Origin of the sequence: Sporosarcina sp. P7 (genome assembly GCF_002743425.1) — a bacterium.
Lineage (GTDB): Bacteria > Bacillota > Bacilli > Bacillales_A > Planococcaceae > Sporosarcina.
The window spans coordinates 230,687-288,357 of record NZ_PDZF01000002.1 but is presented as its reverse complement, the minus strand read 5'-3'; the positions used below and the strand labels follow the sequence as shown (position 1 = coordinate 288,357).

General features: G+C 41.6%; 63 protein-coding genes (2 of these 63 running past the window's edge). 6 read left to right on the top strand and 57 right to left on the bottom strand.

All coding sequences use genetic code 11. The features are described 5' to 3' along the window. Together CSV60_RS04055 and CSV60_RS04050 are read left to right on the top strand one after the other, a co-directional pair. Positions 1-124: the final stretch of an ATP-binding cassette domain-containing protein gene (locus tag CSV60_RS04055; protein WP_099636042.1), read on the top strand. The gene continues 2,141 nt to the left of window position 1, outside the view; only the last 124 of its 2,265 coding nucleotides appear in the window; its start codon lies off the left edge, out of view; its stop codon occupies positions 122-124. 38 nt (positions 125-162) lie between these two features. After that, on the top strand, positions 163-837 hold the full coding sequence (locus CSV60_RS04050) for a DNA-3-methyladenine glycosylase family protein (RefSeq protein WP_158233148.1): 675 nt from the start codon (positions 163-165) through the stop codon (positions 835-837). Between the two features lie 57 nt (positions 838-894). Here the strand turns inward: CSV60_RS04050 and gpsB are convergent, their stop codons facing one another. The 3 genes from gpsB to CSV60_RS04035 form a co-directional block, all read right to left on the bottom strand. Next, positions 895-1,194, bottom strand: a complete 300-nt coding sequence (gene gpsB / locus CSV60_RS04045) for a cell division regulator GpsB (RefSeq protein WP_099631597.1) — start codon at positions 1,192-1,194, stop codon at positions 895-897. A gap of 77 nt (positions 1,195-1,271) precedes the next feature. Continuing rightward, complete coding sequence (locus CSV60_RS04040; RefSeq protein ID WP_099636040.1) at positions 1,272-2,546, bottom strand: ribonuclease H-like domain-containing protein; 1,275 nt, start codon at positions 2,544-2,546, stop codon at positions 1,272-1,274. Between the two features lie 282 nt (positions 2,547-2,828). Then, a complete protein-coding gene (locus CSV60_RS04035; RefSeq protein WP_099636039.1) occupies positions 2,829-3,050 on the bottom strand; it encodes a transcriptional regulator in 222 nt (73 codons plus the stop codon). A 127-nt stretch (positions 3,051-3,177) separates the two neighbouring features. On the opposite strand from CSV60_RS04035, the gene CSV60_RS04030 reads away from it, so the two are divergent. Then, positions 3,178-3,624, top strand: a complete 447-nt coding sequence (locus tag CSV60_RS04030) for a DUF4385 domain-containing protein (protein ID WP_099636038.1) — start codon at positions 3,178-3,180, stop codon at positions 3,622-3,624. A 122-nt stretch (positions 3,625-3,746) separates the two neighbouring features. Here the strand turns inward: CSV60_RS04030 and CSV60_RS04025 are convergent, their stop codons facing one another. From CSV60_RS04025 to CSV60_RS04005, 5 genes are all read right to left on the bottom strand, one after another. Continuing rightward, on the bottom strand, positions 3,747-4,109 hold the full coding sequence (locus CSV60_RS04025; protein WP_099636037.1) for a DUF488 domain-containing protein: 363 nt from the start codon (positions 4,107-4,109) through the stop codon (positions 3,747-3,749). A gap of 220 nt (positions 4,110-4,329) precedes the next feature. After that, positions 4,330-4,683, bottom strand: coding sequence for a hypothetical protein (locus CSV60_RS04020; RefSeq protein ID WP_099636036.1), 354 nt, complete (start codon positions 4,681-4,683; stop codon positions 4,330-4,332). A 144-nt stretch (positions 4,684-4,827) separates the two neighbouring features. Further along, positions 4,828-7,023 (bottom strand): 5'-nucleotidase C-terminal domain-containing protein, encoded by a 2,196-nt coding sequence (locus tag CSV60_RS04015; protein ID WP_099636035.1) that lies wholly within the window; start codon positions 7,021-7,023, stop codon positions 4,828-4,830. Positions 7,024-7,195: 172 nt separating this feature from the next. Next, complete coding sequence (locus tag CSV60_RS04010) at positions 7,196-9,460, bottom strand: DEAD/DEAH box helicase (protein ID WP_099636034.1); 2,265 nt, start codon at positions 9,458-9,460, stop codon at positions 7,196-7,198. Next, on the bottom strand, positions 9,453-9,830 hold the full coding sequence (locus CSV60_RS04005; RefSeq protein ID WP_099636033.1) for a YppE family protein: 378 nt from the start codon (positions 9,828-9,830) through the stop codon (positions 9,453-9,455). The genes CSV60_RS04010 and CSV60_RS04005 overlap by 8 nt, the downstream gene beginning before the upstream one ends. Before the next feature lie 198 nt (positions 9,831-10,028). Here CSV60_RS04005 and recU point away from each other — a divergent pair, with 198 nt between their 5' ends. Both recU and CSV60_RS03995 read left to right on the top strand, forming a co-directional pair. Beyond that, the gene (recU, locus tag CSV60_RS04000; RefSeq protein ID WP_099631589.1) at positions 10,029-10,640 is read left to right on the top strand and encodes a Holliday junction resolvase RecU; all 612 of its coding nucleotides are present in this window, start codon (positions 10,029-10,031) and stop codon (positions 10,638-10,640) included. Positions 10,641-10,664: 24 nt separating this feature from the next. Then, complete coding sequence (locus CSV60_RS03995; RefSeq protein ID WP_099636032.1) at positions 10,665-13,388, top strand: transglycosylase domain-containing protein; 2,724 nt, start codon at positions 10,665-10,667, stop codon at positions 13,386-13,388. A gap of 44 nt (positions 13,389-13,432) precedes the next feature. Here CSV60_RS03995 and CSV60_RS03990 read toward each other — a convergent pair whose 3' ends face one another. The 14 genes from CSV60_RS03990 to CSV60_RS03925 all read right to left on the bottom strand — a co-directional run bounded on the left by CSV60_RS03990 (position 13,433) and on the right by CSV60_RS03925 (position 26,808). After that, on the bottom strand, positions 13,433-13,768 hold the full coding sequence (locus CSV60_RS03990; protein WP_099636031.1) for a YpoC family protein: 336 nt from the start codon (positions 13,766-13,768) through the stop codon (positions 13,433-13,435). After that, positions 13,765-14,412 (bottom strand): endonuclease III, encoded by a 648-nt coding sequence (gene nth, locus CSV60_RS03985; protein WP_099636030.1) that lies wholly within the window; start codon positions 14,410-14,412, stop codon positions 13,765-13,767. The genes CSV60_RS03990 and nth overlap by 4 nt, the downstream gene beginning before the upstream one ends. Positions 14,413-14,421: 9 nt before the next feature. Beyond that, complete coding sequence (locus tag CSV60_RS03980; RefSeq protein WP_099636029.1) at positions 14,422-15,129, bottom strand: DnaD domain-containing protein; 708 nt, start codon at positions 15,127-15,129, stop codon at positions 14,422-14,424. Positions 15,130-15,173: 44 nt separating this feature from the next. Next, positions 15,174-16,367, bottom strand: coding sequence for a pyridoxal phosphate-dependent aminotransferase (locus CSV60_RS03975; protein WP_099636028.1), 1,194 nt, complete (start codon positions 16,365-16,367; stop codon positions 15,174-15,176). Between the two features lie 37 nt (positions 16,368-16,404). Further along, positions 16,405-16,884 (bottom strand): cell wall elongation regulator TseB-like domain-containing protein, encoded by a 480-nt coding sequence (locus tag CSV60_RS03970; protein ID WP_099636027.1) that lies wholly within the window; start codon positions 16,882-16,884, stop codon positions 16,405-16,407. 72 nt (positions 16,885-16,956) lie between these two features. Further along, positions 16,957-19,728 (bottom strand): ATP-dependent DNA helicase DinG, encoded by a 2,772-nt coding sequence (dinG, locus tag CSV60_RS03965; protein WP_099636026.1) that lies wholly within the window; start codon positions 19,726-19,728, stop codon positions 16,957-16,959. 319 nt (positions 19,729-20,047) lie between these two features. Beyond that, a complete protein-coding gene (gene panD / locus CSV60_RS03960; protein WP_083035608.1) occupies positions 20,048-20,431 on the bottom strand; it encodes an aspartate 1-decarboxylase in 384 nt (127 codons plus the stop codon). Continuing rightward, positions 20,424-21,305 (bottom strand): pantoate--beta-alanine ligase, encoded by an 882-nt coding sequence (gene panC, locus CSV60_RS03955; RefSeq protein WP_369823575.1) that lies wholly within the window; start codon positions 21,303-21,305, stop codon positions 20,424-20,426. Before panC ends, panD begins: the two co-directional genes overlap by 8 nt. Continuing rightward, positions 21,302-22,141 carry a 3-methyl-2-oxobutanoate hydroxymethyltransferase gene (panB, locus tag CSV60_RS03950; RefSeq protein WP_099636025.1) on the bottom strand — a complete coding sequence of 280 codons (840 nt, stop codon included), beginning with the start codon at positions 22,139-22,141 and terminating at the stop codon, positions 21,302-21,304. The genes panC and panB overlap by 4 nt, the downstream gene beginning before the upstream one ends. A 246-nt stretch (positions 22,142-22,387) precedes the next feature. Beyond that, a complete protein-coding gene (locus CSV60_RS03945; protein WP_099636024.1) occupies positions 22,388-23,371 on the bottom strand; it encodes a biotin--[acetyl-CoA-carboxylase] ligase in 984 nt (327 codons plus the stop codon). After that, positions 23,349-24,518, bottom strand: coding sequence for a CCA tRNA nucleotidyltransferase (locus CSV60_RS03940; protein ID WP_099636023.1), 1,170 nt, complete (start codon positions 24,516-24,518; stop codon positions 23,349-23,351). Before CSV60_RS03940 ends, CSV60_RS03945 begins: the two co-directional genes overlap by 23 nt. After that, positions 24,515-25,654 (bottom strand): N-acetyl-alpha-D-glucosaminyl L-malate synthase BshA, encoded by a 1,140-nt coding sequence (bshA, locus tag CSV60_RS03935; RefSeq protein WP_099636022.1) that lies wholly within the window; start codon positions 25,652-25,654, stop codon positions 24,515-24,517. Before bshA ends, CSV60_RS03940 begins: the two co-directional genes overlap by 4 nt. A gap of 25 nt (positions 25,655-25,679) precedes the next feature. Beyond that, positions 25,680-26,480: a 4-hydroxy-tetrahydrodipicolinate reductase gene (gene dapB / locus CSV60_RS03930; RefSeq protein ID WP_099631577.1), complete on the bottom strand. Its 801-nt coding sequence runs from the start codon at positions 26,478-26,480 to the stop codon at positions 25,680-25,682. Beyond that, positions 26,470-26,808, bottom strand: coding sequence for a nucleotide pyrophosphohydrolase (locus tag CSV60_RS03925; protein ID WP_099636021.1), 339 nt, complete (start codon positions 26,806-26,808; stop codon positions 26,470-26,472). Before CSV60_RS03925 ends, dapB begins: the two co-directional genes overlap by 11 nt. 181 nt (positions 26,809-26,989) lie before the next feature. Between CSV60_RS03925 and CSV60_RS03920 the strand changes: the two genes are divergently transcribed. Beyond that, complete coding sequence (locus CSV60_RS03920) at positions 26,990-27,862, top strand: YitT family protein (protein WP_099631575.1); 873 nt, start codon at positions 26,990-26,992, stop codon at positions 27,860-27,862. Between the two features lie 38 nt (positions 27,863-27,900). Here the strand turns inward: CSV60_RS03920 and CSV60_RS03915 are convergent, their stop codons facing one another. From CSV60_RS03915 to CSV60_RS03745, 35 genes are all read right to left on the bottom strand, one after another. Next, on the bottom strand, positions 27,901-28,569 hold the full coding sequence (locus CSV60_RS03915) for a zinc metallopeptidase (RefSeq protein ID WP_199175231.1): 669 nt from the start codon (positions 28,567-28,569) through the stop codon (positions 27,901-27,903). A 66-nt stretch (positions 28,570-28,635) separates the two neighbouring features. Further along, on the bottom strand, positions 28,636-29,241 hold the full coding sequence (lhaT, locus tag CSV60_RS03910) for a lipoprotein heptaprenylglyceryl N-acetyltransferase LhaT (RefSeq protein WP_099636080.1): 606 nt from the start codon (positions 29,239-29,241) through the stop codon (positions 28,636-28,638). 97 nt (positions 29,242-29,338) lie between these two features. Then, complete coding sequence (locus tag CSV60_RS03905; protein ID WP_099636019.1) at positions 29,339-30,106, bottom strand: menaquinol-cytochrome c reductase cytochrome b/c subunit; 768 nt, start codon at positions 30,104-30,106, stop codon at positions 29,339-29,341. 51 nt (positions 30,107-30,157) lie between these two features. Then, entirely contained in the window at positions 30,158-30,832 is a 675-nt protein-coding gene (gene qcrB / locus CSV60_RS03900; RefSeq protein ID WP_081244540.1) for a menaquinol-cytochrome c reductase cytochrome b subunit, read from the bottom strand. A 22-nt stretch (positions 30,833-30,854) separates the two neighbouring features. After that, positions 30,855-31,358: a QcrA and Rieske domain-containing protein gene (locus tag CSV60_RS03895; protein ID WP_099631572.1), complete on the bottom strand. Its 504-nt coding sequence runs from the start codon at positions 31,356-31,358 to the stop codon at positions 30,855-30,857. A gap of 318 nt (positions 31,359-31,676) precedes the next feature. After that, positions 31,677-32,126 carry a DUF2487 family protein gene (locus tag CSV60_RS03890; protein WP_158231606.1) on the bottom strand — a complete coding sequence of 150 codons (450 nt, stop codon included), beginning with the start codon at positions 32,124-32,126 and terminating at the stop codon, positions 31,677-31,679. A gap of 85 nt (positions 32,127-32,211) precedes the next feature. Next, positions 32,212-32,772 (bottom strand): ReoY family proteolytic degradation factor, encoded by a 561-nt coding sequence (locus CSV60_RS03885; protein WP_099631570.1) that lies wholly within the window; start codon positions 32,770-32,772, stop codon positions 32,212-32,214. 1 nt (position 32,773) lies between these two features. Then, on the bottom strand, positions 32,774-34,036 hold the full coding sequence (locus CSV60_RS03880; protein ID WP_099636018.1) for a tetratricopeptide repeat protein: 1,263 nt from the start codon (positions 34,034-34,036) through the stop codon (positions 32,774-32,776). A 27-nt stretch (positions 34,037-34,063) separates the two neighbouring features. Then, entirely contained in the window at positions 34,064-35,359 is a 1,296-nt protein-coding gene (gene aroA, locus CSV60_RS03875) for a 3-phosphoshikimate 1-carboxyvinyltransferase (RefSeq protein WP_099636017.1), read from the bottom strand. Positions 35,360-35,374: 15 nt separating this feature from the next. Then, entirely contained in the window at positions 35,375-36,487 is a 1,113-nt protein-coding gene (locus CSV60_RS03870) for a prephenate dehydrogenase (RefSeq protein WP_099636016.1), read from the bottom strand. A 12-nt stretch (positions 36,488-36,499) separates the two neighbouring features. Next, a complete protein-coding gene (gene hisC / locus CSV60_RS03865) occupies positions 36,500-37,591 on the bottom strand; it encodes a histidinol-phosphate transaminase (protein ID WP_099636015.1) in 1,092 nt (363 codons plus the stop codon). A gap of 24 nt (positions 37,592-37,615) precedes the next feature. Continuing rightward, positions 37,616-37,981: a chorismate mutase gene (gene aroH, locus CSV60_RS03860; RefSeq protein ID WP_099631565.1), complete on the bottom strand. Its 366-nt coding sequence runs from the start codon at positions 37,979-37,981 to the stop codon at positions 37,616-37,618. Continuing rightward, positions 37,978-39,084 (bottom strand): 3-dehydroquinate synthase, encoded by a 1,107-nt coding sequence (aroB, locus tag CSV60_RS03855; RefSeq protein WP_099631564.1) that lies wholly within the window; start codon positions 39,082-39,084, stop codon positions 37,978-37,980. The genes aroH and aroB overlap by 4 nt, the downstream gene beginning before the upstream one ends. 1 nt (position 39,085) lies before the next feature. Next, positions 39,086-40,267 (bottom strand): chorismate synthase, encoded by a 1,182-nt coding sequence (gene aroC, locus CSV60_RS03850; protein WP_099631563.1) that lies wholly within the window; start codon positions 40,265-40,267, stop codon positions 39,086-39,088. A 23-nt stretch (positions 40,268-40,290) separates the two neighbouring features. Beyond that, a complete protein-coding gene (locus CSV60_RS03845; protein ID WP_099636014.1) occupies positions 40,291-41,064 on the bottom strand; it encodes a CheR family methyltransferase in 774 nt (257 codons plus the stop codon). Positions 41,065-41,179: 115 nt separating this feature from the next. Further along, on the bottom strand, positions 41,180-41,626 hold the full coding sequence (ndk, locus tag CSV60_RS03840; RefSeq protein WP_099631561.1) for a nucleoside-diphosphate kinase: 447 nt from the start codon (positions 41,624-41,626) through the stop codon (positions 41,180-41,182). Between the two features lie 90 nt (positions 41,627-41,716). After that, complete coding sequence (locus CSV60_RS03835; RefSeq protein WP_099631658.1) at positions 41,717-42,691, bottom strand: polyprenyl synthetase family protein; 975 nt, start codon at positions 42,689-42,691, stop codon at positions 41,717-41,719. A gap of 26 nt (positions 42,692-42,717) precedes the next feature. Continuing rightward, positions 42,718-43,413: a demethylmenaquinone methyltransferase gene (locus CSV60_RS03830; protein WP_099631560.1), complete on the bottom strand. Its 696-nt coding sequence runs from the start codon at positions 43,411-43,413 to the stop codon at positions 42,718-42,720. Between the two features lie 36 nt (positions 43,414-43,449). Continuing rightward, positions 43,450-44,196 (bottom strand): heptaprenyl diphosphate synthase component 1, encoded by a 747-nt coding sequence (locus CSV60_RS03825; RefSeq protein ID WP_099631559.1) that lies wholly within the window; start codon positions 44,194-44,196, stop codon positions 43,450-43,452. Next, on the bottom strand, positions 44,193-44,414 hold the full coding sequence (mtrB, locus tag CSV60_RS03820) for a trp RNA-binding attenuation protein MtrB (protein WP_029053045.1): 222 nt from the start codon (positions 44,412-44,414) through the stop codon (positions 44,193-44,195). Before mtrB ends, CSV60_RS03825 begins: the two co-directional genes overlap by 4 nt. A gap of 65 nt (positions 44,415-44,479) precedes the next feature. Further along, complete coding sequence (gene folE / locus CSV60_RS03815) at positions 44,480-45,049, bottom strand: GTP cyclohydrolase I FolE (RefSeq protein WP_099631558.1); 570 nt, start codon at positions 45,047-45,049, stop codon at positions 44,480-44,482. A gap of 179 nt (positions 45,050-45,228) precedes the next feature. Continuing rightward, complete coding sequence (locus CSV60_RS03810; protein ID WP_037561579.1) at positions 45,229-45,501, bottom strand: HU family DNA-binding protein; 273 nt, start codon at positions 45,499-45,501, stop codon at positions 45,229-45,231. A gap of 216 nt (positions 45,502-45,717) precedes the next feature. After that, on the bottom strand, positions 45,718-47,196 hold the full coding sequence (gene spoIVA, locus CSV60_RS03805; protein WP_085133386.1) for a stage IV sporulation protein A: 1,479 nt from the start codon (positions 47,194-47,196) through the stop codon (positions 45,718-45,720). A 291-nt stretch (positions 47,197-47,487) separates the two neighbouring features. After that, the gene (locus CSV60_RS03800; RefSeq protein ID WP_099631557.1) at positions 47,488-48,198 is read right to left on the bottom strand and encodes an LptM family lipoprotein; all 711 of its coding nucleotides are present in this window, start codon (positions 48,196-48,198) and stop codon (positions 47,488-47,490) included. A gap of 3 nt (positions 48,199-48,201) precedes the next feature. Next, positions 48,202-48,414, bottom strand: coding sequence for a DUF2768 domain-containing protein (locus CSV60_RS03795; protein ID WP_369802715.1), 213 nt, complete (start codon positions 48,412-48,414; stop codon positions 48,202-48,204). 11 nt (positions 48,415-48,425) lie between these two features. Beyond that, positions 48,426-49,445 carry an NAD(P)H-dependent glycerol-3-phosphate dehydrogenase gene (locus tag CSV60_RS03790; RefSeq protein ID WP_099631555.1) on the bottom strand — a complete coding sequence of 340 codons (1,020 nt, stop codon included), beginning with the start codon at positions 49,443-49,445 and terminating at the stop codon, positions 48,426-48,428. Positions 49,446-49,471: 26 nt separating this feature from the next. Further along, a complete protein-coding gene (gene der / locus CSV60_RS03785) occupies positions 49,472-50,782 on the bottom strand; it encodes a ribosome biogenesis GTPase Der (RefSeq protein WP_099631554.1) in 1,311 nt (436 codons plus the stop codon). Positions 50,783-50,912: 130 nt separating this feature from the next. Continuing rightward, a complete protein-coding gene (rpsA, locus tag CSV60_RS03780) occupies positions 50,913-52,061 on the bottom strand; it encodes a 30S ribosomal protein S1 (RefSeq protein ID WP_099636013.1) in 1,149 nt (382 codons plus the stop codon). 79 nt (positions 52,062-52,140) lie between these two features. Continuing rightward, positions 52,141-52,725, bottom strand: coding sequence for a lysophospholipid acyltransferase family protein (locus CSV60_RS03775; protein ID WP_099636012.1), 585 nt, complete (start codon positions 52,723-52,725; stop codon positions 52,141-52,143). After that, a complete protein-coding gene (gene cmk, locus CSV60_RS03770) occupies positions 52,722-53,399 on the bottom strand; it encodes a (d)CMP kinase (RefSeq protein WP_099636011.1) in 678 nt (225 codons plus the stop codon). The genes CSV60_RS03775 and cmk overlap by 4 nt, the downstream gene beginning before the upstream one ends. A gap of 76 nt (positions 53,400-53,475) precedes the next feature. Beyond that, positions 53,476-54,117, bottom strand: coding sequence for a flagellar brake protein (locus tag CSV60_RS03765; RefSeq protein WP_158231999.1), 642 nt, complete (start codon positions 54,115-54,117; stop codon positions 53,476-53,478). Positions 54,118-54,182: 65 nt separating this feature from the next. Beyond that, complete coding sequence (locus tag CSV60_RS03760; RefSeq protein ID WP_099636009.1) at positions 54,183-55,466, bottom strand: PepSY1/2 domain-containing protein; 1,284 nt, start codon at positions 55,464-55,466, stop codon at positions 54,183-54,185. Between the two features lie 22 nt (positions 55,467-55,488). Further along, positions 55,489-56,286, bottom strand: a complete 798-nt coding sequence (gene sleB / locus CSV60_RS03755) for a spore cortex-lytic enzyme (protein WP_099631549.1) — start codon at positions 56,284-56,286, stop codon at positions 55,489-55,491. A 98-nt stretch (positions 56,287-56,384) separates the two neighbouring features. Then, positions 56,385-57,065, bottom strand: a complete 681-nt coding sequence (gene prsW, locus CSV60_RS03750; RefSeq protein WP_099631548.1) for a glutamic-type intramembrane protease PrsW — start codon at positions 57,063-57,065, stop codon at positions 56,385-56,387. 80 nt (positions 57,066-57,145) lie between these two features. Continuing rightward, a protein-coding gene (locus CSV60_RS03745) for a YpdA family putative bacillithiol disulfide reductase (RefSeq protein WP_099631547.1) crosses the window boundary here: on the bottom strand, positions 57,146-57,671 show its 3' portion. It continues 437 nt past the right edge of the window; only the last 526 of its 963 coding nucleotides appear in the window; its start codon lies off the right edge, out of view; the stop codon is at positions 57,146-57,148.

Here is a 57,671-nt window from a genome sequence, read left to right as displayed (position 1 = left end):
TTGGATAATCGAGCTAGGTCCAGGCGGCGGCAAACGTGGCGGTACTATACTTTTTGAAGGAACACCGCAAGAAATGTTGTCTGCGGACACACTGACAGCGAAATGGCTCAGGGAAAGTGTCTGAATCTTTACCTTCTAACTTTAAAATAAGAGGTGAGTGACTTGGAAACACTTCATATTCGTACACAAGATACAGCAGTTCAATCACTTTGCGCTAAAGATTCTACACTTAAACAGTTGATTACACTCATTGGGGACATCGAAGTTCCGTTACGATCCGATTATTTGTCGTCCATTGTACGTTCCATCATCGGTCAGCAGATCTCAGTCAATGCTGCAAGTGCCATCTACGCACGTTTGCTCGATTTGCTTGGAGATCATATAACGGTTGACGGGTTGCTTGTTACTTCTACAGAAGATTTGCGGGAAGTTGGCTTGACTAGGAGAAAAGCGGAATATGTAAAAGATCTTGTGGACAAGATCGTGAATCATGAACTGGACCTCAAGAATATTGGAGCATATGATGATGACGCGATTCTAAAGCAATTAACCCATGTTAAAGGCATCGGTAAATGGACAGCTGAAATGTTTTTAATTTTATCACTCGGCCGACAAGACGTGCTCGCAATCGATGATGTAGGAATCCAGCGTTCTGCACAGTGGCTGTATGGCGTTGAAAAATCGGAGCGGCGTCAACTACTTATGGAGAAATCGTTACTTTTTGCACCCGAACGTTCGATTGCGTCCCATTATCTATGGGAAGCTATTCATCTTGGCTTTGTTCAGGATTTTGATTCAATAGAAGAATTAATCCAAGCGAGAAATGAACTTCACTAAACCAAAAAGAACCGCCACATTTTACTGTGGTGGTTCTTCTATTTCATATGGAGAGTTTTACTCTTCAGGCTGAACCAGTTTATCGCCAAATACTTCTCTTTCAAGATTCGCGATCCGCTGAATGATATCAATATTCGTCGTTTGGGGAGCCGGTGTGGCAGAGCGTCTTTGAGAAGAGTTGACTTCCGACTTCAATCTAGTGTTTTCTTCTTGTAGACGTGCAATTTCTTTTTTGAAAGTTTCATAGTCTTGAATGACATCATCCAAAAACCAGTCTACTTCTTCTTGCTTATAGCCTCGAATGGCTTGCTTAAATTCTTTCTCCAAAATCGTTTTCGTATCTAGCTTTAATTCCATGACAAAACGTCCTTCCGTCTGTGATTCCATAAGGTCATTATAGCATATGTTGTCATTCTTTGTCTTACTGAAAAAGACTATTGTTCTTCATGCGTCGCTTCTTGCGCTTGCCCAGGAAATAATTTTCTCTTTACTCGCATTTCCCGTTTTGCTAATGATTTCTTCATCCGATTGCTAAAACGCGATGTAAATTCATTGGATTGCTGCAATAGATTATCCGCACTTAGTATGTGCTCATATGCAAGCGAATAATCCTTTACTTGGTGCTCATATAATTTTGCCAGTTCCTCATAAGCAAGTACCTGTTCTCTGCCAGTTCCGTGCGTTGCAACGATTTCGAATGACTGAATCGCTCGATCGAATTCTTTATGGCGCTTGAGTAAAAAGCCTAGATGATAATGCGTCATAGGATAACTCGTCCCGTGCACTTCCGCAATTCGCTGAAGTTCTGTAAAACTATGATCTTTCAAACCAAGATCTTGGAACCATTTGGCGATATTCGTTGCGATTTGCGCATTTTGCTGACTATCTTCTTCCATGACGATATCGGTAGAAAGACTAAAGAGTGTCACAAGCGATAGGATATCCCATTCATTATGCCACATGACTTTCATTAAAATTTCTGCACGACCGTTTTTCACTGCATCTTGATAAATTATAGGCGCCATATGGCCTGGTATATCGTCTTTGCGATGAAAGCCTAGCTGTGTTCGCTCCACTTCGGTCAACTTGAATGACTCCATCTGCCCTTTCCAAATTCGGCGTGATCCATGTAACAAATCGATTTGATGTGGGACAGGCAGTGGCGGCAACAATTTTCGATGCAATGACCAACGCGTTTGTAGTTGAGGGAAATCAAAGCTTTTGCCGTTATATGTGACGAGTGTAAGACCTTCTCTCCATAATTCCGATGCATAAAGAAATGCTGCCTCATGATCTGGGTTCGGCAACACGTACTGTGTCATGACAAATTCATCAGATTTTAATTCTAGTAGTCCAATTAAAAAAATGACAGCTCCAGCGCCTTTTAACCCTGTTGTCTCTGTATCAAAAAATAGGAGCTTACCGGCATTCGGAGATAATGGGTGCATATATTCAGCTTCAGACCATTTCACCAATTTTTGCTTCACATCACCTAAACGAAAATCTCCGTGCATCGTATCGAGTGGATAATGAATAACACGTGTATAGACGACACCAAATTCATTTTCGATTTTCTCCATACCCGTCGTCAACCAGCGTTTTTCATAGCTTGGTGCTGGTGGCGCCTTGAATGTCTCTTCTATTTCCTGAACGACAGCCGTCTTCTTTAAGAGTGATTTCATCGCCATCAGTTTTTGCTCATATGACATGACGTTTCAACTCATCTATCTGTTCCTCTATTTGTTGGCTATCCATTATATGTTGAACTCCTTGTCTATAGTACCGAGTAAATTTCACTTTAGTTACATACTGGTCTATCATAACTTCACCTCAGAAATGATCGTAATGCTCTAAATTATACATGATATGTGTAGGTTTATATGTAATTTGATTTTCTGACGGTCCATGACATTGTATTCCCGTGAACGAAAAAAGCGATATATCCTAGAAAATCGGATAGATCACTTGAGTTCCTTCTATATTGAAGTCGATTAAATTGTAACCTTTTCTCTCACTCTTACGGGAGCGACTGCCAATACATGATCGATCAGGAAAGTTCGTTTGGAGTTCCGCAAAAAACAGTAGGCAGTAAACGTTTTACCGTGTATATTCAGTACACGTATTTTTCGTTTGCTAATGGAACCATCTTTAGCTTCATACATCACTTCGAGCATATCACCGTATCGTAAGGCCTTTTCTAATGAATTACGCACGTCTGTTCCCTCCCTTTTGTTTTAGTATAAGGAATGTATGTTCTGTTGTAAAGTAATTTACATAAATAATTCGCACGTTTTCTACCATTCTTTCAGGGGTAAAGTAAGGGAAAAAGGATGCGAGTATATGCCATTTGATTATGATTTAGATTACAGTTCGTTAGATTTACGCAAACAGCCTGAATTATATAGAGTAGGACGTGGTGAACAAGGCGTGTTAGTAGTTGAGCCTTATAAAAGTGAAATTTTACCTCATTGGCGCTTTAAAACACCTGAAATTGCAAAAGAGTCCGCCGATAAAATTTATGAGCTTTTTGAAGAGTATCGAAAGCAAGATGACTTCGTCGGAATGGATATGGCGCGTAAATTCATTCAAATGGGATATACACGTTCACGTCGTTATGCAAATCATAAAAGTGGACGGAAGTATCATGAGGATGGAACGGTAAGAGAACGCGATATAGATCCGATCAAAGCAAAGTCTGCACAAATTTTCAAAGAACGATGGGACGTTATTCGGGAAGATGAAAATTATATTAAGCGAAAAAAAGCACATCAGAAAGCATATGGGTAACCTACATGATAGGAATGCATAGTATTCCTTAAAAATAAGTGAAAGATCAATTGATGTATGGATAATCGCAGTTCAAGTGTGCATAATTTTGAACTGCGTTTTTTTGTATTCAACTATTCCACTTACTGATGATCCAAGATTTCTTTTAATACTACAGCTTGATTATTCTTTTCATCCTTCGCTCCAAACACTAACGTTATATTCTTTTTATGTTCTTTCGTCCAGTTTTTCAACTTCTCTAACTCTTCCTGCTGCGCTTCATTATTCTTCAATTCCTCTTTATATTTCTTTTTGAAATCATCAAACTTACCGGGATCATGATTAAACCATTGGCGGAGTTCTGTGCTCGGCCCTATCTCTTTCAACCATTCATTCACTTGCGCAGCTTGCTTGCTCATCCCACGTGGCCACACTCGATCGACTAGCACACGCAATCCATCTGCTTTCTCCGCATCATCATAAATTCGCTTTATCTGAACGACTATGTCGATCTCCTCCTAATCCGTTTTCTTCATTCTTCTACCCACTTCCATGAATGAACATGCATTTTAGAAGTGTACAAAAAATACAACGTCGAGATTCATCTCGACAATATCTTTATTCTTAAGTTATTTAAAATACATTGGTTATTGGCTTGCCCAGTTTGAATTAATCCATTTGACCATTTCAGGCAAATCCGTCGTTTCCATTTGTGTCATACTCGTTTCAACTTGAGACGTCGAACGACCCATTTTGGGTTTGGAAGATCGGTTTTGAATAATCGACACGATACCATTTCGTTCGGTCAATTTTCATTTTATTATACGAGGAATTGGAGATCAAATAGCCTTGTGATTCTAAACTGTAAATAGTACGCCGGATTTTATTGAGTGACCAAAATGGAATTTCTTCCTTCCAGTCATCATACGTTTTGTACACCCATTTATATCCATCCCGTTCATTTTTTGATATGAGCGAACGATAATGTAGATGCTGCAGTAAAAAGGCTTCATTAAACCCAATTTCCATAACTAAAGTAGTTTGTAATCTAAACGAAGGTTCATCTAATAATAAATACATAGTATTTCCTCCTAATGGAATCGATTGTAGGAGAAATCCTTTCTTCTCCTCACATACTATATAGAGGCATATTGCAAAAAAGGATACACCTATTCAAAAAAGAGTCGAAGCTTTTAAGCTCCAACTCTTTTACATTTGTCTAGATCACTTATTCAAATCAATAATTCGACCTTCAATTTCAGGTTTAACTGTTCCAAGCTTGATCATGTGATCTCGCAAGTTCACCCAGTCATCCAAACCTAGATCGGTCACACGGCCATTTTCGTATGCATCAGCAAGCACTTTAAAGCCGTCTCCGCCTCTTGCTGTAAAGGCATTTGTCGTAATAACATACTCTTTATCCATCTCTAGATCAACGTACTCGCCATTCATTTGTACTTGCATGGTCTGAATACGATTGCCAGCTTCTTTACTGCTATCAAATGTTATTTTCATGCCTGACATATGCAAGAAACCGCCCTCTTCGTTAGGTGCATTTCGCACACTATGCTCAAGCGTATGTTTAATTTCTTCACCCGTAAGCGTAACAAGGGATAAAGTATTACCGAATGGTAGAACTTCAATTACTGCTCCGACTGTGACTTGCCCTTTATTCAACTGGTTGCGGATTCCTCCTCCATTTTGCAGGGCTATGACCGTTTTCGGATTGTATTCTTTTGCTTTTTCTAGCATTCCGTCCGTTATTAAGTTACCGAGTGCTGTTTCATTCGCACGGACACTTTCTGTCGGATTCTCCCCTTCACGACTTCTTGGATTCGGTAGATCCACTTCTAATGTCGCGCCGATTTCTTTACCAAACGTTTCATCGATTGTACCCGAATACTTGAGAAGTGCTGTCGCTGCCTCCGCATCATTCGCTTTATCTTTTAAGCTGATTAATTTGCCAGCATGTCCTGTAATGACCCCTTTATCATCAAATTCTACGTCCAATGTTCCAAGATGCGTCAAATATTGATCCGCTTGAACTATGACTGTAGGATCTTTGCGTTCTCCATTGGCTTTTTTATCGACAATTACTGGGTCCGACAATTTCGTATGTGAATGCCCGCCAACAACAATATCGATGCCTTCAACTGCTTGCGCTATAAGCAAATCATTACCGACTGATGGATCACTATCGAACCCAAGATGATTTAGCGAAATAATTTTATTGACTCCTTGGCTCTCAAAGTAGGCTACGGCTTTTTCAGCCGACTCTTTATAATCCAAAAACTCTACTGCCCCTGGACTCGCGACAAACGCTGTACTTTCTGTAGTCAAACCGAAGATTCCAACCTTTTCACCATTCACTTCTTTGATCAAGCCTTTATGAATTTCTCCTAATGCCGGCGTGCTAGTAAATTCTGTTTTGCTTACTAGACTTTTCAAGTCGGGGTCTTTGGAGAAATCTATGTTCGCGCCGATTACAGGGAAATTAGCACCTTTTATAAAACTTGCCAGTGACTTGTGGCCATTCTTACTGTCGCCTAAATCAAATTCATGATTACCAAAAACCATTGCATCCAGCCCCATTAAATTCATCAGTTCTAGATCGGCTTGTCCTTCAAACTCTGAGAAATACAATGTTCCCGAGAAAACATCTCCTCCATGGAGGAGCAAAGCATCCGGTTTTTCATTTCGAACTTCTTTAATAGCGGTAATGGCTTTCGGCATTTCCGTAACACGTGCATGCGTATCATTCATATGCATCAATGATAAGGTGAAATCGTTTGGTCGTAGCTGATTGGCACGATGAATGAATGAAGAGAACGCGCCTCGTGTGACAGGCTCATTCGGTCTAAAATCACTCAGTTGATCCGTTAAACCAAGATTCGCAAGGATTTGCACACCTCTTTTATGTGACTCTCCTACATTCGATAAGTTGATGGCCACTTTCTTGCCTGTATCGTATTTCTCAAGATCCAATGCATTTACTAGTACATTTGCCATTTGTTGACGTGTTAGGGCAGCTGTCGGTTTGAAATACCCATTTGAGTCCCCTTTAAATACATTCGCGTTCGCTAGAGTCGCCATTTCTTTAGCGTAGAAACTGTCCGCTGAAATATCCTTAAACTGTTTTAATACATCCGCCACATTAGTTGGTTCTTCAAAGTCTCCGAGCTTTGACAAAATTAACGCCGCGTGACGACGCTCAATGGAATTCCCAGGCTTAAACTGATTTTCGGAATAGCCACGAATGATATGTTGGTCCGTCAATGCTTTAATCGCTTTATAATGCGTGTGATCCTTTGATACGTCGCTATACCATTGTTCTGCCGCACTGACAGATCCCCCCGCCACTACAATAGCGCTAGCGACTGCAAATGTAGCACCAAACCTATGAACTTTTCTTTTATTCATCTGTTTTCACCCTCCTCGTTTTAGTAGTCTGACAGTTATACATATTCATATTATCAGAATGTACTGCTAGTTAGATAGAGGGTCGATATTTTTTAGGATTTTCAAATGGTTCTACGTTGTTTTTTGTCTATAAAAAAAGAGTCAAAGCTATTCGCTTCGACTCTCTTTCTACTCACTTCGCCAACTCTGCTAGCAGGCTATGTGCTCGATGTTTGTTATTCTTTTGTCCTGCTTCTTGCGCTCCAATACAAACGGGACAGCCGTATTCACAACGGCATTCCGCCACATGATCCGCTGCCAGCATCAACAATTCTTTCCAACGACTATAAATATTTTCACTTAAACCAATTCCACCTGGGTAACTGTCGTAAATAAAGAATGTCGGCTGCTCCATGTGAATCGCCTTCACTTGTGGTACGACATGGATATCATTTCGATCACATTTGATGAATAATGGTACCAGTGATTGAATCGCATACGCTGCAGCTGTCATCGCGTCGGTCAAGTCGGATTTCTCCCAGTCTGCGGGAACATCAAATGTTAACCATGTACCTGACGTATGCATTTCTTCCGCAGGTAACGAGATAGGACCTGATCCAATATTGTCATGTGAATCGAATTTAATCTTCTTAAAGATTGTCGGAATGGCGAGTACTGCCAAGTCTCCGAATGCTAGCGTACGCTCCCCGTCCATCATCCGCTTGTCTTCACTGATGACTTTCAACTCCACAGCAAGGTTTGCATCAGTGAAATAATCGACATCGACGACTGTAACGTAAGCTTTCTTTTCTTCCCAATCCAGTTTTTCTACCTGATACTGCGTTCCTTGATGTAAATAAATCGCTTCTTCATGCAACAACGTCATGGCACTGAACCGATCCATCTCGCCAATGACTCGAGTCTCTTTTGGAAACGACTGGTCAATAATGATGACGTTTTCTTGTGATGCGGAACGTAAACTAATTTCTCCAGCGGGAAAACGGTCGGTCATCCAATGCCATTTATCCGATGTTTGTAACAAGACGCCTTCACTTTGCAAAAACGCCAATAATTCCTGTACTTCAAATTCACCATATGTCTCGGTAGAGCTAAATGGCAGTTCGAATGAAGCACATTTTAGATGATCCATTAGTATAAGCATATTGTCCGGATGAATATGGATTTCCTCCGGTTGCCGTCCAAGTAAGTATTGCGGATGTTGAATAATATATTGATCGAGCGGCATCGATTGCGCTACATAAATAATTAGCGCATCTTCCTGGCGTCTACCCGCACGACCCGCTTGTTGTAATGCACTGGCAATATTTCCCGGGTAACCTGTCATAATACACGCTTGCAATTGGCCGATATCAATACCGAGTTCCAAGGCATTTGTACTGACTACGGTGCGAATATCGCCATTTTTCAAACCACTTTCGATCGTTCTACGTTCTGATGGCAAATAACCGCCACGATAACCCATTACCGTCTTATCGAATAACTTTTTCTTGGTTAGTTCTTTCATATACGTCACGAGCATTTCTACGCGTACTCGACTTCGCGCAAAAATGATTGTCTGAATATGTTTTTGATAGAGAAATGCGCCGAGATCACGGACTTCAAGCACTGCACTTCTGCGTATGCCAAACACATCGTGGACAATTGGCGGGTTATAAAAAACGAAATGTTTTTTGCCGCGTGGTGCCCCGTTTTGATCAATCAGCACCATATCTTTATTCGTCAGATTATCTGCCAATTCTTTGGCATTTGAAATCGTTGCGGACGTACAAATAAAAATCGGATCACTGCCATAAAATCGGCAAATGCGCTGTAATCTTCTTAATACATGCGCCACGTGGCTACCGAATACACCTTTATACGTATGAAGTTCATCTACCACGATATATTTCAAGTTTTCGAACAATGAAATCCATTTTGTATGGTGTGGCAATATCGCTGAGTGAAGCATGTCCGGGTTCGTCAAAATAATATGTCCCGATTTTCTAACTTTGGTTCGCAAGCCAGGTGCTGTATCTCCGTCATAGGTGTGACTTAAAATCGTTTCGCCACTCGCTTCAATCAACTCATGCAAATCTGCTAGCTGATCTTGAGCCAATGCTTTAGTTGGGAATAAATACAGTGCCCGTGAAGATGGATCATCCAAAATCGACTGCAATACCGGCAAATGATAGCATAGTGATTTCCCGGAGGCAGTCGGAGTTATGGCGGTAATCGAGTGTCCTTCACGCACTTTGTCAAATGCTTGTCGCTGGTGACTGTATAACTGTGTGATCCCTTTCGTTGCTAACGCTTTACGAATCGACGAGTGTAACATAGGAGGAAACTCCGCTAAGATGGCCTCTTGCTCTTTAAGCGTTTCGATGTATGCAATATTCGGTCCGAAGCGTGAGTCAGCGAATAGCTCCTTAATTGTTTCCGGTATACTTTGTTTATTCATTCATCTGGTCCTCTCCTCGCTCCGCGTTCATTGCGTCCAAAACGGTTTGCAATGTATAGCGTGCTGCACGGATAGAAAGAATAAAACGCTTTTTTCCAGTCGCTTTATAGAAAGACTGTACGACGAATTGAGTCATCGAATCTCTCAACGAATCCACTTGCACTTCATGCACATACCGCGGCTTTTCTTTCTGTATCCACACCTTCATCTCTTCGGCCCACCGTGCAATGGCCTGGTGGCTACTATCAGCATACGGCTTCACTTCTTCAAAAAAATCCGGTTCATGATCCGTTTCTCTCATATGATAAAATCGCTGTTCGCATTCGTCACAAATAGTCAGCAATAACTTCGTGTCTTCCATCTTGCTCATTTATATAAAACTCCTTTAGAATTCATTATAAAACATACTTTTTTTCATTTTATCAGATATTCCGCCACAGCTCCACTTTCTACGAACAAACATTCCAAGCTGTCACCAATTCGACTACTTTCAATTCGATGGAAACTTTCTTTTTGGTAACTCGTCTAATAGTCGGTATGATATGATGTAGAGTACGAGGTGGTCACATTGGCGATACGTTATCCAAACGGAAAAAAGTTCAATCCTTCTGTGTCTTCTGCGAAAAAGAAAACCTATGACTACTCCTTCAGTAATCGGGGTAAATCATTAGAAGACGAACTGAACGACACAAATGAATACTATCTGGCCCATGGTCTAGCCGTCATCCATAAAAAGCCGGTCCCCATACAAATCGTCAATGTCCGTTATCCTGCAAGAAGCGCGGCAGTGATCACAGAAGCGTATTTCCGTACACCTTCGACAACTGACTATAATGGTGTTTGGAATGGATTGTATGTGGATTTTGAAGCAAAGGAAACGAAAAATAAAACTTCATTGCCACTGCAAAACATTCATTTGCATCAAGTGCAGCATATGAAGCAAGTAATCGACCAATCCGGACTTGCTTTTTTTATTGTCAATTTTACATTGTTGGATCGATATTTCTTATTGCCATTCGAGGAATTTTATCCTTTGTGGCAACGCATGGAGGATGGTGGAAGAAAATCTATTACATTATCTGAAATAGAGGAACGATCTATCGAAATCAACACCGGTTTTCATCCGCGGCTCGATTACATACAAGCCGTGGCGGATTGGATCAAGCGCAAGAAAGATTAATGAAAGCGAAAGGCAGGAAATATTATGAGTGATAATATAAACTCGAGAACGGCAAGAAGACAGAAACAAGTGACGGAGCAACCAAAGCGGCCGCAGAAAAAGCTTCCAGATCAATTATGGAAGAAAATCCTCCTAGGTATTGCAGCACTTTTCCTTCTAGTGCTAGTTGGTGGGGCTTCATTATTTGCTTATTATGCAAGTACAGCACCCGAATTAGATGAAGAACTGTTGAAAGACCCCCTCACCTCTAACTTCTTGACAAAAGACGGCGATGTGTTCATGAAGTTCGGTGCAGAGAAACGGGAATTCGTACCGTACGATGAAATCCCTGAAAAACTGAAAGATGCCATTCTAGCTACGGAAGACATTCGTTTCTTCAAGCATGGTGGGATCGATTTTTATCGTCTTGGAGGAGCTGTAGTCGCGAACTTCCGTAGTGGATTTGGATCACAAGGTGCTTCGACATTGACACAGCAAGTCATCAAAAACTCGTTTCTGAAGAACGAAAAAACATTGAAGCGTAAAGCACAGGAAGCTTGGCTTGCCCACAAACTAGAAAAAGAATATACAAAAGAAGAAATCTTCGAGATGTACTTCAATAAAGTTCTCATGTCAGGTACACGCTACGGCATCGGTACAGGCGCAAATTACTTCTACGGAAAAAAAGTAGGCGAACTGGACTTACCTGAAATGGCCATGTTAGCCGGGATGCCACAATCTCCAAACGGCTATAATCCATTTAAACATCCGGAACGTGCAGAAAAGCGCCGAAATATAGTCCTAACACTTATGGAGCGTCACGGCAAAATTACGACGGCTGAAATGAATGAAGCGAAAAAAGTACCTGTCACTTCCACTCTATTGGCAGAAGAAGATCGTGAAGTGTTCGGTAAATACCCAGCTTATGTAGATGTGGTACTGGATGAAATCGAGGCAGCTGGACTTACTGATCTTTTATCCGAAGGTATCACCGTACAAACTGCTTTAGATCCAAAAGTACAAGAAACAGTAGAAGCTGCTATCAATAATTCAAGCTATTATGAATCAGATGAAATGCAAGCCGGCATGACCGTGCTGGATACGAAAACAAGTGCCATTGTAGCTATTGGCGGCGGACGGAATTATTCGGGGCGCAACTTGAATTTTGCTGAAGTCAAACGTGCACCAGGTTCTAGTATTAAGCCGATTTTATCGTATGGTCCAGCAATTGAAGAACTCGATTGGTCTACAGGTCAAAAGGTAGTGGATGAACCTTACAGCTATAAAGGTTCAGGCGTAGCTATCGGTAACGCTGATGGTAAATTCCTTGGTACATTGACTATGCGGCAGGCATTGTACTGGTCGAGAAACATACCCGCTGTCCAGACATTTGAAAAAGTAGGACCAAAGAAAGCAGAAGCCTTTGCTAATAAACTTGGGTTTACGTATAAAAGTATAGATTCCTCCAATGCACTTGGTGGCGGAGATGAATTCTCTACAGTTCAAATGGCAGGCGCATATGCCGCTTTCGGTAATGGCGGGATTTACACCAAACCCCATACTGTAAATAAGCTTATATTGCGTGACGGTAAGACAGAAAAGAATTTACGACCTGACCCCGTAACCGCAATGAAAGATTCTACTGCTTATATGATTACGGATGTATTGCGTGATGTCTTAACCGAATATGGAGCAACTGGAACTCGAGCTAACATCGGTAATATGGATATTGCCGGAAAAACAGGTACAACAAATTATTCTGCTGAAAAAATGAAAAAAGATAATATGGAAAGTCACTATGTACCCGACACGTGGTTCACGGGCTATACAACGGAGTACACCATTTCTACATGGGGCGGTTATGGCGATTTCTCACCGATTAAAACCTATGATCACGGACGTTACGTACCGCAGAATCTATTTAGAGATGTCATGAGCAGTATCGCAAAAGACCCGGGTACGTTCGTTCAACCGGACTCAGTCGAAGAAGCCGCAATCGTCAAAGGCAGCGACCCTATTATGCTTGCTAGTTCATTCATCTCTCGTAATCTCATCAGTAATGAATTATTTGTCAGAGGAACATTACCAAAAAAAGCATCGGTTCCTGAAAAGATTTCCATTCCAAGTCCCGATGGATTAACTGCACAATTCGATGCGAATTCCAATACGATTCAATTACAATGGAATTATGATGTACCGAATAAATACAGCAGTCTCGGAAGTCCTACATTCAACGTCAGTGTTTCTATTGATGGTGGTGGAGCACAAAGTATCACGACGACTTCCGATAAACAAACCACTTACTCTGGTGTGGAATACGGTAAAAACTACACATTCCATGTCAGTGCCACTATGGGCGGTTATACGAGCGGTTCGGCTACGGCTTCCCTTTCAATAAAAGGCGCTGATGAACCGGTTATTGAAGATGAACCTATCGTTGAGCCTGATGACAATCATGATGATCAAAACAATACTGAAGATGATCCATCAGACAACGACTCAGGTAACGACAACGATTCCAATAATGAAAATCCGAATCAATCGGATCCAGATAGCTCGAACAATCAAGGTGGCAATAACTCACCTAACGATCAGAATAACCTAGACCAAAATACAGATCAAAATCAAGGGCAAGGGCAAGGTCAGTCCAACCAAGGACAAGGAAACCAAGGAAACCCAAGCAATCAGGGCAATCCAGGACAAGGGCAAGGGCAAGGACAAAAACCTAACGATGCGGGCGATACGTCATCCGATGCCTCCGCCAATTAAAAAAGAGCGATTCCACACTTCACATGTGGAATCGCTCTTTTTATTTATTGTTGAACGCGTAATCGCGCTGCTTTCTTTTTCATCTCATCATATAGCATAGTCAATTGAATTAATGCATAATGGCTGCTTTTTTGAAGTTTGATGAACTCGATTCGATCCTCGTAATTATTTGGCGCAAGTGCGTGATGCATTTTACCTGTATGAGGATTCTCCAATTGTTCACTTTGCCCAATTAACCATTCCAACTGATCGATTGCCGGCTGTATGAACTCCAATTTACGTGAATCATTTATGGCATATGCCTTTTCTAATTCCAGCTTTTGCTGTTGCCATATTTCGAGTCTTTGTTGCACGTTTTCCTTTAATTGTTCGTATGTCATTTCGCTTTCATCCTTTTTCGTCCTTCGCGGCATAAATCCAATAATGGACATTCTGGACAGTTGGGATTTTGCGCTTTGCAATGATAGCGACCAAAGAAAATCACTTGATGATGGGTCTGTGTCCATAGTTCCATCGGTGTCCAACGCATGATTTTTTCTTCTACATCAATCGGTCGATCTTTCCAGCGATTCATACCTAGCCTCTTCGCTACACGTTCAACATGTGTATCGACAGCTAATGCCGGCACACCGAACGCATTCGACACGACGACATTAGCTGTTTTCCTACCTACACCTGGTAACGTCATCATGATATCTCGGTTTGGAGGTACTTCCCCACCGAACTCTTCTATTAACCGGAGGCTAAGCGCTTGGATATTCTTTGATTTATTACGGAATAAACCAATCGAACGTATATCTTGCTGTAATTCCTCAATAGGTACAGCAAGATAATCTTCTGGTGTCTTATATTTTTTAAATAATTCTGCCGTCACTCGATTGACTAATACGTCCGTACATTGTGCAGATAAAAGTGTCGCAATCAACAATTCAAAAGCGTTCTTATGAACGAGTTCACAATGCGCTTCAGGAAACATCTCTTCAAACGTTCGCAGGCATGTATGCCACTCTGTTTTTGTCAGCACCGTTATCACCTACTCCCGTTCTTCGAGCCAATTGTAAAAAGGCACATCTTTAATCGCAGTTTGCACTTGCGGTGTTGTGGCTACTGTTGTTGGACGAAATGCTTTAGTCTGCTTTTCTACATCGCGCATCGTTTTCACATTTTTCTTTTTCCATTCAAATAAAATTCGGTCGATATAGCGTAAACTCATTTTTTGTGCAAGGACCGCTTCCCTTAATGCCGCACGAATGATTTCCGTTGAATGACCATCTTTGTCAATCCACATACCGATTGTTTCAAATTCCATAGGGGATAGGAAGCGACCGAATTCCTGCTCGAAAAGCGAGAAGATTTCTCCCTCTTCCTGCTTGATCACTTCTTCTTCTGTTTTCATCGATTGTTTTTCGACTTCTTCTATTAATCGTTTCCATAGAGGATAAAATGAAAATTTTTCATGCAATACTTTATTTTCATCGGTACTTTGCTCAATAGAAAACAATCCTTTTTGCATCATACGCTGCAGACAATTCGTTACTTCTTTTTCTTGCAGTTGCATACGATTCGCGATATCGGTAGGAGTTGGGAAATAGTTCCCCACTCCTTGAAATGCAATCAAATGCAGTAATACCATGGCATCACTATCCGAAATCAACAATTGTTTATAATGTTGAAAAAAGAGCTGGGAAATAGAAACATTTCCCTGCTCCATCCAAATTTTCAGCCGTTCATCTTGTTGCATAGTTGAAACTTCCTCTCATCAGCAACTTGTCAGTCGCTTCTGTTTTACTCTTTCCAATGATCTCGTACAAACTGATCGATACGTGCAATTCCTTCTTCCAATAGATCGATTGACGTGGCATAAGAAAGACGGATCGTCGTGTCAGAACCGAATCCTGTGCCCGGAATGACAGCTACTTTAGCTTCCGTCAATAATGCATGGGCGAATTCATCTACGTTTGCATAGCCCGTCTTCTGTACTGCTTCCTGTACATCAGGCAGTAAATAGAATGCGCCTTGTGGCTTCAATACATGGAAACCTGGAATAGCAGAAAGTTTAGGATACGCTTGATTCAAGCGGGATTCAAAATCTTTTCGCATAACTTCTACAGTGTCTTGCGGTCCGTTATATGCTTCGATTGCTGCGTATTGCGAAGTCGTCGTCGGATTGGATGTAGAATGGCTAGCGAGATTCGTCATCGCACTTACTACTTCCTCATCACCCGCGATATATCCTATTCTCCAGCCAGTCATTGAATGGGATTTCGATACACCATTAATAATGAATGTACGATCTTTCGCGTCTTCTGAAAGCTGTGCGATCGATACATGCTCTTTATCATCATAAACAAGCTTCTCATAAATTTCATCTGAAATGATCCACACATCTTTTTCGCGGCAAACTTCCGCAATCGCTGTGAGTTCTTCTTTTGAGTAAATCATACCTGTTGGATTACCCGGTGAGTTAAGGATGATCGCTTTTGTCTGATCCGTGATGGCATCACGGATTTGCTGGGCTGATACTTTGAACTGCTCAGCTGCTGTTCCTTCAACGAACACAGGAGTGCCTTCTGCAAGCTTCACTTGTTCAGGATAACTCACCCAGAATGGCGAAGGTATAATGACCTCGTCGCCTTTATTAAGCAACACTTGGAAAAGTGTATAAAGCACATGCTTCGCTCCAATACCGACTAATACTTCATTGCGCGTATAAGTCAATCCTTGGTCTCTTTTCAATTTGTCAATTATGGCATCCTTTAATTGTGGAAGACCACCCGCCGGAGTATATTTCGTCTTGCCATCCTTCATAGATTGATATGCTGCATCCAAAATGTTCTTAGGTGTATTATAATCCGGTTCGCCAGCCCCGAGTCCAATCACATCGATGCCTGATGCCTTCATTTCTTTTGCCTTCGCTGTAATCGCTAATGTTGTAGATGGTGATAAAGTATTTACTCTGGACGCTAATTGCTTTCTCAAATTGACCGCTCTCCTTTTGTCCTAATTCCATTTTTCTCTATAATTTTGAAATTCGCTTTAACCATTTTCCATCTGCAAAATTCAGATACGCATAGTTTAAGAAATCCTCATCATCCAGATAACTAACTTCCCAAAACGGGGTATCATTTTCTAAGCCCAATGAGGCGTTGAGGACTTTTTTGACGTTCTTCTCTTTTTTTATGATGTCCGTGGCTATTCGCTTTGTAATACCATCTTTAATTGATACAGCTTTCAAAATCTTTGTCGTCTCTTCTTCCACGAAGATGATTTTTTCATGATGGTTTTTATCCGTACCATAGACGGTAATCCATGACGTTTTACCATGATAGTGATCCATCTTATCTACTTTTTCAAGAACGTTATTTGCCAATATGGCTTCTTTTACTTTGTTTTCCGATACAGCAAACGGTTTCTCTGCTTGATAGAAAACGATAATAGTAATCGTGAACCCGAGCGCGAGTAAAAATAGGAATAGAAACTTAATCCAGTTGAGCATGAGTGTCACTTCCTATTGAATGAACCGCAGTTTTTTTTCGATTCATTTTCCAACCTGCTTTCTATTTGTACATCAATCATTATAACAATTTTCGATCTCGTTAACTAGACCTTCCAAAGATACTTTTTTCACAAATGACTTAGGTAAAGCTTGTAAAAAGGACTTGCCGTAGGATTTAGTGTCAATGCGTCGATCCAATATGATGAAGAATCCCTGTTCATCGGTTGAACGGATTAATCTGCCGAACCCCTGTCTGAAACGCAGTATGGCTTCAGGCAAACCAAGATGGGTGAATGCATTTTTATGGTCCGCTACTAAAGCTTCTGACCGCGCTTTAAATAGTGGCTCTTCAGGTGAAGTAAACGGTAAACGAACGATGACCACTGCAGATAATTGCTCACCTGGCACATCTACACCTTCCCAGAAGCTTGTCGTGCCGAATAACACTGCTTTCTTTTGCTGTTTAAACGTCTTCAGCAATTTATGACGGCTTCCGGAGCTGACTCCTTGTGCGATTAGCATGTACTCTTCTTGTAATGACTCGCTGTCCATCACTGCTTGATGTGTCTTCTTCAACATATCATGGGACAAGAACAATGCAAAGACACGTCCTTCAATCGCAACGGCTGTTTGGATCAATGCATCTGCTACTGCGTCGATGTACTCTTCATTTGAAACTTGCTGAATATCCGGCATATCTTCCACAATCAATGTATGCGCTCCTTCATAGAAGTTCGCTGGGGCATCAAATGTGTATAGCGGCACGCTAGAAGGCAATCCTGCTTGGTCCAGCACGAAACGGTCCTGTTGTCCCGCTGTTAATGTTCCGGATGTCCAGACGATGCCCGCCTCCCCTTCAAACGTACCTATAAAGTCACGGATCACTTCTGAACCATTTACCGGACTTTTCTTAATTTGCAAACTGCCAGGTAAACTTCGACTGTCTTTCTCCATCCAAATGGTCGTGCTTGTGTTTGGCTTTTCCAAAAACAATTCAATCCATTCGCCAGCTTTGATTTTCATTTCATTGATCCAATAATACCATTCACTTAGCGCTGCTTGCTCATGTAACGTCAATTCATTCGACAAATTTTGGATTGGCATTGCATAGTTCTCGGTCACACTAATATACTCATTCATCTTTCGCAAAACTTTGTCGAAAATTTCATTCGTCCGCAAACGTTTGGATAATGGTTTCACTGTTCTCGTTGTCGACTTATTGTCGTTAGTTGAATTGGAGTTCACCAGTACAAGCATCGATTCATCGAATACGAACATGAATTCATTGAATGAATATTGAAGCCGTTCAGTAGACATTTTATGATTGAAATGAAATCGCCTTAAGATATCCTGAATATCAAACAATAGTTGGCAGCTACTTAAACCATTCAACTGACTCATTACATACTTCCATTTCGTATAAGAAAACACTTGTTGATGCGTTCGAATTGCCGCTTGGTTCATTTGATGGGCTTCATCAATCACTAATCCGCTGATGGAATGGAACAAAGGATCATAACGTTGCTGATCGTTCACCAACATTGAATGATTTGTTAATATGACCATCGACTGCTGACAGTTTTTTACTGTATGTGTATAAAAATCTGCCACCCGTTCATCTTTCTTTACTCGCATGGAACGCTTACGAATACGGTCGATAAACAGCTGACCGCCACCTGATACATTGACTTCATCCAAATCGCCAGTTGTGGTTTCCGTTAACCAGACTAATAATTGCATGATCGTGATGGAATCATCGTAAACCTCATCGTTAAAATGTAAAAGTTCTTCAAATTTCCCCATAGAAATATAATTCGCCATGCCTTTAACCACAGTCGTTGGAATCGTCATTTGCAAAGCTTTTTCAAGCTTCTGTACTTCTTCAGCTAGCGTGTCGACCAAGTGATTCGTATACGTACTAATAACAACAGGCTGTTTCATTTCATATGCGCGAATCAAAGCAGGCACTAAGTAGCCAATCGTCTTACCAACACCCGTTGGAATCTCCACTGCGATTTGCTTCTTTTCGACAAAGGCTTGCCATGTTAAATCCATCAAATGTGCCTGACTTTCCCTCACATGATAAGATGGATGAATTTTCTGCAAGACTCGGTCTTTCGCCATACTGTCGATCGGAAATTCTATTGGGTGTGGCCACGATGCAGGGGTTGGTGTTGATTTCAAATAGGGAATACCACGAAATAGCGCATAGTCGCTCGATGTTTCCTTTCCACGTACCTGCTTAAGCGCTTCATAAAACAATGTCGATACATCCGATTTCATTGCAAATGAACGCTCATGCATACGATTCAGCGTCTCTTTAGGCAAAGTGTTAATTTTCTCAATGGCCTTCAACAAAAACAACGCTGTCGCTTCTGCATCATCATCTGCCCGATGTGCTTGCTTTAATGAAATATTTAATGATTCGGCAATATCTTGCAAACGAAAGCCAGGTAAAGTGGGATACATAATCTTCGCTAGTTCCACGGTATCGATCGTCTTGCCATGCCATTTTGACATGCCACAGCGAACCAATTCTTTTTGTAGAAATGATACATCAAAGTCTGTGTTATGCGCGACAAAAATACATCCTGTAAGTAAATCAGCCACTTCTTGAGCAATCTTTTCAAAAGGGGCAGCGTCTTTTACCTCTTCATCGCCAATGGATGTCAGTTGGTGAATGAAAGGTGGAATCGGGCGCTTTGGATGTACGTAACGCATATATGTATCTATTATTTTATTGTTCTCAATAAATACAATCGCAATTTGAATGATCCGATCACCATTTAAAGGCGAATGACCGGTCGTTTCCAAATCGACAACTGCATATTTGCTTGTAGACATACCATCATCAACTTCCTATTTGGTTTCTAATGCAAATTGTATCACATTTACCATGACGACTCACGTCTTGCATTTGGTCATAAAAGAAACACATTCGACCAAACAAATTGAAAGGAATATTTAGGTAGCGGTTCGGGATTGGAACGTAGGAGGGTCGACTTTGGAAGGATCAAGCCCAGGTAGACAACTAAAGTGAAGTAACCCCTAAAAAGCGCAAATCCCACGTCCTAGCCTCCTGCATGCCAAACTGTTTTGGTTTCAACGTATTACAAATGAACCCCCCATTCAATTACTTCTCAAATGGGGGGTTCAATACTTTTTAGAATATAGCGACACCTGGTTTTTCCGTGATGACTTCCTTCACACGATTCTGTTCATCCATAATCAACACAGTCGGCTGATGAGTACGCGCCTCTTCGTCCGAAACATACGCATAGGATAGAATGATCACGATGTCGCCCGGTTGTACAAGACGAGCTGCAGCTCCATTGACACAAATGACTCCGCTGCCTGGCTCTCCTTCGATAATATACGTCTCAAAGCGCGCACCGTTATTATTGTTGACGATCTGCACTTTCTCATTCGGTAACATACCCGCAGCCTCTAATAGCGCACCATCGATCGTAATGCTCCCTACGTAATTTAAATTGGCTTCCGTAACAGTCGCGCGATGTAACTTTCCATTCATCATCATTCTAAACATTTTTCTCATCCTTTATAGTTGACATAATAATATTATCTATCAGTCTCGCGGAAGTAAATTGTACCGCAGCGGCCAAGATGACTTCTTCGGTATCAGTGAGGTTCTCTTCCAACGAAGGATACGCAAGCACTTCGACGTAATCAATCGTGCCAGATGTTTCTTCTTCAATCAATTTGCGCACGATCTTCGCTACTTCTTGCAGTGGAACACCTTCGTAATAGCTACGTTTCCCTTGGCATAGCGCACGGTAGATTGCACTCGCTTCATTTCGTTCATGTTCAAGCAAACGAACATTACGCGAACTTTTCGCCAGTCCGTCTTCTTCACGCACAGTAGGTACACGTGAGATCGATGTGCGAAGATTGAAATCACGAACAAACGTTTCAATAATCGCTAATTGCTGCGCATCTTTCATTCCAAAATACGATTCATCTGGATCGACGATGCTGAATAATTTTAAGAGCACTTTCAACACTCCGTCGAAATGACCTGGTCTTGAAGCTCCACAAAGACGTGATGCTTGTTCTCCGGGCAAAATTCTGATGCCGCTCTTGCGCGGATACATATCCTCTACAGAAGGAATAAATAAATAGTCGACTCCTGCTGTTGAAGCGAGTTCTGCATCATGTTGCTCATCGCGTGGATATGCCTCGTAATCCTCTCCTGGTCCGAACTGCGCTGGATTAACGAAAATACTCATGACGACCATATCGTGGTCTCTTTTGGCTTCTTTTACCAACTCCAAATGACCTTCATGAAGAAAGCCCATGGTCGGTACGAAACCTACTGTGCGTCCTTCACGTTTTCTTGGATTTAGGATATTTTCCAATTCCGCAATCGACCGAACAATTTGCATGGTGGCACTAGTACTCATAGTGTTTTGCCTCCGTATAATGCTTCAAGTTCTTCTTCCCTCATCGTAAAGCGATGGCTTTCAGAAGGGAATGTTCCGTTCTTCACTGCCAAATTATATAACCTCATGGCACCTTCGATATCTTTACCGACTTCTGCGTAACTTTCGACGAATTTCGGTAGTTTATGATTACCGTAGCGCACCATGTCATGGAATACGAGTACTTGCCCATCTGCTTCAGCACCCGCACCTATTCCAATAACAGGAACAGAAACTGCTTGCGCAACTTCTTTCGCCAATTGGAAGGGAATACATTCCACTACAATCATAAACGCACCCGCTGCTTCACACGCTTTGGCGTCTTCAATTAACTGTTTAGCTGCAGCTGCCGTTTTCCCTTGTACTTTGTATCCACCACTGACTCCGGCAGACTGCGGCAACAATCCTAAGTGCGCACATACTGGTATGCCAGCTGTCGTCAACAATTGGATTTTTTCGATGACCGCACCACCGCCTTCTACTTTCAAAGCATTCGCGGACGTTTCCTGGAATAAACGTAGAGCATTCTGTAATGTCGTGTCAGCAGAACCATGATACGTACCGAATGGCATATCTACAATAACGAATGTATCTTTCGCACCCCGTCGAACCGCTTTGCCATGATGGCTCATTTCATCAAGCGTTACATGTGCTGTCGAATCATAGCCGAGCACAACCATGCCAAGAGAATCTCCGACAAGAAGTACATCAATCTCTGCTTGTTCTGCAATTTGTGCTGTCGGATAATCGTATGCTGTCAACATACTGATTTTTTCACCATTTGCTTTCATTTTCGAAAAATCTGTTGTGGATTTCACTAGTAATCTTCTCCTTTACGTCTGATTTCAGCAGGCGTTTGGTAGGCAAAAAAACCAAAATTAAAACCCTACTGATCCAAATATGGACAGAAGGGTTGCGTAAGCGATTGATCATGCTTCCTCCGTCCCTGTCTAAATAGATCAAGGCAGATTTCTTATATAATTCATTTGCCAAACAGGTGCAGCTCCAAAATCGATACCGCCCTATGCGTACACTATATCAAAACAGTAAGATTCTGTATAGTTTTAATTCTTAACTTCGATGTCCGCGGAATAAATTCCACGCACAGTGCCGTCTGCCAATCGAAGTTCTAGCATACCATCATGGGAAATACCAAGTGCAATACCTTCAACCGTTTCATGGACCATACTTGCTTTGATTTTCTTACCCGTTATCGCAGCATAGCTCTCCCATAAAATTTTAATCGGCGCAAATCCTTTTTCTACATATAGGTCTGTATATTGCTCCAGGTACTTTAGAGTGGTTGCCACTAATAGTGCACGATCAATCATTTCCCCTTTTTCAATGCGTAATGAAGTCGCGATCATTTGCAGTTCTTCTGGAAAATCAGATAACTGCTGATTGGCGTTGATTCCCATCCCTAAAATAATCGCCTTGACACGGTCAGGATCGGCCTGAAGCTCTGTCAGGATACCTGTGACTTTTTTGCCATTGATTAATATATCATTTGGCCACTTAATAACCGGTTGAATATCCGTCACTTCTTCAATTGCACGAACGATGGCCACCGCTGCAACGAGTGTCAGTTGCGGCGCATTTTGAGGTGGCAAATCAGGACGAATGATCAAACTCATCCAAATACCCCGATTGGCTTTTGATGTCCAAGGTCTCGCCAAACGCCCTTTACCAGCCGTCTGCTCTTCCGAAATAATTAATGTGCCATCTTCCGCACCATCTTGCGCATCTTCATGTGCTATTGTCTGTGTAGTGGGCACTGTTGTGAAATATTTAATCGTTCGACCGTAGCGTTCTGTCGTTAAATATTCAGTGATATTTCCTTGGTTAACCAAATCAGGTGCTTCGATTAAATAATATCCTTTTTTACGTTGTGACCCGATCTCGTAGCCCTCTTCCTCAAGTTCTTTAATATATTTCCAGATTGCTGTTCGCGAAAGACCGAACTCATCGGCAATATCTTGACCTGATATAGGCTCACCTTGTGCAGCAAATAATCGTTTCAATAATTCACTCTTCACGGGAGATTTCATTTATAAACCATTCCTTTATCGCCTGTGCGTCATTTTCAATTTGTCCGTAGACAACTGCTCGTTCAATTTTCATAATCCAATCACTTGTCCATTTCCCACCACTTTTTCCAGACCATTTTACTAAATCTTTCCCAGTGAAAGATAGGTCTGTGCGTTGCAAAATCGGTAGTTGTTTTTTATACTGTTCAATTTGCTGTTTACTTACAATAAAATCATCATGATTTACGTTAAAGACCTTGCCTACTACTTCTAGTATGTCGGTTGAAAAGCTATAGAAATCCCATAGATCAAACGATCGTTGTGTGCGTATCGCATAAGCATCTTCAAATTGTTTCAAGAAGCGTCTTTCCTTATTGGACAATTTGAAGAGCCGAGCCAAGTCTGTTGCGTTCATATCCGTTATGGCAAGCACCGCAGCAAAGCCATGGCGCGCGTCAAGAAATGGTGTATAGCGATCCAGTGATTCAAACGCTACAAATAACTCAGGGAGCAGTTTCGGCAATCCAATTTCACGTCCGTAATGAAAAGCTCGTGAAGGGTTCTGACCTTGAAACAGTTTATCCATTTCGGTTTTGATCCGTTCAATCGCAATACGGTGCAATGAAGGAGCCAGTGCTTTCATCCCATGCAATGTTTCCTTTTCTATATCAAAATCCAATACAGATGAAAAACGCAAGGCACGGAAAATTCGCAATGGATCTTCTTGAAAGCGTTCTTCAGGCTTTCCAACAGCACGGATGATTTTTCGCTTCATATCTTCGAGTCCATCAAAGAAATCGATGAGTTCTCCGTCTACTGTCATAGCGAGCGCATTGATTGTAAAATCACGGTGTTGCAAGTCTTCTCGCAACGATGTTACATAGACGGGATCGCTAGTTGTAGTTTCTGAGCGGTATGTCGTCACTTCAATAGGCTCTCCATGCATCAGCACAAGAATCGTACCGTGTTCAATGCCCACGTCAATTGTATGTCTAAATACTTCTTTGACTTGAGACGGTGTAGCGGAAGTTGTAATGTCAATATCCAGTGGTTTTTTTCCAAGCTCGGCATCACGAACCGCACCGCCAACAAAGACGGCTTCATAACCTGCCGCCTGCAATTCACTAATTACTTGCCGACTTGCTGCTGAACCGAAAGAAATGGTCATTTCATCGCCGCCACTTCATAATATAATTCCTCATATTGCGCTACAATTGATTCGGAACTGAATTCTTCCCGTACCGTACGCATAGCATTACTTTTCATTTGTTGATGCAAATTGGAATCACTTAGCAACTGTGTCAGACGATCAGCAACGGCTTGTACATCTCCTAGTTCTACTAGGAATCCGTTGACGCCGTCTTGAACCACTTCCGGAATTCCACCGATTGCATTTGCTACAGCGGGCACACCACAAGCAAAAGCCTCAAGCAGCACGAGACCGAATGCTTCTTTCTCTGAAAGCAACAACATCGCATCACTAATAGACAATAATTCGGGCAGATCGTTACGCTTACCTAAGAAGAAAATATCGTCTTGCAATTCATGGGTCTTAACGAATTCTTCCAAATAAAATTTCTCCGGACCTTCACCCACTAACAGCAATTTCGCTTTATGTTGCTTATCAATCAAACGGAAGCTTTCAATAATATCGGGAATGCGCTTCACTTTTCGAAAATTAGATATGTGGATGAGAACTTTTTCATCGGACTCAATACCAAGTTCTTCCCGAAGATGTTCCACTTCACGTGGATAATACTTTTCTTCATCAATGAAGTTATAAATCGTTTGTATTTCTGTCGTTGGCTGTAGCAACTCGATCGTTTCATTGCGCAATGAACGAGATACAGCGGTCACACGGTCGGACTTATTAATACCATACGACAATGTGTTTTTTAACGCAGGGTCGTGACCGAGAATCGTCACATCGGTGCCATGTAGGGTCGTGATGATGCCAATAGATGATTGCGCCATATCTTTCGCCAAAATAGCAGAAATCGCGTGTGGTACAGCGTAGTGAACATGAAGCAAATCCAGCTGTTCCGATTCTATGACTTGCGCGATGCGATTTGCAAGGGCAATGTCGTACGGAGGATACTTAAAAACTGCATAACCTTCAATCGTCACTTCATGAAAATGGATATTCGGATGGATATCTAAAAATCGAAACGGTCTGCTCGATGTAATATAATGCATCTCATGCCCTTTAGCAGCCATTTTGAGTCCTAACTCCGTCGCCACTACACCTGAACCACCGAGCGATGGATAACAAATGACACCTACTTTTAATTTTCTTCGTTGCATACGTTAACCGCCTCACTGCAAAAATTTAATCTATAATTTTTTCAAGCCCATAAATGAATCGTGGAGTAGAAACAGCTTCACGAATCGAAAGTAAAATACCCGGCATAAAGGACTTCCGGTCGAAAGAGTCGTGACGGATCTTGAGCAATTCCCCTTCACCGCCAAGTAATACTTCTTGATGTGCGAGTAATCCCGGTAAACGAATACTGTGAATTTTCATTCCTTCGATATCGGCACCACGTGCACCTTTAAGTTTCTCTTGTTCTTCTGGATGGCCTTGGATATGAGCGGCACGTACTTCACGGATCATCTCTGCCGTTTTCACAGCTGTTCCGGACGGTGCATCCAATTTCCGATCATGGTGCATTTCAAGTATTTCAACATCTCCTAAGTAACGAGCAGCTTGTTGAGCAAATTTCATCATGAGAACAGCGCCAATCGAGAAGTTCGGTGCGATAATACAGCTTTTTTGCTGTTCATTGGACAGACTCTCTAAGTCTTTGAGCATTTCAGCCGTCAATCCAGATGTTCCGATTACTACATCCATGCCTAATGACAATGCTTTACTTGCGTTAGCAAATACCGCATCGGGATCTGTGACATCAAGTAATACATCAGGATGGTGCGCAGCATGCAACGCTTCAAGCGATGTGAAAATCGGTATTCCACCTTCGGCATCCGATACTGTTCCATTATGTAAATATTCCCCGTCATGTTTATAATCGAGTACCGCTACAATCTCTATATCTGCCGCTTCCGTTCCTGCGACTATAGCAGTCCCCCCCATTCTTCCACGTGCACCTGCTATTGCTAATTTAATCATCATTCTTTTCCTCCTTTTTGGTCCAGCGATCTTTATCTCTTGTGTTGAATTTTGTCAATACGGTATCTAGCGCTTCGGATAAATCGATTTGTTGTGAGTTAGCAAAACAAATTAAGACGAATAATAGATCGCCCGTTTCTTCCTCCAACGTTCGGATGGCTTCAATAGATTTTTTCTTCTTCATCCCGTAGCGATCCTGTACTTCACGGGATAATTCCCCCAACTCCTCCGTCAGCCGTGCAATGAGTTCCATTGGAGGAAAGTATCCTTCTTTAAAACCAGTTATGTATGTATCAACATCTCGTTGCAATTGTTCCATCGTTTTAGTCATCGCTATCAACTCCCCTTCCTATCGTATGCATTCTTCTGGCTATTGTCAAAATATAATATTTAGCACATACTATGTATAGTGCACGTATCACTGAATGATTATAAGTGCGTACGTAGGACAAGCTACATAGAACAAGAAGTTCAATTACATCCAGAATCAATTAACAGGAGGAGTGGTGTGTTTGTTCGCTGGAATTCGTGTACGGAATATTTTATTGATTATGTTAGGCGCAGCGCTATTTAGTTTTGGACTCGTGAACTTTACGATTCAGCATGAACTAGCAGAAGGTGGATTTACCGGAATTACATTAATTCTACTGTTTGCTTTCAATTGGGATCCAGCCTTACTGAACTTATTGCTGAATATCCCCATGTTTTTAATAGGTTGGAAAATGCTTGGCAGACGTTCCTTCATCTATACTGTCATCGGTACGGTGGCAGTGTCGATTTTCATTAAAGTGTTCATGCAGTATCAAGTGAATATCCATATGGAAGGTGACCTGTTCCTAGTCGCGCTATTTGCTGGCGTATTCATCGGTGTAGGACTAGGTATTATATTTAGAAGCGGTGGGACGACAGGTGGCTCCGATATCATAGCGAGACTCGTACATAAGAAATATGGAATTACGATGGGTAAAACGATGTTTGTGTTCGATGCCGCTATCATTTTATTGTCATGGGCTGTCTATTTAGATTACCGCTCGATGATGTATACATTGGTTGCACTCTTCGTTGGAGCTCGCGTCATTGATTTCGTACAAGAAGGAGCATACTCTGCGAGAGGTGCATTCATTGTAACGAACTTTCCGGATGAAATCGCTACTAACATATCAAATTCTATGGAGCGAGGCGTGACGGTGTTCAAAGGTTACGGTCATTTTTCAAAAGAAAACCGTGAAATACTCTACTGCGTGGTCGGAAAAAATGAAATGATTCGATTGAAAAACCTCATCACCGCTGTAGATCCCGAAGCATTCGTCTCCATGATGGAAGTACATGATGTAATGGGTGAAGGATTTACATTGGATGAACAAAAAAGGCCAATCAGTGATTAAAAAAATCCTTCTGCTATAGCAGAAGGATTTTGTATTTATTAGTCACGGCTTGTAAAGATTAAAATCAAACGAACTAGCTCCAGTACAGCTACTGCAGTTGCAGCAACATATGTCATCGCGGCTGCACTCAATACTTTTTTCGCTTGTGGTTCTTCATCATTACGGATGATGCCAAGTTGAACGATTTGATCCATCGCACGTGATGATGCATTAAACTCTACTGGCAATGTAACAATTTGGAATAGTACCCCAACTGCCATCAACAGAATTCCGATACCTAGCAAAGAGTTCATGCTAGAGAAGATAATCCCGATCATGATGAATACCCATGATGCGTTTGAAGTCAAACTAGCGACTGGTGCCAGTCTGTGGCGGAAACGCAAGAATGAGTAAGCCTCTTTATCTTGAATAGCGTGACCGACTTCGTGCGCCGCTACTGCAGTACCTGCTACAGATGATTCATGATAGTTACTTGTCGATAGTGCCACAATCTTTGTCAATGGATTATAATGATCCGTTAAAAACCCTTGGCTTTCCACTACCTTTACATCATGTAAACCATTTTGATCCAAAATGAGCCTCGCTACTTGAGCACCTGTCATCCCAGAAGTAGAACGAATCTTTGAATACTTTTTATATGTGCTTTTCACTTTAAATTGCGCATAGATAGGAAGCAATAAAATGATACCAAAGTAAATCCAGAACACGTCTATCTCTCCCCTTTCTCTCTGCCTTTAATTTTATAATGTTTACTTGCTTACTGCAACTATTAACTACGCTTTCAACACGCGCATTTCCAGTCTCGACTTATAACTCCACATAGCGATAGCAATACAAGCTATGGATAACCAAAATGTGAAATAGCCGATTTGTGGACTAAATTGCGAAAGGTCATGGTAAATTGGCATTTGTCCGAAGACATAGTCGATTACATCATTATGAAGTGTCCAAATAGCCGCAATTGCAATATGCCAAGCTGTGAATTTATATTTTGGCAAGTATAAGATTCCTTGCAATGCCATCGCGAAATGGGAGCCTATCAGCATCCAGCCTACCCAACCAATCGAACCTGTTACAACGAGCGTCAACAAATTCATAATGACTGCCCATAAGCCATACTTTACTAAAGTGATGAGTGCGAGTGCTTCCATCAATTTGAAGTTTCGATTAAGTAGCCAGCCTAGTATAGCTATACAAAAGAACAAAGTAGCTGTAGGACTATCCGGAACGAAAATCCAGTATTTCGGTTCTGTGATTTCCAATTGCCACATATACCAATCATATCCGTAGACCGAACCTACTATATTAATAAAAAGAAGAATCCATAAGAATGATTTATGTGAAAGGATCATCCAGATTTGAGCCCATAACATTCGCAAAAACATCACCACTTCCATTGGAATATACTATTTTTATGTAAAGTTTAATTAAAGGTAAATATATAGAAAAAAAGAGTCAGTTTCCTGACTCTTTTTCTTATTTCGTTTTTAGCTCAGATATAAATTCAGCAAGTACTTGAAGATCCTCATCTGAACCTTCCCATGTACCAGCAGGCATTGTACCACGGCCATCATGAGCGATTTCGATAATTTCTTCAGGTGTCAAACCTGTGTTAGTTAACGGTAAGCCCAGTCCACCTTGGAAGGAGTCACCGTGACAGCCAATACAGGAAGAGCCTTGATAAATCTCATACCCTTCAGCCGTTTCATCATATTCTACTTCATCCACAATAGCACCTTGAACTTTTGCTGCTTCCCAGTCGTGGTTTTCGACTGATTCCCAAGTCAAGTAGAAGATAGCTAAGAACGAAAGAATCATGAAACCTGTTGGTAATGGACGCTTAAACGGACGTCTCTCTTTCGTTGTATCCATGAATGGAACTAGCATTAATGCCATAACTGCCAATCCAGGAATTACGATCGCACCGATCACGTTATAAGGACCGGAAGCGAATTCATATTTCAGTAGCTGATACATGAATAGGAAATACCAGTCTGGTATCGGTATATACATTGTATCCGTCGGGTCCGCTTGACGCTCAAGCGGTGACGGGTGTGCAAGAGTAACGATCAGATAACCGATTAAGAAAATCGATCCGACCATCCACTCTTTCAATAGAAAGTTTGGCCAGAATGCCTCGGTTTTACCCGGATATTCTGAGTAATCTTTTGGTGTATTCGACATCTTGCCTGAGGCCTTGATGCGCGAATCCCCAACAAATTTCATCCCTTTTCCGCGGTGCATGTTATTCCCTCCTTCTTAAATTTCAGATGACCCTAACCAAAAAATTGGTTCTTATAGTGGTCCGGAAATACCTTGTCTTCTGATCATGATAAAGTGCGCTGCAAGCAACCCAAGCAAAGCAGCCGGTAGGAAAAATACATGAATCGCGAAGAATCTTGTTAACGTCTGTGCACCTAAAATCGTGGAATCACCCGCGAGAAGGATTTTAATCTGTTCTCCGATGAAAGGTACTGACGCGGCAATCTCAATCCCAACTTTTGTAGCAAATAGAGCTTTCATATCCCAAGGCAATAGATATCCTGTGAATCCAAGACCTAGCATTACGACGAAGATCAATACTCCGACGATCCAGTTCAATTCACGAGGCTTCTTATAAGACCCTGTAAAGAATACACGCAAAGTATGTAGGAACATCATTACGATAACTAACGAAGCCCCCCAGTGGTGCATCCCACGCACAAGTTCACCGAATGCAACATCGTTCTGAAGGTAGAAAACTGATTTCCATGCGTTTTCAATATCCGGTGTGTAATACATTGTCAGGAACATACCAGACAAGATTTGGATAACCGTTACGAAAAACGTCAAACCTCCGAAACAATAGATGAATGCAGAAAAATGATGTGCAGGGTTTACGTGCTCAGGTACTTCGTGGTCAGCGATATCTCGCCAAATTGGTGTGATATCTAACCGTTCATCCACCCAATCATAAATTTTATTTAACACTGCGGTCGTACCCCCTTACCCTTTAGACTAATGTGTTCGGTATTACTCCACCAAGATAGACAAATCCGTCGATGACTTCTACTTCAAACTCATCAAGCGGTCCAAGCGGCGGTGTTCCTGGAATGTTTGCACCATTTTTCTTATAACGTCCAGCGTGACATGGGCAGAAAAATTCGTTTTTATGCTCGTCGCCTTCCCAGTTTACTGTACACCCTAAGTGTTTACAGACCGGAGAAAGTGCTATGACTTTGTCGCCTTCTTTGTAGACCCAAGCCGTATTAGATTCGTCAGAAGTATACCATCCATCTTGTCGATCTTTGATTGTATAGTCGACACGAACTGGTACTTCCGAGAGATCAGCTTCTTTTTGCGGTGTTGGAATCATGTCGGAACCGCCGGCACTAGCCAGAACGGGATCAATTGCGAAACGAATCATCGGCATCAGCATTGCAGAGGCCATGAACCCACCAGTTCCCATTAATGTATAACTTAGGAACGTGCGTCTTGACACTTTATTGCTCATCAGTAATTTCCCTCCTCTTACTCCAAAGTCAGTCCCACGGACATTCTTTTGCTAATTGTAATACTAGGACATATCTATGATATATCAATATGAAACTAAATTCAATAATGCTTTTAGTAGGTACTTAAGTTTGTGGACAAATATTAAGATTTGGTGACAAACGGCAATCAACCTTTAAATACGTCCCGATTAGTGCTTGTACCCTTTTGAGGACGGTGTTTAGGTGTGCCTGTACTGATAATGACATTAAAATTGATTTAGTTCAAGTTCTAAATCAAAAGATCGTGTCAATCCTGAACTCTGTCTTCAATATTTATCACCCTACTGCACATTCCAACTCTCCATAAAGTGTGTCAGTACTTGACGTAGCTGATCTTCCATGATGGTCTGGCGAAGATGGTTGTCCATCGTCTCGAGCGGAATGGACGGAAGCCAGACGACCTTACCTTCTACCGTCACGCTCGTCCACTTAGAATCCGTCGTAAGATAGAAGACATGCGTAAAGGAAGACTTCTTCAAATCTTGTGATAACGTGTCCGCCATTTGTTGCAAGTCTGTTGACTGCGTGTATGAAACAGGCGGTAAGAACATCATACGTCCTTTAAATTGCTTCTCTATGAACATCGATAGATTCATCAAAAACTCAGAAGAGGATGCACTGTTTTTCATCATTTCAGGTCGTGTGTCTATCGTTATTAAAGGTACTACGACGGTATCAATATATTCCTTTTGAGTTATATACGTATCCACATCTTTTGGAACCCAGTTCATTGTCATTCCTCCTCACATTACTCAGTAAAGTTTAGCTCATATTTTTCCACAACGCAAACCAATGATTCCACCGCGGAGGGCGAAATCATTGGCTGATGTCTTTATCTTTTTTCATCTCGTTCAACATAGCTGTCAAGCTAATGAACAGCTCACGGTCACCGTTGTCCAGTGCTTCATCGATTCTCTTTAGTAACATGTCATTGGTCGTTAATGTGAAGCTTTCTTCCAACAGCTTTTCAGCTATTTGTTGGTCTTTCTTTTTCTTCAGCAGATCTTCCGGCAAGTACGGATTCTCTTCCGCCACACTCGCGTACTCAGGACATTTGTTGCTGTGTTTGAAATTCAGTTGGATGAACATATCCTCGTCTGGATGCAGTCTAAGGTCGTGAAATGACTTTTCCGCATCAGCCGTCATCAAATTTCCCTTGTAGAAGCGAAACGGAATACTATCCACCTCTGTTGTGGAAATGATCATGGCGCGTGGACAGTGATGTGCCTCATTTGTAAAATGAACATTCATTAATAAATGTTCGTTGCTGAGAAGATAATTTAAAATCCATACACATTCCCGGCGCTTTAATCGATAGCGCTTTAAAAACCACCTTAAAAATTCTTTTTTAGCAGCTACAGGAACCACGGCCTTCATCCTACCCCTCCTCTTCAGATTGCGCGATGTATGCGATCCATTCCTCATCATGCGGAGCGATTCTTACTAGCTGCTGAATTACTGGTAACGCTTCATCGCGCTTACCTTCTTCCAGCAAGAATCGTGCATATTGATCTAAGAAAGCAGCATCTTCGTTCATCCCATCATATGCTTTGAAATACATTTCATACGCTTTTTCGTAATCTTCTGTACGTTCATAGGCATATGCAAGGAAAGCATGAAGTAAAGGGATTTCCAATTGATCGACTTCAGAGTACGTCAGCAGATCAATTAACGCTTCGTCATCTTCCTGATTTTCATAAACCGAAGCAAGCGTGACAATTGCATCAATATACTCCGGATCTAAAACGAGAGCTTCTTTTAAATGCTCTTCTGCCTGTTCTGGCATTTGCAGTTTCAATGCAGATTTCCCTGCGGCCAGCTGCAATTCTTTATCGAACTCATCGCGTTCAATACCTTTTTTAAAAAACTCCAACGCTTTGTCGTCTTCATTTTGTTGCGCGTAGCTTTGACCTGCAAGCATATAAGCGGAGAAATAATCTGGATCCATTTCTAGCAACTGCTCAAGACGTGTGACCGCTTCCGAGTAGCGAGCAGTTTGATAGTAAGCCAACCCTAATCCAAACAACTCTTCAGGATGTACTTCCTTGTCCAGTAATGCTTCGTAGAACGGAATGGCTTCCTCGTAAGCAGCACCTGCACTGTACGCTTCTGCAAGTCGCGAAGATAGACGAACGCCTGCGATCTCTTCAGTTGTCTCGTGAAGCTTCCCGTAAATTCTCACAGCCTCACTGTATCTACCTGACTCCAATAGAAGTTCTGCTTGCGCAAGTTGGATTACCGGTTCGTGCGGGGCCAATATTGCGGCTTCACGCACTTTAGATAATGCCGTTTCGGCAAGTCCGAGCATTTGATAATAATCCGCTTGTGCAAGCAATGCTTGCACATACTCTTCTTCGTCTGGTGAGACGTCCGTCAATAAGAGTAAGGCTTCATCCTCTTCACCAAGTTCAAGTAAAGCGGCAGCGCGATCTATTTTCAACTGAGCTTCGTCAGGGAATACGAGCAACAACTGAGAAAATATATCGTCAGCTTGTCTGACGAATCCATATTCGATCAATAGATTTGCGACATTGTATAATGTGTCATACTCATTGGTAGCTTGCAGTTTCTGTATTTCATCATGAAGTACATCTAAATCTCCATTCAGTACTGTTTGCTCCAATTCCTGCAATATCTTCATTTTTTCACCTGAGCTTTCTACTCTACTTTATTGATTAACTAGCTCCGAAAGATCTTCGAAAAAGCGCGGATAGGAAATCGCGATACAAGATGGATTATCAATCTGAACAGGACTTGACGTAATCAATCCCGCTACCGCTGCCATCATGCCTAGACGATGATCACCGTAGGATTGAAGTGTGGCACCCGCAAGTGGTGTCGGACCATGAATAATCATACCGTCCGACGTGGTCTCAATATCCGCTCCGAGCTTCCGTAATTCCGTAGCAACTGCCTCAATACGGTCCGTCTCTTTGACACGAAGTTCTTCAGCATTTTTTATAATAGTTTTTCCATCTGCTTGTGTTGCTAATAAAGCAAGTACAGGAAGTTCATCGATTAATCTTGGAATCAAATCACCACCGATTTCAGTTCCTCGCAGGCGCGAATGCTTTATTCGTACAGTGCCATAACGCTCACCCGAAAAACCTTGTTCATCTGATAGTTCGATTTCCACGCCCATCGCTTCTAGTACATCTAGTATACCTGTTCGAGTAGGGTTCAATCCAACTTTTAGGAACGACACATCACTGTTTTCAACTAATGCCGTGGCTACCATGAAAAAAGCCGCAGAGGAGATGTCTCCTGGTACGACGACATCTGTTCCTGTTAGTTGTTGCCCTCCTTCGATCCGGATTACTTTGTCTTGTTGTTCCAGCTTCGCACCAAATTGTACTAACATACGTTCTGTGTGATCTCGCGATACAGTAATTTCTGTAACAGACGTAGTCCCCTTGGCTTGAAGACCTGCAAGTAAGACAGCGGACTTTACTTGCGCGCTAGCAACTGGCATCAAATAATCGATTGCTTGCAATGTGTTCCCAGTGATTATAAGTGGTAAGTAATCCGACGATCCTTTACTTTTGATATCCGCACCCATTTGCTCCAAAGGATTCGTCACACGCTTCATCGGACGCTTAGATAAATATTGATCTCCACACATTTCAGACGTTACGGAAGAACCAGATAAAATACCTAACATTAATCGCGCAGTTGTTCCCGAGTTACCCGCGTCAAGTGCTCCAGCTGGAGTCTGCCACTCCGCGATGCCAGGACTTTCAATCGTCACTGAAGTTCCGTTCCGCGTAATCTTTACACCAAGCTGTTTGAACATTTCAATGGTGCTCAGACAATCTTCACCATCCAAAAAACCACTGATTGTGGTTTTGCCCTTTGCAATTGAACCCAACATAACCGCGCGGTGGGAAATTGATTTATCTCCAGGTACTTGTAAAGCACCGCGAAGAACTGGCTTTTCAAATGAAACCGTTTGTAGTTCTGACATTACGCTCTCCCCCTCTTAAAGTACATGCATAGAATAGTCAGTTTTTGCCGTCAATACTTGACGAGCTTTCTTACGTTCAGCAGCTGATTGGAAGCTAACAACTAAAATGCCATACACATCGGTTCGTGTTTCCACGATACGTATATTGGTCAAACTAATATTGGCATCTGCTAGAATTTTCGTGATCTCGGAAATGATACCCGGATGATCTGGTATGTCGATGTGTAGATCAAATGTCATGTAGAGCGCACCTTGGACCGCGCCTTCATTTGTAGAAGGAAGTTGATCGCGGTAAGTTTTCGCCTGCGCAAAGAAATTGAAAATACGCTCTGGATTATTGTCTTCTAGCATAGCGCGAATTGTATTCATTTCGTCGAGCCAACCGTCTACCTGTGACAACAACTCATCCCGATTTTGGATTGTAATATCACGCCACATGACAGGATCTGCCGAAGCGATACGTGTTAAATCACGGAAACCACCTGCAGCTAATTTTTTCACGAATGGTTGTTGTTCTTCCTGCGCGGCTAAGCGGCCGACTAATGAAGAGGCTACAATATGCGGGAAATGACTGATGATAGCTGTCATACGATCGTGTTCTTCCGCTTGTAGGACAATCAATTTCGCTTTGGTGGAGGAAAGCAATTTCTCTATATCATCGATTTGTTTTTCAGTCGTTGTGTCATTCGGTGTCAGAATGTAATAGGCGTTCTCAAAGAGATGTTCCATCGCAGCGGATACACCACTTTTATGGGATCCCGCCATTGGATGGCCACCTATAAAGGTGATTCCTTTTTCTTGTAAGATCTTCGCAGCATCCATAATCGGTTTTTTCGTACTCCCTGTATCAGAGACGATTACATGTTCTTTGAAGTCCCAGTCTTGCGCTTCTTTAAAGAGAGCAACCGTTGTATTGACGGGCGTCGCAAAAACAACAAAGTCAGCCTGTTCACAGGCTGATTTTGCAGAAGGTGCGACCGTGTCAATGATTCCTCTTCGAAATGCTTCATCAGCAGTTGCATAGGAGCGGTCAAAACCTACAATATGAATTTCTGGATTTCGTTTTAATGCTAGACCTAGTGATCCACCGATCAATCCGAGTCCAATTATAGCTACTGTTGTTTTCATTGTCATCTATCCTTATTGGTTAGTTAATAGTTGATCGAACGCTTTAAAGAAGCCTGTATTTTGTTCATGCGTTCCAATCGTTACGCGAACGAATCCTGGTGTACCTAGCAGATTTCCGCTACGGACAATATATCCATTTTGCATGAAAATCTCGCATGCAGCATCCGCGTCTAGAGGGACAGCGATTAATACAAAATTAGTTTCTGACGGATAGATGGCCAATGCATGCTGTTGCGCATAGTCTACATATCGTTTTCGTTCTTCGTCATTTTTCGTAACACAATCTTGAAGGAATCGCTGATCCGCAAGGGCAACTTCCGCTACTGCTAATGCAAGCGAGCTGTTGTTGAATGGGTTCCGCACTTTATTAAGCTCAGATACTATATCCGCGTTAGCGACGCCATAACCTATGCGGAAACTTGCCAGTCCGTATGCTTTAGAAAACGTACGAAGTACAATCAAGTTGTCATAGTCATGAATCCACGTCATAGCGTCTTGCTGTGTCGGATCTGTAACAAATTCAAAGTATGCTTCATCGAGAACAACAAGTGCCGTTTTAGGTACCCGATCCAAGAATTTTTTAATTGAGTCACTTGACAAAAGATTACCTGTTGGATTATTCGGATTACACACCCAAATGACAGCCGTTTCTTCATCAGTGGCTTTTAAAAAGCCTTCTAAATCATGATCACCATTTTCAAGCATAGCCACTTCACGAATTTCGGCACCCTCTATTTTTGCATTATGTGCGTACTGTGGGAATGTCGTAGAAGCCATTACCGTATTAGTTCCTGTTTGCAGTAAGGCGCGGGAAATGATGGAAACAATTTCATCTGAACCATTCCCGAAAATAATTTCATTCGGATCGATTTGATGGAATTCTGCCAGCTTCCCCCGTAATCCTGCGGTGTAAGCATCTGGATAAATTTCAAATTGAGCTGCCTTTGAACGTAAATATTCTGCGACTTCAGGTGATGAACCATAAGGGTTTTCATTTGAAGCGAGCTTATGTACTTCTTGCAGGCCGTATGTACGTTTTACTTCCGCTAATGAACGACCAGGTGTATAAGGTTGCATCGTGCGTAATATTGGTTTCCACTTCATTAGATCGCTCCCCTTCACGTTGTATTATTTTTGTAAATCAGGTCGTAATTGAACTGCATTATTTTGATAAATATGTTGGATTTCCTCTTGTTTTTTGGAAGTATTGACGTTCATCATGACACGTATACACTTACGCATAGAGCCAGGCACATCGATTTCATGTGTACACATGACCGGTACATAAGTCCACCCTTCAATCGAACGGATCGCTTTTGCGGGGAATGCCGCTTTGACATCCACTGTAGTTGAAACAATTACAGAACCGATATCTTCCGGTTTGAATTGATTCGCCTCCGCCATTTCGAGTACAAGAGATTCTGTCGCTCGTAACACTTCAAATGCGTCATCATTTTCAACTGTTGTCGCACCCCTAATTCCCCTAACACTCATACAATTCCCTCGCTTTTTAATTTTACTTTAAATTCCTCAAATGCAGTCTGACACTCTTCTGAACTAATTCCTTTCACAAAAGGTTCACCGATTTTTTGTAATAAAACGAAATTCATTTTACCGAATGAAGCTTTCTTATCCTTTTGCATATAGGATAATAACTCTTCGAAACTATAAGAGAATACTGGCTTAAATGTATAGCCATTTTTGTTAGCAAAATGAAGATAGCGATTCGTGAATCCTTCAGGGATATTACCGTATTTCTCACTTAGCAAGAAGGCATACCCCATACCAATCATGACACACTCCCCATGGCTGAGGCTGCCGAATCCAGAAGCCGCTTCCACTGCATGTCCAAATGTATGACCGAAGTTTAAAAACTTACGCGTCGAATTCTCAAACTCATCTTCTCCAACGATATCTGCTTTTACCTTGATGCCACGAAGTAATTCCTTTTCAAGCCACTCTATAGAAGGTGTAGAAAACTGTTCTTGTTCCAGTAATTGCTCCGTCCATAATGGATCCGAAATAAAAGCATGCTTGACCAATTCCGCCAAACCTGAACGCATTTCGGACGCAGGTAACGTGTTAAATACATCAGTATCAAACAATACGGCTAAAGGTTGATGAAATGATCCCACCATATTTTTTCCTTCCGGCATATTGATGGCTGTTTTCCCACCGACTGCACTGTCATGCGCAAGTACAGTGGTTGGGCATTGGATGAAGCGAATACCACGCATAAATGTAGCAGCTACAAAACCTGTTAAATCCCCACACGCCCCTCCGCCAAATGCGATAAGGAGGGAATTTCGCGTAAATCCTTCAGTCAATAAGAAAGACTGACAATCCACGTAAACTTCTGGCATTTTACACTTCTCGCCGCCAGGTACGATTTTCACCGATACCTCGCGACCAGAACGTAATAAAGCTTCTTGCAATAAAGGGAGATGTAATTCTGCCACACGCGCATCGGCAATAATTCCGATTTTATCTGTCGTACTTAGCAAATCTGCATAGTCAGTCGAAAATAATTCATAGGTGTTTGAACCTACATAGACATCGTATTGGTGATCTCGGACGGAAACAGTTAACTTATCCATCTTAAAACTCCTTTACATATTGTCTGTATTGTTCAATATCCTTCTGTAAGGCGTCCATTGTATCCGAACGGAATTCTTCCATAATCGCTTTAGCCATCTCTGTTGCGATGACATGTTCAGCTACAACAGATGCAGCAGGAACGGCACAAGGATCGGAACGTTCAATCGTTGCAACGAAAGATTCCTTTGTATCAATATCCACGCTTTCTAGCGGCTTGTAAAGTGTTGGAATTGGTTTCATTACACCACGCACTATGATCGGCATACCTGTCGTCATTCCACCTTCAAGTCCACCTAAACGATTGGATTTTCGGTAATATCCTTGCTCTTTATTCCAGCTAATTTCATCATGCACTTCACTGCCTGGCATTTTTGCCATATCGAACCCTAAACCGACTTCAACACCCTTGAAAGCATTAATGCTCATCATAGCACCTGCAAGCTTACCATCCATTTTGCGATCGAATTGTACATAGCTACCAATCCCAGGAGGACATCCTTCAATGATGACTTCCACTACGCCCCCTAGTGTATCACCGCGCTTTTTAATATCGTCTATGGCTTCCGTCATTTTGACAGACGCTTCTTTATCCGCACAATATACTGCATCTTCTTCTACGATCGCGCGTAGTTCTTCAATGGAAAGATCAGCATAGGCAGCAGAATCTGTTTCGATGCCGCCAATTTCCGTAACATGCGCTACAGTTTCAATCCCAAGCTGACGCAAAAATTGTTTTGCTACCGCCCCGATTGCAACACGCATCGTCGTTTCACGTGCCGATGAACGTTCCAACACATTTCGCAAGTCACGATGGCCATATTTCATGCCGCCGACTAGATCTGCGTGTCCGGGACGTGGGCGTGTAATTTGACGCTTTACATCTTCTGGATTCACGTCTTCCGGAAGTGGTTCTACGCCCATGATGCCTGTCCAGTGTTTCCAATCATCGTTCACAACCGTTAGCGTAACCGGTGAGCCAATTGTTTTACCATGGCGTACACCGGATGAGATTTCTACCCGATCCTTCTCTATTTGCATTCTACGGCCTCTACCGTGTCCACCTTGTCTTCTCTTCAATTCTTTATTAATCATCTCAGCAGTTAGCTCCATCTGTGCAGGTAATCCTTCAATGATGGCAGTAAGCTGTGGACCATGGGATTCACCAGCTGTAATAAAGCGCATATTCCATTCCTCCGTAACGTGGTTTATTGTTTTTTTCTATAAAAGAATGTATCTACTGATTCAAAGTTATATTTTTCAGGATTGAATATTTGTTCTGTGCTTCCAACGAACAAAACACCACCTGGTTTAAGTGCTTTGGAGAAGTTGGTATAAATCTGATCTTTCGCTTCTTCCGTGAAATAAATCATCACGTTACGGCAGACGATCAAGTCGTAGTTCGTATCATAGCGATCTTCCAGCAAGTTTTGCTGTTTGAATGTAACGGTCTTCTTGATATCTTCTACTACTTGATAAGAAGCACCTTCTTTTATGAAGAATTTATCGATGATCGGTTTGGGCACTTCTTTTAATGCACGATCATTGTATAAACCAACTTTGGCACGATTCAATACGCCCACATCTAAGTCCGTTGCATAAATAGAAATATCACGCAAAGGAAGATAGGATGATAGAACCATTGCTAGCGAATAAGGCTCTTCCCCGGTAGAACAAGCCGCGCTCCAAATTTTCAATCGTTTAATTTTCTCCAATAATTGAGGGAATATTTTCTTCTCTAAGACCTCCCAACGCAAGGCGTTGCGGTAAAATTCTGACACATTAATCGTCATGCGGTCCAGGAATTCGTCCAATAAGTCTTGATCACTTTGAATAGCTAGAGAGTAATCTTTAAAATTACGAAAGCCTTTCTTTTCATATAGTGAAGTGAGTCTCCTCTTCATCTGGGCTTCTTTATACAATGACAAATCGATCCCAGTTTTCTTCTTGATCCCTTGAATTAATATCGAATAATCAGACATTTAACAACCCCCTGTTGCCTCTTCTCTCTTATGTACGTTCTCATTATAACGGAAAAAGTAGGTCGTATGTATAAGAAAAACAGCCATGCGAAATTCGCTCGGCTGTTTTTGGCGATTAATTAATCCAGTTGTTCACTGTTTTGTCATAAGTCACAAGCTCTTCTTCTTTAAAGAATAAGTTGATCTCGCGGCTTGCTGACTCAGATGAGTCTGAACCATGAATAATATTCTTGCCTACTGTTACAGCAAAGTCTCCACGAATAGTTCCAGGAGCTGATTCTTTTGGATTCGTTGCACCCATCATTAAGCGAGCAGTAGAGATGACGTTCTCGCCTTCCCATACCATTGCGAAAACCGGTCCAGAAGTAATGAATTCTACAAGTTCTCCGAAGAATGGACGTTCTTTGTGCTCTCCGTAATGTTGTTCAGCAAGTTCTTGAGAAATGTTCATTAATTTCCCACCAACTAATTGATATCCTTTGTCTTCGAAACGACCAACGATTTCACCTACAAGGTTACGTTGTACGCCGTCAGGCTTTACCATTAAAAATGTTCTTTCCATCTCTAAAACACTCCTTCGATCTTCTATAGGGATGATCCCTTTTAAATCGTACCATCGACGCCTTTTTCTTTCAACTATTAACAAACTCCGTCAATATTTTCGTTGGCCGATAAAATCAGCAATTTGAGTCAGTGCTTTCTTCGACTTACCATTCGGCAAATCTTCCAATTCCTTAAGTGCCTTGGTTAAGTACAGATCACTTACATGCTGTGCTTTTTCAATCGCACCACTTTGTCGAATATAGCGAAGCATCGATTGTCTATCCGGCTCTTCCATCTCTCCGGTAAACGCACGTTCCATGTAGGGCTTGAATTGTTCATCATCTTTTATGTATAAAACAGGCAATGTAATATGACCATTTAACAAGTCACTTCCTGCCGGCTTTCCAAGTTCTTCATCTGTTGACGTAATATCCAAAATATCGTCGATGATTTGAAATGCCATTCCAGTGAAATACCCATATCTCTTTAGTTTCCGTACAGTTTGAGCATCTGCATCTGCACTAAGTGCGCCAAGTTCACAACTAGAGGATAGCAGTAAAGCAGTCTTTCGCTTAATACGTTTCAAATAGTCGCGCAAACCTTGATCTGTTTGTTGTTGGAAATCAAACTGGATAATTTCCCCTTTGCATATCTCCAGCATGGTTTCGGCGAGAATCTGATGGATAGGTGCTTTCTCGATAGTACCGATAGATGTTAGCGCCCGCGAAAAGATGAAGTCCCCCGCATACATTGCCACTCGGTTGTTCCACTTTGCTTTAACGGTTTGTAAACCGCGGCGCATATCAGAATCATCAATTACGTCATCGTGGACGAGTGATGCCATGTGGATTAATTCAAGGGATACTGCAATTTTCGCAGCGCTTTCTAGCGAATACGTTCCGAATTGAGCAGCCATTATCACGAAAATCGGCCGAATCCTCTTGCCACCGGCTTTCAATAAATGCAAGGAAGCTTGACGAACAATGGGAGAAGAGGATTGCACGGATCGCTCAAGCTCTTTTTCAATATAGGACATATCTTTGCGGAAATCCGTATAAAGCGACATCAACTTAATTTTTTCCAACCCCATTACCTTCTCCCGTGTATTCATTATTTGTAAGCGATATGACCTGCCGCCGCACCGCCACTGTAAGACTTATATGATACTTCTTGATATCCTGCATCAACAAAAAGCTGTGCTAGCTCTTTCATGTCTGGGAATTCATTTGCTGATTCCTGAAGCCAAGAATACTCTTTAAAGCTCTTTGCGAAAAGTTTACCAAATAGCGGCATAATAAATTTGAAATAGAAGCGAAACCCTTGACGATAGACAGGTATTTTAGGTTGAGATGTTTCCAAACACACTGCCATTCCACCCGGCTTCAACACGCGTCGCATTTCTTTTAAAACAGTCAAGTAATCGGGAACATTGCGTAGACCAAACCCGATCGTCACATAATCAAATGAATTGTCTGGAAAAGGAAGTGACATTGCGTTACCTTGAACTAATGTAAGGTTTGGGTAAGGGGCTACTTTGTCTCTGCCCGAATCCAGCATGTTGGCACTGAAGTCCAAACCGATAACTTCACCAGTAGGACCTGCGGCTTGAGCCAATGCAATTGTCCAGTCTGCAGTACCACAGCAAACGTCAAGTGCTTTAGCGCCCGGCAGTACATTCATGCGTGCCATGATATCACTCCGCCATTTAATATGTTGATTAAAACTGATCACGGAATTCATTTTATCATAGTCTGTCGAAATTTTTTCAAAGACGTTATGAACTCTTTCTTCTTTTGAGACCGCCACAGTTCGTCCCTTCTTTCTTCACTTCAGTTTACTTTCTTATGGTTTCGTCATTTTCTGCAACTCTGCTAGTACTTCAGTATGTAAATAAGAGCTGTTCTTCAATCTGTTGTTCAGCTGTAGTTGTAATTGATCGATCCAATCTTCTGTATCATTCGTACTCGGCACTAGATGCGAAAATTTCATCCGATTCAAGTCACGCTGTGTGCTGTCGAGCAGCCAAACGAGTGGAAAGATTGTTTCTACGATATGTGTGTAGCGACCAAAGCCGAATGCTTCGAAGAATTTCACAATACATGCACTTTCCACTTCAGAAATTAACTGCAACCGATCTTCAAGAGTGGAGGGCGGTGCTTGAAACAATGTCGTTTTGCATTCATTAATCCTGCCGACTGCCAATGACAAAGAACGAATGAGATGGAAGTTTGGAATTGACGCCAATAGCTTATAGTGGATACCGCTGAAGTGGTCGCCCGCAAGAACCATCAATTGCTGTTCTTTGGATGAAGCATCTACGACATCGATTTGATCATGGACATCAAAAGCCGTGTGGATGGCACCAATCGCTAGCGCCACGGTTTGCATCTCATCTGTCCACTGCTCTCCATTGAGCAAAGGCAATAAGAGCAACGAAGCTTTTCGCCTGTCAATCGGAGCATACCCTGCATCTCGTTCGACCACTGGCTGATAAATAGCGCGTCGCAAATGGTGTATGTAATTGTCGACTTGGTCAGTGAATCCTTTTGTTTCCATCAGTAAGCTCCATTCCCGTAAGGATACGGTCATTCTTTTTCCTCACTCGCAATTACGCCGTGGGCTGTATGAATTTCAGCTTCCCCTCGAATCTTAATAGCGGAGGTATGCTCGGTAAACTGCGCGATCATGACTTCTCCTCTATCCAGCTTTTCGGTATGGTGAAACTTGGTGTCATTGCCTCTCGTGAGCCCAATAACATTCACTCCATCTTTTTTCGCTTTGATAATTAGATAATCGGGTTGTGTCATTTTCGCATCTCCAGTCTATATATAATCCTAATGATAGCATATACAGCAAGCGCTCGGCAAAGACCTTAGTTCGTTCGAATAAGAGATAAAATTTCCGCACGCTTCACGTCATCATGTTCATAGATTCCTCTAGCGACAGTCGTGATGGTTTTAGCCCCTGGCTTCTTAATTCCTCTCATCGTCATACACATGTGTTCCGCTTCGATAATGATATAAACACCATGGGGATTCAACTTTTCCATCATGGCATCTGCCACACTGGATGTAATGCGTTCTTGCAATTGCGGACGACGTGCTGCTGTTTCGACAGCTCTTGCCAACTTGCTCAAACCTGCAACTACTCCATTACGCGGAATATATGCTACGTGGGCTACACCGAAAAATGGAACCAAGTGATGCTCGCACATAGAATAAAATGGAATATCTTTCACCAACACGACTTCATCATGATTCTCATGGAATACCGTATCGAAATACTCTCTTGGATCTTTATTTAACCCTTCAAATACCTCTTGATACATTTTAGCAACACGTTTCGGTGTCTCCAGTAATCCTTCACGAGTCGGATCTTCACCGATTGCTTCTAGGATCATCGTAACTGCCTGTTCTAATTTATTTATATCTTGCTCTTTCATAACAGCATGTCCTCCTTGTAAGAACTAAACCTATTTCCCCAAAATATTAGCACATTCCATTCATTCCGTATAGTTACTTGTACTTCCCTATGTATACCAATTTAAAAAACGTAAAGGAGTCCATCCATGGCCATCTGACGAACAGATTTGCTGGACGGACTCCTATGTAAAATCTCAAATTATTTTACTGCGTCTTTAAGTGCTTTACCTGCTTTGAAAGCTGGAACTTTACTTGCAGCGATTTCGATTTCTTCGCCTGATTGTGGGTTACGTCCTTTACGAGCAGCACGTTCGCGTACTTCGAAGTTTCCGAAACCAATCAATTGAACTTTATCACCGTTAGCAAGAGTCGATTGAATTGTATCGAATACAGCTTCAACAGCTTTAGTTGCGTCTTTTTTTGTTAGACCTGCCGCTTCTGCCACAGAGTTAATTAATTCTGTTTTATTCACACCGTTCACCTCCTCTCAAAGGGGATGCTATTGCTGTTAACACTGTAAAAAGAGTAACATAAGAAAAACTACGGTGCAACAATATTATCGCGCTTTTCCTTTATTCACGGCATTTCAAGCGATTTTGATAGAAAAGCATAGAAAAAAGACCCGTTTTTGACGGATCTCTCTTCATTTCAAACTATATTTGTTACGTGATTTCCTTATTTTTTCACCTTACACAATGAAGGTAATCATACCTTTATTCCCGTCATTCACCATTTGTTCAATTGTTTCACGCAAGCGTTTTCTAGCTCGATCTGGAACTGCTGCGGTCTTATATCGGATACTTTCTTTCATGACTTCATGTAATGGTGTGCCAAATAATTGTGTTTCCCATAATGCTTCACGATCATGTAAATACGCATTTTTCAATTCTTTCAACAAGTGATGACTATGGAATTCAGAGCCGATTAACGGAGCGAATTCCGCTTCCATATCGATTCGAATAATGTGAAGTGAAGGTGCTTTCGCTTTCATTTTCACCCCATAAAACGTGTCTTGTTTAATTAATTCAGGAGCAGTTGGCTGAAAATCTTCAATCGATGGCAACGCTACGCCATAACCTGATTTTTTCGCCGTATCAATTGCTTCCGCATACATATCATACGATTTTTTCGCTTTAACCGCTTCTTGAATGAAGATTAACCAATCCTTTTTGGAACGCATTTCTGTTCCCATGAACTCCTCACAGACATTAACAAAAGCTTGCTCATCCATATCAATCTTCACGATGGCGCGGCCTTTACCTGCATCGACTTCCACTACTTCTGCTTGTCTAATAAACTCTTCTTCTTGCAATAACTCCGCAATCTCCTGAACTTTACGAATTTTCGAGACGCCTAGGAATCCATCTGTGATTAGCTGATCGATACGTGCATTCAGCTTATGGCTATCCCCAAGCTCCTCCATCCAGTCGGGACGTTGCAGTTCGATATCCGTGATAGGGAATTCATACAATGCCTCTTTGAGAATAAGCTGGATCTCTGCTGCATTGAGCTGATCCGCACTGATAGCAATGACGGGAACACCATACTTTTCATGTAATTGCTGTTTTAGTTCCAACGCTTTTTCATGAGCAGGCATTTTAGAATTTAATACAATGACGAATGGTTTACCGATTTCTTGCAATTTCGAAACGATTTCTTTTTCAGCAACTTCAGCGGCCGCGCGTGAAATATTGTTCACCGTACCGTCTGTCGTCAGCAAAATTCCAATAGTCGAGTGATCACGAATCACTTTGTCCGTTCCGATACGTGCCGCTTCTTGGAACGGAATCGGTTCATTGTGCCATGGTGTATGGACGTATTTCGGCCCATCCTCGTCCTCATATCCTTTAACACCATCAATTACGTAGCCTACACAGTCTGCTAGGCGAATTTGGAATTCCAGTTCACCGTCCCCTATTGAAACGCTTGTGCCTTGGGCAGGTACGAATTTAGGTTCTGCAGTCATGATTACGGGACCTGGTGAACTTTGGGGAAGTTCGTCTTGTGCACGTATTCGATCATTGGCATCCGTCATGTTGGGAATTACAACTTCCTCCATGACTCGTTTGACAAAAGTGGATTTCCCTACTCGAACAGGGCCTACCACACCTATATAAATATCGCCGTCTGTTCTTCTAGCTAAGTTTTCGTATAGTTCTTCTTTCATCATTAGCCCTCCTTTTTCTCCGCATTGTAGCTTATGAAATAGAAAAACGTTTCATGCATAGATGCACGAAACGTTTTTGGGTAATGGCACTAATTTAGTTAATAAACTTTGTAACGGTTCGGGATCGGTACTCCAGATGGGAACGCTTCTGGAGGGCCCGCGGTGGGCCTCCCAGAGTCGTCCCATCTTCCGTACCAATCCTAGTTATATTATGGTGACAATTTGTATTACTCTTTGACATATGTAAAGTTCAAGTGCTAATACATGAGGTCACCTACAAATTAGAGAACGTTATTTCTTCATAAACACAGGTTCGTTGTTTTCATCCACTGTGTACGGCAAGGAATATGCCGGAAGGACTAAGGAGTCTTCGTATAGTAGATAACGAATATCTGTGCCTGCTTTTATTTCTGGCTTTTGTTCCATTAAGATCTTGTTGAGGTCGATGGAATAGTCTACGTAAAAGTTTCCGTCGCCGCCTACTACGATAGGTAAATGAGCGTCAGAGTATGGGCTTTGGACGGTTAGTGGTTCTTTAAAGCCCATTTTCTTGAAGTCCACTTTATAGACGTTGTCGCCAACTGGATCTAAGAATGGTAATTCTCCGTTGATAAATTTGCGCAAGTTTAAGTCGCGTAGTTTTTCGGTTATACGCAAGTCGACTAGCTTAACTGTAGGATTTTCTTCTACATCTACGAGAACATACTGGAAGATGCCGCCGTTTTCGAATGCGTTGGACGGGATCTTTTCAGTGAAATCCGGAACGATTTTTGAGAACTCGATTGGATATTTGATGAATTGATCGGTTTCTTGATCGCGTGTTTTAATTGGTAATAGACCGCCCGACTGTTCTTGATAGCGCTCTACAGCTTTTTGGATAGTTTCTTGAAGTTCAGGATAAGGTGTTTCACTTGCTTGTTTTTCTTCAGGTGGACGGCCGCCGCAAGCAGACAATAATAGTCCACAGATTATAACTAAAAAAAGTAGCATTCGTTTGTTCATAATTTACGCCCCTCCAGTCGGTCCGTTGAATACCAAATAGACCATTGCGAAGAACGATGTAATTAATAGTGTATAGGCAATAATCGCAAATAGAATTTGTACGACACGGTTTTTTATTTTATATCGGCTCAAATAAATCAAGCCCATTGAAATAGCCATGAATCCCATCGCGTAAAAAGATAGCCACATTTTATCTAACGAGGACAAAATTGTCACCCTCCTACTGTTTAAATACCGAAAAATGTATCGATTTCCTGTTTCTTACCACGAGTCATTAATTGATCCACTGCTTGCTTGGGCGGGATTTTTTCAAATAGGATGGAATACAATGCTTCTGTCAACGGCATGTTGACATGAAACTGCTGCGCCAACTGAAACGAGGCCTTCGTAGTACGTACCCCTTCTATGACCATGCCCATTTCTTCAGTCACTCTTTCCAAGGACTGTCCTTTTCCAAGTAAGTTTCCTGCCCGCCAGTTTCTAGAGTGAACACTTGTACATGTAACGACCAAATCGCCGAGTCCCGTTAATCCGGAAAACGTTTGTTGGTCCGCACCCATTTCAACACCGAGACGTGTAATTTCTGCTAGACCTCTCGTAATGAGAGCAGCCTTTGCATTATCGCCGTAACCTAGTCCATCAGAAATTCCAGCAGCCAAAGCGATGACATTTTTCAATGCCCCGCCAAGCTCCACACCGATTACATCTTTATTTGTATAGACACGGAAATAATTGCTCATGAATAAATCTTGTATCCGTTCTGCCGCTTTCATGTTGCTTGAAGCGACCGCTACTGTTGTCGGATGTCTATGTACGACTTCCTCCGCATGACTCGGTCCAGAAAGCACCACAATGGCTTCACGCAGTGTTTCATCGATTTCATCTGCAATGATTTCAGAAATCCGTTCCAGTGAGTCCGGATCAATTCCTTTGGAGACATGGACAAATATAGCAGGATCAGTTAATAATTCCTGAATATGGCGACACGTTTCACGCATCGCAGCAGTCGGCACGGCAAGTATAATCGTTTTCGCATGTTGGACTGCCACTTGTAGTTCACTAGTAGAGTTAAGGTTATCGGGCAGTTTCACATCTGGTAAATACCGGTTGTTCGTGTGCTGATTGTGGATTTCATCTGCTTGTTCTGCACGTCTCGTCCAAATTAAGCTATCATGTCCATTTTCAGCTAGCACAACAGCGAGTGCGGTTCCCCAACTGCCTGCCCCGATTATAGAGACTTTTTCCATTACCTCCACCCTTTCTATTTACGTAGTTAAGTTCTCGCTCTTGTAATTAAACGGATTGGTGTTCCTTCAAATCCAAAGGCTTCACGTAATCTGTTCTGTAAAAAACGTTCATAAGAAAAGTGCATAAGTTCGGGTTCGTTGACAAAGACCACGAATGTCGGTGGCTTCACAGCAACTTGTGTTGCATAATAAATCCGCAAACGACGCCCTTTGTCTGCAGGTGCAGGATTTCGCGCCACTGCATCTTCCACTACCTCATTCAAGACACTCGACTGAATACGCATCGCATGATTTTCACTGATCAATTGGATATTGGAGAATAATGTATGCACACGTTGCTTTGTTTTAGCTGAAACAAAGAAAATAGGGGCATAGTCGAGAAATCTAAACTGATCGCGAATATCATCGATGAAATTATTCATCGTCTTATCGTCTTTTTCAAGCGTATCCCACTTATTGACAACAAACATGACACCTTTTCCTGCTTCTTCGGCAAAGCCGGCTACACGTTTGTCCTGTTCACGAATACCTTCTTCTGCGTTCATGACAATCAATACGACATCGGAGCGGTCTATTGCTTTTAAGGCACGTAATACACTATATTTCTCTGTGTTTTCGTATACCTTCCCTTTTTTACGCATTCCCGCTGTATCGATAATTTTAAATTCTTGTCCATCTACTACTTTTGTAGAGTCAATCGCATCAGTTGTCGTTCCGGCGATATCACTTACGATGACACGCTCTTCACCTAGTAAAGCGTTAACAAGTGACGATTTCCCGACATTCGGACGTCCAATTAAACAGAACTTGATGGAATCATCTTCCTCTTCCTCTAAGTTCATATCTTTAAAGCTTTCTGCGACTGCATCCAATAAATCACCAAGTCCTAGACCGTGTGATCCTGAGAGTGGATACGGTTCGCCAAATCCAAGTGAGTAAAAATCATAGACCATATCTCTCATCTCTGGATTATCTACTTTATTCACTGCCAATACGACTGGCTTATTCGTTTTATACAGCATACGTGCTACTTGTTCATCTGAATCTGTCACACCATCTCTGCCATTCGTCAAAAAGATGATGACATCTGCTTCCTCAATGGCAATTTCAGCCTGCATGCGAATTTGGTCAAGTAATGGTTCATTACTCAGTTCAATACCGCCTGTATCGATTAAGTTAAATTCATAATTCAACCATTCGGCTGCGCTGTATATACGATCCCGCGTTACACCGGCAACGTCTTCTACGATAGAAATTCTTTCGCCTACGATCCGGTTAAAGATTGTCGACTTACCGACGTTTGGTCTTCCTACGATTGCTACTGTTGGTTTTTTCATTTTCTTTCATAACACCCTTCCGACCTATCTTTGAATATTATACACAAAAAGAATGATGATGCATATGAAAGCATCATCATTCCAGTTAAGCTTATTTATCATTTGTGGCTAGCTTATCACAATCTGACGTTTATTTTTGGAATTTCTTCAGTTGATCACCGATGACATCTCCTAAAGAGAAGCCAGTTGTTTCTTCTGGCATTTCATAACTAAAGTTTTCTTCACGTGCTTCTTGCGGTTTTTCAATAAGATCTTTAATGCTCAATGAAATGCGTTTTTCCTGTGGATTCACGTCTAATACTTTTACTTGTATAGTCTGGCCTTCTTCAAGTACCTCTTGTGGGGTTCCGATATGCTCATGTGCAATACGTGAGATGTGAACGAGTCCTTCCACGCCTGGCAAAATCTCGACGAATGCACCATAGGCTACAAGACGTTTTACTGTGCCATCCAGTACAGAGCCGACTTCTGCTTTTTCTTCAATATTTTCCCATGGTCCAGGTAATGTATCTTTAATGGATAAAGATACGCGTTCCGCATCACGGTCAACAGACAACACTTTGACTTGGATCTCATCGCCTTCTTTCAACACATCTGACACGCTTTCAATATGTCCGTGTGAAATTTGTGAAATGTGTACCAAACCATCTACGCCACCGATATCAACGAAAGCACCAAATGAAGCGATACGTTGTACTGTACCGTCAAGAATGTCACCTTCTTGAATTTCAGAAAGTGCGGCTTCCTTTTTCTGCTCATTTTGTGCTTGAACAACCGCACGGTGAGACAAGATTAAGCGGTTCTTTTCTTTATCCATCTCAACAATTTTAAATGTCATCGTGCGTCCTTTATAATCATCAAACGATTCAACGAAGTGATCTTCTACTAAAGAAGCTGGAATAAAACCGCGAACGCCAAGGTCGACAACCAGTCCGCCCTTTACTACGTCCTTTACTTCTGTCTCGATGATTTCGCCACTTTCAAATTTCTCTTCTAGTGAATCCCATGCATTTTCTGCATCTACTTGACGCTTAGACAAGACATACATCTCATCCTCTACCTTAGTAATCGCCAATTGTAATTCGTCACCGATTGAGACTGCATCCGCTGCTTTTTCAATATGCAAGCTGGAAAGTTCACTGATCGGAATCACACCATCAAACGGAGCGCCAGCGATTTCAACAGTCACTGATTTCTCTTCAACCTTTGTCACTACACCCGTTACGTGTGCACCTTCACCGTATTCTTTAACTTCATCCATATTCATCTCTTCAGTCATATGTAGTCCTCCTCCATAATGATCCTATCTCTATATTATGCGAATTGAGACTTAAAAACAAAAAATTGCACTTATTCTTTTATTTATACTGTTCAATCAACTTGGATATCTCTGCCATAATTGCTTCCGTTACCTCTTCGGCAGATGCTTTTCTTTCACGATAAGGTGTCATATCCATAGCTTCCCCGTATACGACTTTCAGTTGCGAAAAGGCTTTATACGGACCGATGATTGCGCAAGGGACGACTTTAGCATCTCCACCTTTTAACGCAAAGAACCCTGCACCTGCCAAACCTTTTCCAATTTCCCCCGTTTTGCTTCTAGTTCCTTCAGGGAATAAGCCTACTACTTTGTCTTCACGTAATAGTTTAATGGTTTTACGGAATGCTTCTCGGTCACTCATACCGCGCTTTACAGGATATGCCTGTACTTTTGGTAACACTGTTTTAAGAATCGGCATATCAAACAGCTCTTCTTTGGCCATAAAATGAACCGTTCTTGGACTTGTAATTCCGACTATAGGGGGATCTAGATTATCGATATGATTCGTGCATAAAAGCACTCCACCCTCTTTAGGAAAGTTTTCTTTTCCGATTACTTTGATTCGATAAAGTGGAAAGCAAACAGTACTAATCAAAAATTTGCCAAGTGGATATAAATTCATTGAGCTAACCTCTTTTCGGCATATTCGACAATACTATTTGTCACTTCTTCTATTGTCTTCCCTGTTGTATCAATTGTAATCGCATCTTCTGCTTTTTTTAATGGAGAAATTTCACGTTCGCTATCTGCTTGATCTCTCTCGCTAATTTCTTTTTTCAACGTTTCATAATCCGATTTCATTCCACGCTTTTGTTCTTCTAGTAAACGACGCTGTGCACGCTCTTCTACAGAAGCTGTCATGAAGATTTTTAGTTCAGCTTCAGGCAAAACGGCAGTACCAATATCTCTACCATCCATTACAACGGAGGATTCTGCAGCAAGACTCTGTTGTTTAGCTACCAAGAGTTCACGGACAGTTGTCAACGCCGCTATCGCTGAAACATTTGTCGTCACTTCGTGTGAACGGATCGCATCGGTAACTTCAATACCATCGAGCAACACTTTTTGCACGTGTTCGTCCGGTTGTAATTCGATTTCTGTTTGGGCGATCAACTTTTTAATATCTTCCTCATTATGTGGATCTATAGTGTTTTGAAGTACTTTGTAAGTAATGGCACGATACATAGCTCCTGTATCGATATACGTATATCCTAATTTTTTGGCTACTAATTTAGCAATTGTACTTTTACCTGCTGCTGCAGGTCCATCAATTGCAATTCTCATTCCAGCTGTCATGATGAAAACCCCTCCATTTACGCCTTTATTGTACCATAAGCAAAAAGGAAAAGTCTGCTCTCGACAGACTTTTCCTTTAGCTATTTCGTAATTCTAATTGTCGTTCAAAGCAATAACGGATAATGTGTTGTCGATCTTTATCGTCTATTTCATCAAACGTGAAAGAGCTCAATCTACGCTTCTCACTTTCCCAGTTTCGCACTACTCTTGCTTTACATGATACATATTTGATTTCTGTTTTCGAGAAATACAATACGATCAATAATTTCACCTCAGTATTTCGCGGGAAATAATCATGATTTTTCATATTGACTGCCAATCCGCCAGCGCTAATATCCAATGACACCAATTGCAACGTTGAGGAGTCTGCCTGTAATGCCACGTCTAATGACGTATCGACACGAACAAATTCTCTTCTTTGGATTTTAATCAATTGCTTATCACCGGGATATTTCAGTTTAAGCATAGGTATCGTTTGATTGACCCGGCTATGCACTTCCGTACGAAATGCATAAGACATCTTATACTCATCTACAAATGTCACGAGAAGCTGCGTACCATCTATGAAGAACGCTGTTTTACCCGTCATTATATTGATAGGGTAATCCATCATGAAGTGCTCGTCATCTTCAATATCCACTACACGACATTTGAATTTTTCCGATTCCTCCGTATAATCTTTCTCTAACGTTAATACTGTCCCGATACTTAGTCTCATTTCTCCACCTGCCATTCGTCCTATTCTTTCATTATGTCATGTGGAGTAAATTTTTCCAATCCTTTTTATTGTTTTTCCGTCGTAATCACTTCTAATGTCTCCGTGTCAACGAGAATCTTATATGTCTCCAGATTCTCTTTTCCTGAAACGACTGTTAAATAATGCGCAAGGCGTTGATCCATTTGACTATTTTCTACGTAGGCAAGCTCCTGAGCCATTACGGTAACATCTGGTCTAAAGAACGTGTGCCACTCCGCTGTACGAATAGGCTGTGGTTTCGGTTGCTCTTTACGAATGTATTCCGATGCATCCAAACCGATCACTTCGCCGTTGTCTTTCGCTAATTTGATATGAATTGGATCGGAGAATACTTTGGCTTCATTTTCAGGATGTACCCGAACGAAAACAAAATGCCACGCGTTATCATTCTCTCTAGCCTCTTCCAAAACCAAATCCGTATAATCAGCCTTCTTTAAAAACTCATTAGCCAACTTCTCTAACTCTTCATACGATACTGTAGGCTTACCCATGCGCCGCTCCATGAGATATGACAGAACATGCCCACCTTTTTCAGTGATATCTATATAACCGATTGATGAATTTTCTGCATAACGGATATGATAAAATGGATATGGGGCACCTTTTCTACTTCTTTCCGCCGCAATGATATCATTGGAAACAGTCGGCAGAAGCTTTTTGAATTTCTGAATTGCCTCGTCCTCGCTAATTTTCTTTTCTTTAATATCACGCAACTCTTTTTTCTTCTGGGCATCGGACTCACTAGCCGTTAAAGGGAATACCGCTTCTGTATATCCCATGACAGACTCTCCCATTTTCGACCAATTCGCCTTACCATCAGGTGAGTCACGCAACTTTTTTTCCCAGTTACTAATCGACATTTTACTTGAAAACATATCCTTCGTCGCCAACTGCCATTCACTCGTTAGTTCATCCAGATTTTCTGAAGCGCGTTGCATCACGCCGTAATATTTGTCAGGGTCGCCATTCTCTGTAGATTCCTTTGCGAAATTTCCTAGCCTTCCTAAATAATTCATCCAGGAAGTAGAGAAACTTTCATCTACAGGTAGTGCGGAAATGGATGACTTAATATCTGAAGATAAACGCCAAATATCTTCTCTTTCCTTTGCTGAACTTTTTTGATCCTCAAAAAGCAATGACTTGTTTACCGCTTCTTCCAATTCACCAAGCTTTTGTGAAGCATCTGTCATACTTTTGGAATACTGGCCATTCAACGCGATTGATAATTCTTCATTTTCACGTACCGTTCCAAACGTATATATTCCCAATACAATAAATGAATAGGTCAGAATGAAAATCATTCGTTTCATAATAAGCTAGGTCTCCTTTCTATTAGTCACAAAATATGTGTAAACCGATTTTCTTAATTTGTGGCCTTGACCAAATCCATTTACTAGTAGCTGTGATTGGATTGAAATAGTAAATTGCATTTTCAGAAGGATCCCAACCGTTGATTGCATCGATAACCGCTTCTTTCGCACGCTGATTCGGTGTCAACCAAATCTGTCCATCCGCAACTGCAGTAAACGCTCCTGGTTGAAAGATGACACCACCAATTGAATCGGGAAAATCTGGATGTTCGACACGGTTTAAAATAACTGCCGCTACCGCTACTTGTCCTTCGTATGGTTCGCCACGAGCTTCACCGTACACTGCATTGGCTAATAAATTAATATCTTGATCAGTATATTTAGGCGGTGCTTGCATTTGGGTTTGCGACTTCTTGTGTGGGGCACTTCCCTTTTTCACTTGAGATTCTAGTGACTGACCGCCGTAATAGGTAAATTGGTTTCCTTTCGCAATCTGTCCTTTTACATACTTTTCATCGTAATCTGTAATTCCTCGCAATTTTTTCTGGGTACTTTTACCGGCAATCCCGTCTAGTGGTAAACCGTATTGTTCTTGAAAATTACGTAATGCCCAGTAAGTCCCAAAACCGAAATTACCATCAATCTCCCCATGATAGAAACCGATATATTGAAGTCTTGCTTGCAATTCAATGACGTCATCTCCTTTTGCACCTTTTGCCAAATCACGTCCACTGAACGCTTCACTATGACTCGCAAAGAAAGAAAACATCATGATGCCTGCCAGTAATAAAAATAGGAAGCGTTTTGTAATTCGCTTCATAGACATCCACCTCCATAAAATTGTGCTTCCTCGTAGTTTGTCCAATTTCGAGTATTTTATAAGGCAAAAAATCCATCTGATAAACTCAGATGGATTTCTTAAAAGTTTGATTGATTTCGTTTTCTGAATTGTTGCATCGCAAAAGTATGCGCGTACTTCACTCGTGTCAGCCCAAACCACCATAGGAATAGCATAAATGGGATCATTAAATACAGCCAATAATCATTCGTGAATAAAATGGAATTGTACAGTATATGAAGCAGCAATGGCGCCAAACATGCAATAGCTATCCATTTTGCTTTTTCTGACATAGCAGAAAACTTAGCTTTACCAAAATAATAGCCCATGACGACTCCAAATAATGCGTGACTTGAAACAGGCAGTAATGCACGCAGAAATGCTGTATCCAAACCGAAAGATAGTAAATATAAAATATTTTCTACTGTAGCGAATCCAAGTGAGACACTCGCACCATATAAAATTCCATCATAGGCATCTTCAAACTCAATGGTTTTATATACGAGAATAAAAATAATAATCCATTTAAAAAATTCCTCTAAACTGCTCGTAAATATGACATTGCGGAAAAATTCATTAGCAAATACATTCTCTTCTTCAAATACATGCTGGATAAACAAAATAGGAAATGTCATGATTGCACCGTAAATGAATGCATGGAATAGCGTTTTGGATGGCTCTTTAGCAATTTGCTTACGTAAATACAAATAACTAAAAAGTGCCAGCGCCGGCGCTATTGCGACTGTCAGTAAAATAAACATAGGCGCCTCCTCATGTCGCTAGTATATCACATCATATATGAGAAAAGCCGCCTGACCTGTAAGGTAAGCGACTTATCCATTCACATATTTTGTGCAATATACTGTGCAATCATTCCACCATGGAATCGTCCATTTTCGATAAAAATTTCATTGGCATTATTCCCCGCTGCAATAACACCCGCAATGAATAAATTATCAATATTTGTTTCCATCGACTCTTCATTGAAAACAGGCCGTCCAGATTGTTCATTTACTTCAATTCCTATTTTACGTAAAAATGCATGATCGGGATGATAGCCGATCATCGCAAAGACATAGTCACTTTCAAGATTAAAGAGGGTACCTTGTTTATGAACAGTGACATGTTTTTCAGTGATTTTCGTTACATATGCGTTAAAATGCATATCGATTTGACCATTACGGACCAAACTATCAAAACCAGGAAGTATCCATGGTTTTACACTTTTCGAATACGTTTCGTTTCGATAAACGACAGTTACATGCGCACCTGCACGTTGTAATTCCAGCGCTGCGTCAACGGCAGAGTTTTTCCCGCCAATGACCGTCACTTTTTTATTGAAGTACGGATGCGCTTCTTTAAAGTAG

Excerpts from the sequence above, each read along its gene's own strand:
- dapB (WP_099631577.1), bottom strand. The coding sequence starts at position 26,480 with ATGATGATTAAATTAGCAATAGCAGGTGCACGTGGAAGAATGGGGGGG.
- CSV60_RS03890 (WP_158231606.1), bottom strand. The coding sequence starts at position 32,126 with ATGAACTGGGTTCCAAAAGATGTGGATACGTATATAACTCAAAAGGAA.
- CSV60_RS03870 (WP_099636016.1), bottom strand. The coding sequence starts at position 36,487 with ATGAAAACAACAGTAGCTATAATTGGACTCGGATTGATCGGTGGATCA.
- CSV60_RS03800 (WP_099631557.1), bottom strand. The coding sequence starts at position 48,198 with ATGAACAAACGAATGCTACTTTTTTTAGTTATAATCTGTGGACTATTA.
- CSV60_RS03970 (WP_099636027.1), bottom strand. The coding sequence starts at position 16,884 with ATGCTCAACTGGATTAAGTTTCTATTCCTATTTTTACTCGCGCTCGGG.
- panD (WP_083035608.1), bottom strand. The coding sequence starts at position 20,431 with ATGTTTAGAATGATGATGAATGGAAAGTTACATCGCGCGACTGTTACG.
- CSV60_RS04030 (WP_099636038.1), top strand. The coding sequence starts at position 3,178 with ATGCCATTTGATTATGATTTAGATTACAGTTCGTTAGATTTACGCAAA.
- folE (WP_099631558.1), bottom strand. The coding sequence starts at position 45,049 with ATGAAAGAGCAAGATATAAATAAATTAGAACAGGCAGTTACGATGATC.
- CSV60_RS03880 (WP_099636018.1), bottom strand. The coding sequence starts at position 34,036 with ATGAAGATATTGCAGGAATTGGAGCAAACAGTACTGAATGGAGATTTA.
- spoIVA (WP_085133386.1), bottom strand. The coding sequence starts at position 47,196 with ATGAAAGAAGAACTATACGAAAACTTAGCTAGAAGAACAGACGGCGAT.
- CSV60_RS03980 (WP_099636029.1), bottom strand. The coding sequence starts at position 15,129 with ATGCAACAAGATGAACGGCTGAAAATTTGGATGGAGCAGGGAAATGTT.
- hisC (WP_099636015.1), bottom strand. The coding sequence starts at position 37,591 with ATGAAGTGGAAACCAATATTACGCACGATGCAACCTTATACACCTGGT.
- aroB (WP_099631564.1), bottom strand. The coding sequence starts at position 39,084 with ATGGATAAGTTAACTGTTTCCGTCCGAGATCACCAATACGATGTCTAT.
- CSV60_RS03765 (WP_158231999.1), bottom strand. The coding sequence starts at position 54,117 with ATGAGACTAAGTATCGGGACAGTATTAACGTTAGAGAAAGATTATACG.
- CSV60_RS04020 (WP_099636036.1), bottom strand. The coding sequence starts at position 4,683 with ATGTATTTATTATTAGATGAACCTTCGTTTAGATTACAAACTACTTTA.
- mtrB (WP_029053045.1), bottom strand. The coding sequence starts at position 44,414 with ATGACACAACCCGATTATCTAATTATCAAAGCGAAAAAAGATGGAGTG.
- sleB (WP_099631549.1), bottom strand. The coding sequence starts at position 56,286 with ATGAAGCGAATTACAAAACGCTTCCTATTTTTATTACTGGCAGGCATC.
- CSV60_RS04040 (WP_099636040.1), bottom strand. The coding sequence starts at position 2,546 with ATGTCATATGAGCAAAAACTGATGGCGATGAAATCACTCTTAAAGAAG.
- rpsA (WP_099636013.1), bottom strand. The coding sequence starts at position 52,061 with ATGACTGAAGAGATGAATATGGATGAAGTTAAAGAATACGGTGAAGGT.
- CSV60_RS03995 (WP_099636032.1), top strand. The coding sequence starts at position 10,665 with ATGAGTGATAATATAAACTCGAGAACGGCAAGAAGACAGAAACAAGTG.
- CSV60_RS03760 (WP_099636009.1), bottom strand. The coding sequence starts at position 55,466 with ATGAAACGAATGATTTTCATTCTGACCTATTCATTTATTGTATTGGGA.
- CSV60_RS03825 (WP_099631559.1), bottom strand. The coding sequence starts at position 44,196 with ATGACCGTATCCTTACGGGAATGGAGCTTACTGATGGAAACAAAAGGA.
- CSV60_RS04010 (WP_099636034.1), bottom strand. The coding sequence starts at position 9,460 with ATGAATAAACAAAGTATACCGGAAACAATTAAGGAGCTATTCGCTGAC.
- der (WP_099631554.1), bottom strand. The coding sequence starts at position 50,782 with ATGAAAAAACCAACAGTAGCAATCGTAGGAAGACCAAACGTCGGTAAG.
- CSV60_RS04005 (WP_099636033.1), bottom strand. The coding sequence starts at position 9,830 with ATGAGCAAGATGGAAGACACGAAGTTATTGCTGACTATTTGTGACGAA.
- aroA (WP_099636017.1), bottom strand. The coding sequence starts at position 35,359 with ATGTCAGAACTACAAACGGTTTCATTTGAAAAGCCAGTTCTTCGCGGT.
- CSV60_RS03940 (WP_099636023.1), bottom strand. The coding sequence starts at position 24,518 with ATGACCATTTCTTTCGGTTCAGCAGCAAGTCGGCAAGTAATTAGTGAA.
- CSV60_RS03990 (WP_099636031.1), bottom strand. The coding sequence starts at position 13,768 with ATGACATACGAACAATTAAAGGAAAACGTGCAACAAAGACTCGAAATA.
- cmk (WP_099636011.1), bottom strand. The coding sequence starts at position 53,399 with ATGACAGCTGGAATGAGAATTGCAATTGATGGACCTGCAGCAGCAGGT.
- CSV60_RS03885 (WP_099631570.1), bottom strand. The coding sequence starts at position 32,772 with ATGAAGGCCGTGGTTCCTGTAGCTGCTAAAAAAGAATTTTTAAGGTGG.
- gpsB (WP_099631597.1), bottom strand. The coding sequence starts at position 1,194 with ATGGAATTAAAGCTAGATACGAAAACGATTTTGGAGAAAGAATTTAAG.
- CSV60_RS03945 (WP_099636024.1), bottom strand. The coding sequence starts at position 23,371 with ATGAAATCTCCCGTGAAGAGTGAATTATTGAAACGATTATTTGCTGCA.
- CSV60_RS03925 (WP_099636021.1), bottom strand. The coding sequence starts at position 26,808 with ATGACTAAAACGATGGAACAATTGCAACGAGATGTTGATACATACATA.
- CSV60_RS04015 (WP_099636035.1), bottom strand. The coding sequence starts at position 7,023 with ATGAATAAAAGAAAAGTTCATAGGTTTGGTGCTACATTTGCAGTCGCT.
- CSV60_RS03905 (WP_099636019.1), bottom strand. The coding sequence starts at position 30,106 with ATGCACCGCGGAAAAGGGATGAAATTTGTTGGGGATTCGCGCATCAAG.
- ndk (WP_099631561.1), bottom strand. The coding sequence starts at position 41,626 with ATGGAAAGAACATTTTTAATGGTAAAGCCTGACGGCGTACAACGTAAC.
- aroC (WP_099631563.1), bottom strand. The coding sequence starts at position 40,267 with ATGCGCTTTATTACAGCTGGTGAATCCCATGGTCCACAGCTTACTGCC.
- bshA (WP_099636022.1), bottom strand. The coding sequence starts at position 25,654 with ATGCAACGAAGAAAATTAAAAGTAGGTGTCATTTGTTATCCATCGCTC.
- prsW (WP_099631548.1), bottom strand. The coding sequence starts at position 57,065 with ATGTTTATTTTACTGACAGTCGCAATAGCGCCGGCGCTGGCACTTTTT.
- dinG (WP_099636026.1), bottom strand. The coding sequence starts at position 19,728 with ATGTCTACAAGCAAATATGCAGTTGTCGATTTGGAAACGACCGGTCAT.
- panC (WP_369823575.1), bottom strand. The coding sequence starts at position 21,305 with ATGAGTACTAGTGCCACCATGCAAATTGTTCGGTCGATTGCGGAATTG.
- CSV60_RS03775 (WP_099636012.1), bottom strand. The coding sequence starts at position 52,725 with ATGAATTTATATCCACTTGGCAAATTTTTGATTAGTACTGTTTGCTTT.
- CSV60_RS03845 (WP_099636014.1), bottom strand. The coding sequence starts at position 41,064 with ATGTCTGATTATTCGATATTAATTCAAGGGATCAAGAAGAAAACTGGG.
- CSV60_RS03790 (WP_099631555.1), bottom strand. The coding sequence starts at position 49,445 with ATGGAAAAAGTCTCTATAATCGGGGCAGGCAGTTGGGGAACCGCACTC.
- aroH (WP_099631565.1), bottom strand. The coding sequence starts at position 37,981 with ATGAGTGTTAGGGGAATTAGGGGTGCGACAACAGTTGAAAATGATGAC.